Genomic DNA, 41480 nt, shown 5'->3' on the forward strand with positions numbered 1-41480 from the left:
GACCCCGTTCGACCTCCTGCAGGCGCAGCAGATCGACGCGTTCCGCGCCGCGTGGCGCGAGGCGGGACACGCCGGTGAGCCGCGTGTGTCGGTCAGCCGCTCGATCTTCCCCATCACCACCGACGAGGAGCGCATGTACTTCGGCGGACGGCAGGACGGCGATCAGATCGGCGTGATCGACGGCATCCGGTCCACCTTCGGGAAGACGTACGCGGCGGAGCCCGACGAGCTGGTCGAGCAGCTCAAAGAGGACGCCGCGATCGCGTCGGCCGACACGCTCATGCTCACGATCCCGAGCCAGCTCGGAGTCGAGTTCAACCTCCGGGTGGTCGAGTCGTTCGCGAAGTACGTCGCTCCGGAACTGGGCTGGCAGTCCACGCGCGCCTGAGTTCTTGACCGGTCGGTCAGTCAGGCGTACCGTTCGAATCGACCCCCGATCGGGAGCCATCAGGTCTCGGAAGGAGGAGATCCGAATGAACAAGTGGACTCGCTGGGAGGACTGGGTCGCAGTCGGTGTGGGCCTGGTCGCGGCGGTGTGCGCGTTCGCCTTGCCGCAGATGGGCGCGTCGATGCCATGGATGCTGACCCTCGGCGTCCTGCTGATCGTCGCGGGCCTCGTGAACCTCGCCATGCCGGGCATGGTGGCGATGGAGTACGTCCAGCTCGCGCTGGGCGCGCTGCTGTTCGTCGCTCCGTGGCTCGGCGGGTACGCCGATATGCAGGCCGGGGTCGCCTGGGTCAGCTGGATCGGCGGAGCAGTCGCGGTGATCGTCGCCGCGCTCGCGGTGAGACCCGCCATGCACGTGCACGACCGGACCCTCCCGCACTGAATGCGAGCCGAGACGGGGGCGCCGGGCAGGACCGACGCCCCCGCGGCGTTTCTCCAGGAACCGACATGACCCGCGATCGCGAGAGCCGCACGCTCATCCTCGACGCTGCCGAGCGCCTGTTCGCGGAGCGCGGCTTCGACGGTACGCCGACGACGGCGATCGCCGACCTCGCCGCCGTTCCGAAGGGCCTGCTCTTCTACTACTTCCCCACCAAGACGGATCTGCTGCGCGCGCTGGTGAGCGAGCGTCTGGACCTCGATCCCATCGACACGTCCGGGCTGGTCGCGCGCGGAGATCCGGCGCGGACGCTGCTGAACGTGACCGGCCGGCTGCGTGAGCTGCAGGCGCAATCGGCAGTGCAGCGCGTCATCGTGTGGCGCGAGCACCCCACGCATCCGGAGGTGCGGGAAAAGATTCAGAACTACCGCATTCAGCTGCAGGCGATCGTCGAGCGCGTTCTGGGCGCGAGCATCCTCCACCCGATCGCGGCGCGTCGCGTGCGCGCAGCGGCGGCGGCCTGGGTCGCGATCATCACCACACCGGCGCTGCGCGAGCACGCCGGTGCAGACCAGGCCGCTGCCGGGAGCGCAGACGAGGTGAAGGACCCCACCGAGCCAGCGGACCTGCCCGCCCTCGCCGACCTGATCTCGGCCGGCCTGCGCGAACCCGCCGCATGACCGCTCCCCGAGGACTCAGTCGAGCACTTCGACGCCCGTGATGCGCAGCTCTTCGACGTCCAGACGCGTCTGGATCTGGGTGACGACCGCGTCGTCCACCGCACCCTCCCGCCTCAGGCGATAGAGCACCTCGCGCTTGCGGTCGAGCACCGCGATGCGAAGTCGTGAGTACTCCGCATCGCGCTCGCGCGGCGAGGGCAAGGGGGCAGGCACCTCCAGGAGCGCCGTGGCCGTCGCAGACGCCTCCGCCGCCGACGCGGTTCCTTCGATCCTCCTGTCGAGGTCGGCGATCTGACGGTCGACCTCAGCCTGCTCGCGGGCCTGCACCCGCTCGTTGTTGCGTTCGAGGTACTCGTAGTAGTCGCGCGTGAGCCGATCGCGGATCTCCTCGCTGATGCCGTGATCGTGGGCGAGCTGCGTGACTGCGGTCAGCGCGGCGCCGGTGATGGCGCGTTCGGCGAGCTCCAGCTCCTGCTGCAGCGCGGAGTCGTCGGGCAGGCGCGCCCATCGCACGACAACCGGAAGGAGCGGCCCCTGCACGAGGAGGGTCAGCACGATGACCCCGGCGGTGACGAAGATGATCTCGTCACGGCCCGGCAGCTCTTCCCCCGCGCTCGTGGTCAGGGGAACCGACAGTGCGATCGCGAGCGACACCGCGCCGCGGAAGCCTGCGACGGCGCTGACGATCCGCGCGCGATAGGTCGTGCGGCGCAGCCGCTGCGAGGGCCGGCGATCGAGCAGGCGGATGATCATGACCGATGTCGTCTGGAACACGAACCGCGCGACGAGGAGCACGAGCCACACCGCCACTGTCATGACGGCGAGCCAGCCGATCTCGCGGCCGGGGATCTCATGGGCGACCGCCTGGACCTCGAACCCGATCAGAACGAACAGCGAGCCGTTGAGGAGGAACGAGCCCAGCGGCCACGTCCATGCCGCCTGGCGGCGCGAGGCAGCCGTGCTGATGCGCGGATTGATGTAGGCGATGATGAGTCCGGCGACCACCACTGCGAGCACCCCGGATGCGTGGACCAGCTCTGCCACGAGGAACGCCGTGAACGGCACGAGCAGCAGCGCGATGTTGAGGTTCAGCGTGTTCCGCAAGCGCCGCATCACCAGATATGCGACACCCGCCACCGCCACGCCGGCGGCCGCTCCGCCGACGTACGACAGCAGCACCAGCCCCGTGATGTCGAGCGGCGTGTACTGTCCGCCGACCGCGACGCCGACGGCCACGCCGTAGATGACGAGCGCCGTGCCGTCGTTCGTGAGGCTCTCCGCCTTGAGGTTCATGAAGTTGCGCCGCGGGAGCATCCGGCCGAGGGCGGCCACCGCCGTGGCATCGGTCGGCGCGACGGCCGCGCCGAGGATCAGCGCGGCGTCCCACGGCAGGCCCACCGCGTAGGCGATGCCTGCGACCGCGAAGGCGCTGGCCACCACGAGCCCCGTGCTCATGAGGAAGATGCCGCGGAAGTCCCGGCGGATCGAGCGCAGCGACGTCGTCATGCTCTCCCAGAACAGCAGCACCGGGAGGAAGAGCAGCAGGACAGTCTCGGGCGGCAGCTCGATCTCGCGCACTTCGGGGATGAAGCCGAGCGCCAGCCCCGCCACCAGGAGCAGCAGGGGCATGGCCACCCGGAATCTCGGAGCAAGGATCGCACCCGTGAGGACGGTGATTCCGAGCAGGACGGTGACCTCGAGTCCGTTCATGAGGGCTCCCTTCAGCGCAATGATCCTCCAACCGCGGGCGACATGAGGGGATTCCCGCGGATCCCCTCGCCGCTGCCCGGGTTAGAGTGTCCGGACCGGACAGGACGTTTCTGTGTGCGGGATCCCGGGGAGGGCAGGTTGGGAGAGGTTCTCACGTTCGCGTCGCGCGAGGTCGCCGACGTCGAGGAGACGTGGCGCCGCTTCGTGCCGTCGGCCGCGCTGCAGCGGGTCGATCCGCGCACGTTCGAGTTCTCGTGGACGTCTGCGGCAACACCGGGGTTCTCCATCGTCAGCTACCGACTGGCGGCCTCCGTGCAGTCCGCCATCGAACCGGACGACCAGATGATGGCCTGCCGCGTCGCTTCTCGCGGCGCTTGGGTGGGCACCCCTCGCGGCGACCTGAAGGCCGGCCTGCCGTGGCTGGCGCTGGACGGGCCGACGTCAGCACGCTGGCAGGAGCAGGCCGACGTGCGCGCGTTCGTCTTCGACCGGGCGCGAGCAGAGGACGAGGCCCGCCGCATGACCGGGGACGACCGGTTCTCACTCCGGTCGACGACCGTGGGATCGTCACCGGTCCATCGTGACCTCGCCGCGCACTGGGAGCGCGTCTTCCAGCACGTCGCCGCCACCCTCTTCGTTCCCGGGTCCGGCGCGGGGATCGTCGAGGCGGAACTGCGCCGGCACGCGTTGCATACGACGCTCGCGGTCTTCTCCCCCGCCTTCGCGGAAGCCCTCGAGCGCTCGGCGCAGCGCACCGCCGCTCCCCGGACGGTGCGCCGCGCGATGGCATACATGGAGCAGCATGCGCAGGAGGCGATCACCATCGACGACGTCGCTCTTGCTGCCGACATCTCCCCACGCGGCCTGCAGTACGCCTTCAGACGGGCCCTGGACCAGACTCCGATGGAGTACCTGCGCCGGCGGCGGCTGGCCGGAGCCCATGCGGAGCTCCAGGGGGCGACGGGCGTGTCGGTGGCCGAGATCGGCCAGCGCTGGGGATTCGCCAGTGCATCGCGGTTCGCGCGCCACTACCGCGAGGCGTACGGACGCTCGCCGCGGCAGACGATGAGAGGCCGCTGAGCCGTTTCGTTTCGGGTCTCGCGCTTTCGCGCCGAGGGCCGCGGCACCGGGCACGGATTCGAACTGTCGGAGAGTCTTCCCATGGGCATGGTGTCCATGAAGGAGGCACGTGGGCAAGTTCATCTACGAAGGAGGCGTCCGCGCGGACTTCGACGATCGGGTGCTCTCGCACCTTCAGGTCGCGATCGGCACGAAGCTGCGCCGCAACGAGCCCTTCTTCTTCACGTGGGCCGGCGACATCAGCACGGGGGGCGGTCGAACCACCGTCTGGGTGCACTCCGGCGCCAGCCTCGTCTTCTCGTTCTACGGTGGCCGGCCTGCCCGGACGAACCGCACATGGCTCGAGGCGCTGATGCGCACCGCGAACTCCCCCGCGGGCCTGCACGTCGTGCCCGAGCCGCTGGACGAGGGAAGCTCGACCGAACCACTGGGCTGATCCCACCGGGGTACGGCGCACGAGCGGGACCTGTCTCCACGGCGACCCGCGCGGGTAGACTCCGGCCTGTCGAGGCGATGGAGGCGACGCGGATGGACAGCACGGATCTGGCCGGCCTGATCGACGACCTGACCGCGAAGGCGCGGGATGCGTCGAGCGGGCGCGCCGCGCGCACCATCCGCGGCGGTCATGAGCACGCCCTGCGCGAGACGGTGATCGCGCTGCGCGCAGGGCACGAGCTCGCCGAGCACGAAAGCCCCCACGAGGCCACCCTGCAGGTGCTGCGCGGGCGCGTGCGACTGATCGCCGGCGACGACGCGTGGGACGGGGCATCCGGTGATCACCTCACGGTTCCGCCGCAACGGCACAGCCTCGCGGCGCTCGAGGACTCCGTCGTGCTGCTGACCGTGTCCAACCGCGTGCCCTGACGCGGCCGCCGTCGCTCGGGCGGCACGGCTTCGCCCGCTCAGGGCAGCCCCGTGACGGCGACCCCCAGCCACTCGGCGAGCTCCGCGATCTCGGCGCGCACCATCTCGGATTCGTCGGGCTCGAACGGCAGGAACTCGTGGAGTGCGTTGACCTTGAGCATCTCGCGCTCGCGGTCGACCTCGGCATCCAGCATCCCCACGAACCGGTCGCCCATCAGGATCGGGTGCGCGAAGAAGCCGTACCGGCGCTGGGCCTTCGGCTTGAACTGCTCGAGCACATACGTGAACTCGAACAGCTCCTCGAGGCGCTTGCGGTCGAAGAGCAGGCTGTCATACGGGTTCAGGAAGGCGACGCGACCCTCGGCGTCATCGTCGGCGAGGGCGGCGAGGGCCTCAGGGTCGACGCGGTACGTCGTCGTGCTCCCTTCCACGACGGCGGGTTCGCCGGTGTCCTTCGCGACGCCGCTCCAGTACCCGTGCGGCTTGGCGACGCCCGCGGACTGGAGGCGCCGTGCTGCCAGGAGCGCCGCCGCCTCGTCGTCGGCGTACTGGGGCAGGTCTTGCGGGTACACGCGCTCGGCGAGGTCCCACACACGGTGCCGGCCCTCTCGGCGCGTCACCGCGACCTCGCCCTGGCGCATCAGGAAGTCCAGCATGTGCGGCACCTGGTTCGACCCGGACCAGCCGTCGGGGGCGCGGCTGACCTGAGCCGTGTCGGGGATCTCGCTCGCCTGGAGAGGGCCCTCAGCGCGCAGCCGCGCGAGCACATCGGCGCGGAAGCCGGCGTTCGCCTCGAGCCACCGCCGGCTGCTCTGGCGCTGCGGCCACCGACGCATCGCCGGCAGCATCAGCGGCAAGAGGCTCATCGGCCGGAATGCGCCGTCGAACTCGAACAGCAGCCGGTCGTCCTCGACCACCTTGCGCAGCTGGCCGGGCTCGTACGACCAGCCGATCCGCGACCACAGCACGGTGTGCTCGCACGGGGCGATCGTCGCGGTGGGGTCGATCTTGATGTAGCCGAGCTGCTCGGCGACCTCGACGACGTCGCCCGGCCGCTCCGCGTCGAGCAGCTGCGCGCGGACCACGATCCGCCGCGCCTGGTCGCGCGTGAGCCGGTGCGCCGTCATGCGATGCTCGCCTCGACGACGCGGGCGGATGCTGCGGCCCCGTCCTCGTCCGCATAGGCGGCGCGCACGCGCTCGGCGGCGACACGCATCCCGTCGTCGGTCAGCAGCCGACGCACGGCCTCGGCGAGCGCGGGCGTACCGGCCTGCTTCGGCGACAGCGCGAGCGCGTTGCCCTGCCGGACGCACTGGTCGACGTTCCAGACCTGCTCGGGCTGAAGCCCCATGCCCACGAAGGGGATGCCCGCCGCACATGCCGTCTGCACCGTGCCCTGTCCGCCGTGGAGCACGGCCGCGTCGACGATCCCGCCCAGCAGGTGCGCCGGCAGCAGCCCGGTCGCGTGGACGTTCGGCGGCAGCACGTCGTCGTCCCGCAGATAGTGCCGGACCGGTGCGACGACATTCACGGGGAGCGTTGCGAGCCCCGACGCGGCGGCGAGCACCATCTCGCGATCGGCCGAAGATCCCAGTCCCAGATACACGAGCGGCTCTGGCCGGGCCGCGAGCTCCGCCACGATCGGCGGCATCGGCGTGTCGATGCGCGCGAAGATCGGCCCGACGCGCCGGTACGCCTCGGGAAGCGTATAGCCCTCGAGCTCCCACGGCATCACGGTGAGGAGGTTGTGGTCGGCCTCGAGCAGCGACACCACGGTCTTGAGGGGTGCAACGCCGTTGGCCCGTGCGACACGGCCGAACGCGCGGGGCGCGAGCGGCAGGCGGTTGTAGGCGAGGCGCAGCAGGCTGGTCGCCACGCGGTCGAGCACGTGGGCCACGCGGCCGCTGCCGCGCACCAACCCGAGCCGCGCCGTCTGCGCGACCTGAGGCCGGGTCAGAGCGAACGGCACCGCATAGAACAGGGGGATCCTCTCGGCCCGCGCCGAGATCATCGACGTCACGTTCGAGCCGATCACGACGGCCGCCGCATCCGTCTCCCGGATCAGCGCGCGCTCGGCGTCGACCCGCCCCGACACCAGGTCATCGGTGAGCGGACTGCGCAACGTCTTGCCCTGGTCGAACTTCATGAGCTGCTCGCGCTGCGCGGCGCTCATCGCCGGCTCACGCGCGCGGTAGTCGAAGCCCGCGTCGGTGATCAGGTGCGCGAAGTCCGGCTCATACCCCATGAACACGGCCCGGTGCCGCGGATCGAGGGCGCGGGCCACCTCGATCATGCGCGTGACCTCGGCGAGGTTGAACGTCACGGGGCAGAAGAGCACGGTCGCCATGTCGTCATCCTGGCAGGCGAGCCACGTCGCGGGCGCGTCAGCGCTCGACGATGTCGCCGGCGTGGACGCCGATCCACGCCATCAGCGGCATCATGCGTTCCATCAGTTCGTCGCCGAGCGGCGTCAGGGAGTATTCGACGCGCGGCGGCACCTCGGGGTACGCCGTCCGCGCGACGAAGCCGTCCTTCTCGAGCGTGCGCAGCGTCGACGCGAGCATCTTCTCGCTGATGCCCTCCACGGCGCGACGCAGTTCGCCCCACCGGATCGTGCCGTCGGTGAGCGCGATGAGCACCAGCACGCCCCACTTGCTCATGACGTGGTCGAGGACGACCCGCGTCGGGCACGCTTCGTCGAAGACGCCGGGAATCTCTGCCCGGATTTCTGCAAAACTCACCGCCATGTAGGTACCTTACCTGAAAGTGGGTACCGTCCGATCGGAATGCTTCCGTGCTCCGAACACGTTGGCCCCGGTGAGCGCGCCGCGAGCGCCTTCCCAGCGAAAGGACACCCATGACCATCCTCGTGACCGCCGCCGGCGGACAGTTCGGCCACCTCGTCATCGACGCACTCCTCGACCGCGGTGTCGCCGCGGGCGACATCGTCGCCGGTGCGCGCACGACCTCGAAGGCGGCGGATCTGGCCGAGCGCGGCATCCGTGTCGTCCCTCTCGACTACGACGCGCCCGAGTCCGTCGCGGCCGCGCTGGAGGGCGTCGATGCCGTGCTGCTCATCTCGGGCTCCGAGCCCGGCCGACGCTATGAGGGACATGTGAACGTGATCGACGCGGCGAAGGCTGCGGGCATCGCGAAGGTCGTGTACACGAGCCTGGCGCACGCCGACTCCATCGACTTCGTGCTCGCTCCCGAGCACAAGGCCACCGAGGAGTACCTCGCCGCGAGCGGCGTTCCCGCGGTCGTGCTGCGCAACAACTGGTACACCGAGAACTACACGTCCGACGTGCTGCGCGCCGCCGAGACCGGCGTCATCGCCGCGTCGGTCGGCGACGCGGCGGTCGCAGCCGCGAGCCGTGCCGACTACGCCGAGGCCGCCGCCGTCGTGCTCATCGAGGACGGTCACCTGGGCCGCACGTACGAGCTGTCGGGCGACACCGCCGTGTCGTACGCCGACCTCGCCGCGGCCGCCGCCGACGTGGTCGCTCGTGACGTCGTATATGTGCCGGTGACCCGCGGGCAGCTCGAGGCGGCGCTCGTCGAGGCGGGTCTGGATGCGGGCACCGTCGGCTTCGTGGCCGAGATGGAGGCCGGTATCGCGCGCGGCGTGCTCGCCGACGCCGATCCGGCGCTCGCGAGCCTGCTCGGCCGACCCACCACGCCGGTGATCGACGGCCTGCGCGCCGCCGTGGAGGCCTCCCGCGTCAACGCCTGAGTGCGCGGACAGGAGGGGACGGATGCTGCGGCCGCAGCATCCGTCCCCTTTCTAGCCTGCGAGCCCTACTGCCGTGTCGCGCGGTCGATCGACATGACGAGGATCACGCGGTCCTCCTTGTCGCGCGGCGGCGTGGAGCTGGGGTTGCCGTAGCGGTTCTGCAGGCGCACGTAGAACGCGCCCTCGGGATCCGGAACGACGTCGACGAGCTTGCCCGCGACCTCGAGGTAGCGAAACGGCGAGTCGGGGTCGAGGATCGACAGCGACATCGACGGGTTGTGCTGCAGGTTGCGGTACTTCTGCCGGTAGTTCGTGTGGGTGAACCGGACGTGCTCACCGTCGAACTCGAACCACATCGGGTTGACCTGCACGGTGTCGTTCGGCCGGATGGTTCCGAGGTGCGCGTACACGGGGAGCTCGAGGAGGTGGCGGCGGTCAGCGGGGACGATCTCGTCGACGTGAGGCATGGCTCCAGTCTGCCGTGACCTCGGAGGGCGAGGGGCGGTCCCCGGCATCCTCGTCACGAACTACCCTCGGATCATGGCGACGCAGCCCGCACCCGGGTGGTACGACGACGGCTCCGGCAAGCAGCGCTGGTGGGACGGCGCGCACTGGACCGACCAGTACATCGACCTGCGCGAGCGCGACACCGAACTGCGGACCGATGCCGGACCGGCGGCCTCCGGGCCGGCACACGCCGGCTGGTACGACGACCGACGCGGACGCACCCGCTGGTGGGACGGCCGGCGCTGGACGAGCGAGGTGCGATACAGCGGCCAGGAGCGGGACTTCGCCGGTGTCGTGATCGACGGCCGATGGATCCACTTCGGCGACCTCAGCCAGCCGGTGAGCGAGGTCGCGGCATCCGCCGACTCGGGCGACGCGCTGCTGCGACGGCCGGAGTTCACGAAGGCGGCGACCGAGCGACGCATGTTCGGGCCCGCGGGTGCGATCACGCCGCGCAACCTCAACCGGGCGATCAACCGCGCGGCACCCCACCTCGTCATCGCAGGATCGCAGGTGTGGGTGGCACCGTTCCCGCTCGCACGCGACGCCGAGGCCCGGCGCTTCATCACGTGGGTGAACAGCAGCGCGGACCACTATCGCTACCGCTGAAGCCGGTTCGTCAGCCGGGCAGCGCGAGCGGGAGCTCCCGCTCCTCATCCCACGGCTCGGTCCAGCCGAGGCGATCGAACAGCGCATCCAGGACCATCCCGGTGAACCCCCACACCAGATGCTCGCCGCTCGCGTGTGGCACCAGGAATCCGGGACCGCGCCACTCCTGACCGCCGCGACGGATCACCGTGACCCCGCGATTCGCCGGGTTCAGGAGGTCGGCGACGGGCGCGCGGAACACGTCGGCGGACTCCGCCTCGTCCACGACGCGGACGGGTGACGGATGCCGCCACCACGCCAGCACCGGAGTCACCACGTGCTGCGAGAACGCCAGCGGTATCCGGGCGAGTTCGCCCAGCACCTCGACACCGGCCGGATCGAGCCCGGTCTCTTCCTGAGCCTCACGCAGCGCCGCGCCGACAGGGCCATCGTCGCCCGGGTCGAGACGACCGCCGGGAAAGGCGACCTGACCCGGATGGGCACGCAGCGTCGTCGCACGCGACAAGAGCAGCACGTCGAGATCGCGCGACACCGCGTGGGCCTGCGCGTCGTGACCGCTCGGAAGAGAGTCGAGCACCCCGAAGAGCATGAGCACCGCGGCCGGGCGCGGATCGGCCGGCGACGGCAGATCCAGGAGCGGACCTGTTCCCGTGGCGGAGGCTTCCGCCAGCGCGGCGAGCTGGGCGCGCGCCCCCAGCACCGCGCGGCGACGCGTGGCACCCGTCGGCGGAGTCGTGGACTGCGGCATCCGTTCAGGCTACGCCGCAACCGCGGCTCACGGCTCAGGCCTGCGTCGAACCTCGCCCGATGGCTCCGGCGACCGCGCGCACGAGCCACCGCGCCACCAAGAACCCCGTGACGGCAGTGACCACCCAGGGCCCGAAGACCAGCAGCGGGTCGAGCCACACGTGCTTCAGGTCCGCGCGCCCGCGGCCGAAGCGAGACGAGAAGGGCCGATGCCCTCGCTCACCGAGGATTCCGGACTGGGTGAGCGGGTCGTCGGGTCGGCGCGAGAACAGCGACCGCGCGTGGGCGGTCGTCGAGTCGATCCGATCCCCCAGGATGAGCACCAGCCAATGGGCCGTCTGGCCCTCGCTGTACTTGTCGTACGCGTACCGCTTCACCGCGCCCGCGAGGCCGTGCAACGGCTGGGCGGTCCCGAAGACGGGCGTCAGGCGCTCGTGCTCGACGGATTTCTCCCGCGGGCCGGAGCGCGGCTGGTCCTCGGGCATATCCCAGTGGGCGCCCGTCTCGATGCCCGGCTGCTCGCGGGGGAAGGCCGGGCGGTCGGCGCCCGCCAGATCGGCGCCCCAGCCGGGGACGCGAGCGCGCAGCTCCTCGGCGGTGGGCGTGGAGCCGGGCTTGTCAGCGGTGTAGGGCATGTCGTCCTCCGTGGTCCTGGATCAGGCCGCCGGTACGATGACCGGCTTGATGATGTCGTCGAGCTTCGACGAGAAGATGTGGTAGCCCTCTGCGATGTGGTCGAGCGGGATGCGGTGGGTGATGAGCTCGCTGGGCCGCAGGTGGCCGGCGCGGATGTGTTCGAACAGTCGCGGCCACTGACGCTTGACGGGCGCCTGGTTCATCCGCAGCGTGAGGCCCTTGTTCATCGCGTCACCGAAGCGGACCGCGCTGAACATCGGACCGTACGCCCCCATCACCGACACGGTGCCGCCCTTGCGCACCGAGTCGATTGCCCAGTTCAGGGCGACCGGCGAGCCGCCCTGCAGCTTGAGCTTGGCGGAGGTGACGTGCTGCATCACGTGCCCGTCGGCTTCGGCGCCGACGGCGTCGACGGCGACATCGGCCCCAAGCCCGCCCGTCATGTTCTTCAACTCGCGCACGATGTCCCCCACCTGGGAGAACGCGACCGTCTCGGCGAGCGCGAACTCCTGCGCCTTCCGGAGGCGGTAGTCCAGGTGGTCGACCACGATCACGCGACCCGCGCCCATCAGCCAGCAGGAACGGGCGGCGGCGAGGCCGACAGGGCCGGCGCCGAAGACGACGGCCGTGTCACCCTCCGCGATGTCCGCCAGCTGGGCGCCGAAATAGCCCGTTGAGAATGCGTCGGTCAGCAGCAGTGCGTCTTCATCCGGGATGTCGTCGGGGATGATCCCCGGTCCGACGTCCGCGAAGGGCACCCGCACCAGCTCGGCCTGACCGCCGTCGTAGCCGCCCGTCGAATGGGAGTACCCGTAGATGCCGCCGATCGCGGTGGCATTCGGATTGACGTTGTGGCAGTTCGAGAAGAGACCGCGCGCACAGAAGTAGCACGAGCCGCAGTAGATGTTGAACGGCACCATCACCCGGTCTCCGACCTTCAGGTTCTGCACCGACCCCCCGACCTGCTCCACCCGGCCGATGAACTCGTGCCCGAACGTGTGGCCCACCCGGGTATCGGGCATCATTCCGTGGTACAGGTGCAGGTCGGATCCACAGATCGCAGCCAGCTCGACGCGCACGATCGCATCATTCGGATGCTCGATCTTCGGCTCGGGCTTGCTCTCTGCACGGACCTTGTACGGTCCGCGATACGTCATCGCCTTCATGTGCGCCTCCCGGTGTTTCCCGACACCATGCGAGGTCGTCGCCGAATCACGGAGGGGGTTGCGCTCGAGGCGACGACCTGCCATGCACGTGCGGCGCCGGGTCGCCCTCGCGCCCGGACGCAGGGTCGGCCGTGGCGGTGGACACGCCGGACCGCGGCATCCGTTCGCGGCGTGTCGTCGAAGAGCTCCGATTCTGTTCCGCGTGACGCGGGAGGCGAGCGCGTCAGCCGCGGAAGTACGCCTCCGCGACCCGCGCCAGGTCCCACAGGTCGCTGACGCCGGCGAGCTCGCGGGCGGAGTGCATCGAGAGGATCGGGATGCCGACGTCCACCGTGCGGATGCCCAGGCGCGTCGCGGTGATCGGGCCGATCGTCGACCCGCACGGCACCGCGTTGTTCGAGACGAACTCCTGGCCGGTCACCCCGGCCGCCGCGCACCAGCCGTTCCAGGCGGCAGCGCCCGCGGCATCCGTCGCGTAGCGCTGGTTGGCATTGATCTTGAGGATGGGGCCCGAGCCGAGCACCGGCTGCACGACGGGGTCGTGCTTGTCGGCGTAGTTCGGGTGCACGGAATGGCCGACATCGCTCGAGACGCACCACGACGCGGCGAGGGCGCGCAGCTGCTGCTCGCGATCCGCACCGAGCGACAGCCACAGCCGCTCGAGCACATCGGCGAGGAAGGGACCGGCCGCACCCGAGCGGGTGCCCGAGCCGACCTCCTCGTGATCGAAGACGGCGAGCATCGCGATGTGATCGGCGTCGTGGCCGTCGGCGGCGCGCTCGAGCGCGACGACGCCGGCGTGCACCGAGGCGAGGTCGTCGAGGCGGCCCGACGCGAAGAAGACGTCGTCGCGGCCGAAGACCGCCCCCCGCGCGGCGTCGGCGGTCACGATGTCGTAGCCGCGGATGCGCGCCGCGTCGACGCCCGCCTCGCGGGCGAGCTCGCCGAGGATGTCGGCGGACTCCGCCTCGCCGAGGCCCCACACCGGCTGCGTCTGCGACTGCTTGTCGAGGGCGAGGTGGTCGTTCACCTCGCGGTCGAGGTGGATCGCGAGCTGCGGCAGCCGCAGCAACGGCCCGGTGGCTGCGAGCACGCTCGTGCCGTCGTCCAGCACGAGGCGGCCCGCCAGGCGGAGCTCGCGGTCGAGCCAGGAGTTCAGGAGCGGGCCGCCGTAGATCTCCACACCCGCCTGCAGCCAGCCGAGCTTGCCGGTCGTCGGCTTCGGCTTGAGCTTGAATGCCGGCGAGTCGCTGTGCGCGCCGAAGATGCGCACACCGGTCGACGCGGTCGCAGCCTCGGGCACGACCCAGGCGATCGCCGCGCCGTCGCGCACCACCACGTAGCTCCCACCGGTCGGTGCCGGCCATCCGGCCGCCTCGTCGAGACGGACGAACCCCGCGTTCTCCAGGCGGCGCGCGACCTCGGCGGCTGCGTGGAAGCTCGACGGCGACGCCGCCACGAACGCGGCGAGATCATCGGCGTGCGCAAGGGCGGCGGGGCGGGCGGGAGCGGTGGACGAGGGCACGGATGAGCCTCCTGTGTGATGGCCGTCGAGTGCTTCGATCGTAGTTCGGAGGACCTTCACAGCCGGTGCGCCGGGGCCGGATCCGAGCTCTTGATCTGGCCTTTTCACGCTTTCCGCTCACACGTAACGTCCAGGTAACGCACCGGAAGCGTCCAGAAACGCCCGGGAGACTCGGGGACTTGTGCCCGCCCGAACGGTCACCACGCGCCGCCCGATGGCGCATTTCGCTGATACGGAACCCGGTCTTACATGCGCTCCCACACGTCGTCTTCGCCCGCCCGCCGCACTCTCCGCCGCGCCGAACGCCGACTCCGCCGCCGACCGGTGCTGGTCGCCGCGACGCTCGCGGTCGGCGTGCTGGCCACCGCCGCGTTCAGCACGGCCACTCCCGCCTCGCAGGCCGAAGCATCCGGTCCGTTGACGAATTTCGCGCTGGCAGCCTACTCCCCCGCCTCCGTCACGACCGACACCACCGTGGCACCGACCGGCATCGAGAAGACCGTCGCCGACGCCGATGCCGCGATCGCCGCGGCATCCACGGTGGCATCGGACATCGCCGCCTCCGGTCTTGACGTCGGCACGCCCGACACGACCGTCGACACCGCCGAACTGGAGGACGCGGTGGCGCAGCTGGAGCGCGCACAGTCGCTCCCCGCCCAGTACACTACGGAGGTCACCGATGCCGTGACCGCCCTCACCGCGTCGGTCACCGAGCAGGCGCAGGGCCTGCGGGGCATGCTCGACGCCGCGATCGCCCTCAAGGCGCAGCGCGAGGCGGAGGAGAAGGCCCGCAAGGAGGCCGAGGCCGCTGCCGCCGCCAAGGCCGCCGAAGAGGCTGCCGCGGCCGCGAAGAAGTCGACGCCGCGTTCGTCCGGCGGCGGCGCGCCCGTGTTCGCGACCGGAGGCGCCGTGGGCGGCACCAGCCCGGCCGACGCGCAGGCGACCGCCCGCTCGATGATCGGCGGCTACGGCTGGGGCGACGACCAGTTCGGCTGCCTCGTGTCGCTGTGGAACAAGGAGTCGGGCTGGAACTACCAGGCCTACAACCGCTCGAGCGGCGCCTACGGCATCCCGCAGGCCCTGCCCGGCAGCAAGATGGGCAGCGCCGGCGCCGACTGGCAGACGAACCCCGCGACGCAGATCGCCTGGGGCCTCGGCTACATCTCAGGGCGCTATGGCAGCCCGTGTGGCGCGTGGAGTCACTCGCAGTCCACCGGCTGGTACTGATCGGCGCCGCGAGCGCCCCGTCCACCATGGCGCTCGCCTGACCGCCTCGGAGAGGGCACGTCCAGACTCTGGACGTGCCCTCTCCGTCGTCTTCTGACCGCAACGCGCGAGACTCAGGCGACGCGGAGGATCTTCTCCATCGACTTGCTACGTGCAAGCTCGTCCACGAGCTTGTCGAGGTACCGGATCTTCTGCATCAGCGGATCCTCGATCTCCTCGGCCGCATGCGGCAGATGACGCCCGCGCTAAGACCGGACGGATGCCTCGACCCATGCCATCGAGTGGCGGCGATGTCGGCGAGCGCCGACGAAGAAGATGGTCCCGGTGGGTTGCCCTCCCACCGGGACCATCACGCGTTGGCGGGAGACGGTACGGCGACCCGAACGCCGAAGCTCGACCGCTACGCGCTGAACAACGTGTGTTGCTCCGCCAGGTTAGGTCGCGCATCCCCCTCCGTCTGCCTGTTGACAGGGCGTGCGCCCAACTGATAGCCCGCGGTCCCGCGCTCAGTCCGCGCCGACCGCGACCACGACCTTGCCGAGCGCGCGGCCCTCGCCATGCCACCTGAGCGCCTCGGGCACCTGCTCGAGGGGGAAGACACGGTCGATGTGCACCTGCACCTCCCCCGCCGCGCAGCGCTCGGCGACGGGCACGAACGCCGAAGGACCCTGGCGCACGAACAGCACCCCGAGCCGCCTGCCGGTGACGGCTCCGAGGAGCGCGCCGGCGGTCAGCATCCGTATCAGCGCTCGTCCCGTGCCACCGACCATCACGCACCGGCCGCCCCTCACGAGCGCGCGTGCGTAGGCGAACACCGAACGGCGGGCGACCAGGTCCACGATGAGCTCGTAGGGGCCGCGACGGGTGAAGTCCTCACGTCGGTAGTCGATGACCTCGTCCGCCCCGAGCGCGCGGAGGAAGTCGAGCTTGCCGGCGTTGTCGACCGCCGTCACGTGGACGCCCTTGTGCGCCGCGAGCTGAAGCGCGAGAGCGCCCGAGCCTCCGCCGGCGCCGTTGAGCAGCATCCGTGTTCCGGGTTCCGCCAGCGCGACGGCGTGCGTCGCGATCGCGGACGCCTGCGGAAGCGCGGATGCCTCGGCGAACGACAGCGGCGCCGGCTTCGCGGCCAGCGCGGACTCGGGCACGGCCACGAACTCGGCGAACCCGCCGTACCGGGGCATGATGTCGCCGAACACCTCGTCGCCGATCGCGAACCGCCTCGCGCCTTCACCGAGGGCAGCGACCCGCCCGGCGATATCCGAGCCCAGGATCCGCCGCCGCGGCCGCAACAGCCCGCCCAGCCGGGCGTAGGCGGGAGTGCCGCGCAGCGCTTCCCAGTCCGAGAGGTTGACCGACGTCGCGACGACCTCGACGAGCACCTCGCCGGCCCCCGGCACAGGCTGCGGAACGTCGCGCACACGGAGCTGGTCGGGCGACCCGTACCGCTCGTACACGACCGCACGCATGCCTCACATCGTCGCGGGTGCGCCCCCTCGCGCGCAACGGCCGGCGGGCCGCGCGTTGCCTGCCGTTCAGCCCCCGGTGCCGGGAGGCAGCAGCGGCCGCAGCGCATGGCCGAGCACATCGGCCATGTCGGCGCTGAGCTGCGCGGTCAGGTGGTGGGAGTCTCGGTACACGAGTGTGTTGCCGATGATCGGCGGGCATGCGTCGGCGTCGCAGAGATACTCGTTGAGATCGATGAGCGGGACGCCGCGCGTGGCCGTGGCCGTCACCTCGCCCTCGCGTGCCGGGCCCGAGAGCGCGACGGAGCGCGGCTGCGCACAGGCCTCGGCGTCGGACAGATGCGCCGACAGGCAGGGCGCCGGGTCCTCCCTCATGTCGGGGGTGTCGGCCATCATCGCGACGGGCGCCTCGATCTCGTCGAGGGTGCGTCCGAAGGCCGCCGCCCAGGTCTTCGCATCGTCATCGATGCCCGCGGCCAGCTCCGGGTCGGTGAAGGTCGCGAGCAGCACCAGTGCGGGCGGCGAGTCGTTGATGCGGTCGATCACGGCGTCTCGCCAATCGGGGCACTGCGGGTAAGGCGCGCCCCGACGGAGCGACTCGATGTCGGCAGCGGGACACGAGCTCTTCGTGTGGACCTCCACCGAGTACCCGGCAGACCGGGCGAAAGCCTCGAGCGCAGGGAACCACTGCGCCGCGTGCGAATCGCCCAGGAGCAGGATGCGCGGAGCCGTGGGGTCCCCGTAGAGGCAGCCCTCGGCATCCGTAGCGGCGACGCTGCGCATGCAGCCGTCCTCGTAGAGCTCAGGAAGACTTTCGCGCGCGTCCCTGAGCGCGGGCGCCAGATTGTCGGGCACGAAGTCGGTGCCTCGCGGGGCGTCGACGATGACGGTGCTCGACGCCGCGCGCTCCGCGTGCAGCGAGCGCGTGTCGACCACGGCGTACGCGGCGCTCGCGAGGCCCAGGCACGCGAGCGATCCGGCGAGCGCGCCGGCCAGGGTGACGCGTGCGCGCCGCCTCGTGAGCAGCGGCGCCCGGCGCATCGGATCCTCGACGAACCGGTACAGCAGCCACGCCACGGGCACGCACGCGACCGCGATGCCGAGCGTCGTCCACAGGGGCAGCTCCCCCGGAAGCGCGGTGCCGGGCAGCACGATCGCCGGCCAGTGCACGAGATACAGCGAGTACGAGATCGTCCCGATGAACACCATGCTGCGGGTCGACAGCATCCGTGTCGGTCCGCGCCGCGTCTCGCCCGCCGCGATCACGGCGGCCGTGCCCACCACGGGCAGCGCCGCCGCCGCGCCGGGGAAGAGCGTTTCGGACGAGAAGAGGAAGACGGATGCCGCCACCGCGACGATCCCCGCCCACCCGAGGAGCGCGGCCCACCGCTCCCGCACGATTCCGGCTCTCCTCTGCAACAGCACGGCGACGAGCCCGCCCATGCCGAGCTCCCACGCGCGCGACGGCAGCGAGAAGAACGCCCACGGCTGCGCCGCGAACGTGAGCCACACGCACAGCGCGAACGAGGCGGCGACCAGGCCGACGAGCACGGCGATCAGTGCTCGTCGCGAGCGGACCAGCACCCACACCAGGGCGAGCAGCGCCGGCCACAGGAGGTAGAACTGCTCTTCGACTCCCAGCGACCAGTAGTGCTGGAACAGGGACGGATTGGAGGACTCGGCCAGGTAGTCCGAGTCCGCGGACGCGAAGAAGTAGTTCGGCGCGTACAGCGCCGTGGCGACGGCCGCCGCCCACAGGTCTCGCATGAGCAGCGGCGGGTACCAGATGAGCGCCGCCGCGACCGAGAGGACGAGCACGACGAAGGACGCCGGCAGGATGCGGCGCACCCGTCGGGCATAGAAGTCCCCGAACCTCAGCCGACCATGGCTCTCGAGCTGTCCGAGGAGATGGGACGTGATGAGGAAGCCCGAGATGACGAAGAAGACGTCCACGCCGACGTAGCCGCCCGGCAGGAAGGGGAGGCCGGCGTGATACAGCAGCACCGCACCGACCGCGATCGCACGCAGTCCTTGGATATCGGCGCGGAAACCCGAGTGGTCGGGCTGGGCGCTGGCTCGGTCCACCACTCCAGTGACTCTAGGTCGGCGATGTGAACGACTGGCAGCCCCTTGACGCACGGCCGCGGGCACCCCACCATTCGGTCCGCAGGACCTACGACACGCGCCCGTCGCCCGGGCGCGCAACCCGGAGCCAGCGATAGCCGTAGCCGGGCACCTCGATCTCGACACCGCCCTTCTCGTCGAGCTCGATGCGCTCCGAGCCCAGGAGGTCGACCAGGCACGTTCCACCGGGTTCGTCGGGCAGCGCAAACCGCGTCGTGGCGGGTACCTCGTCGAAGTTGTGGATCGCCACCAGCCTGCCGACATCGGCGCTGAGCGAGTGCACGAGGATGGCGGGCACCGGCTGTTCGAGCGCCTGGAAGGCGCCCCAGCCGAGCTCGGGCGAGATCCGGTAGCGCGACATCAGGTCGCGGAAGAAGTGCAGCAGGGACTCGCGGTCCTTGATCTGGTCGGCGGCGTTGACATGCTCGGGGGCGTAGCCGTCGCCCGGTGGGCGAGCGACCAGCCGCGAGGGCGGTGCGGACGAGAAGCCGCCGTTCTTCTCGCCCGTCCACTGCATCGGCGTGCGGACGGCGAGACGGCCGGGGATCTCGGCGTTCTCGCCCATCCCGATCTCCTCGCCGTAGAACAGCACCGGCGTTCCGGGCAGTGTGAACAGCAGACTGTAGGCCATGCGGATACGTCGGGGGTCCCCCAGCATCGGCGGCAGGCGGCGCGTGATCCCCCGGCCGTAGACGCGCTGGCCTTCGTCGGGCGCGAATGCCGAGAACACCTCCTCGCGCTCCGCGTCCGACAGCTTGTCGAGCGTCAGCTCGTCGTGATTGCGCAGGAAGTTGGCCCACTGCACGTCCTCAGGGAGGACGGGGCGCGACGTCAGCGCCTCGATGAGCGGCGCCGGGTCCTTGCGCGCCAGCGACAGGTAGAACGCCTGCATCCCGATGAAGTCGAACTGCATCGACAACTCGTTCACCTCCGGGCCGCCGAAGTACTGCACCTGCTGGTCGTACGGCAGGTTCACTTCGCCGAGCAGGATCGCCTCGCTCGAGCGCCGCTGCAGGAACCGCCGGAAGTCTCGCAGCAGCTCGTGCGGGTCCGGGATCCGCGCCCCCTGCGGCATCTCGAGGAAGAAGGGCACCGCGTCGACGCGGAAGCCCGCGACACCGAGCTGCAGCCAGAAGCCGATGACCCGCGCGAGCTCGTCGCGCACCGCGGGGTTGGCGATGTTGAGGTCGGGCTGGTGCTCGTAGAAGCTGTGCTGGTACCACTGGCCCGACGCCTCGTCCTTGGTCCAGATGCCTTTCGCCTCGCCCGGGAACACGGTGTTCTTCTGACCCCTCGGCGGCGGGTCGTCACGCCACACGTAGTAGTCCCGGTAGGGGGAGTTCACGCTCCGCTTCGCCTTCAGGAACCAGGGATGCCGGTCGGACGTGTGGTTGACGACGAGGTCGACGATCACGCGCATGCCGCGGTCGTTCGCCGTGCGGATCACCTCGACGAGCTCGCCGTGGTTGCCCAGCCGAGGATCGACGCCGTAGAAGTCGGTGATGTCGTAGCCGTCGTCGCGGTCCGGCGTCGGATAGAAGGGCATGAGCCACAGGCACGTCACGCCGAGCTGCGCGAGGTAGTCGATGCGCTGTGCGAGGCCCTGCATGTCGCCCGTTCCGTCGCCGTCGGAGTCCATGAAGGTCTCCACGTCGAGGCAGTACACGATGGCGCTCTTCCACCACAGGTCGCTCGTGTCGGTGATCTTCATCATGCCTCCTCGAGACGGGGACGGATGCTGCGCGCAGGCGCCACGGGAACGCCTCGTGGACACCACCCGCGATTCTTCCGAGCACACGGGACGCCTGGGAGGCCCTTGAGATCGGGCGCCTCGTCGGGTACGCGCGGCTAGAGTCGAAGGGCCGCGCGGGTCGCAGCATCCACCCCCATTCCCCTTGCGGGCGCAACGGTGCGCGCACGTTCCGAGGAGCCGCCGTGTCGACCGTCACCGAATCCGCCGATCGCCACCGCGGCGAGCCCACCGTGCGGCAGGCGCTGCGTCGGCCGCGCCTTCTCACGCGCGAGGTCATCGCCGGACTCGTCGTCGCGCTCGCGCTCATCCCCGAGGCGATCGCGTTCTCGGTCGTCGCGGGCGTCGACCCGCGAGTGGGGCTGTTCTCGTCCTTCGTGCTGGCGGTCGTCATCGCGTTCACCGGCGGGCGCCCGGCCATGATCACCGCCGCCGCGGGGGCGGTGGCGCTCGTCATCGCCCCCGTCGCGCGCGAGTACGGCTCGGACTATCTCATCGTCACGATCGCGCTGGCGGGCATCCTGCAGGTGCTCCTCGCGGTGCTCGGCGTCGCGAGGCTCATGCGGTTCATTCCGCGCAGCGTGATGGTCGGCTTCGTGAACGCGCTCGCGATCCTGATCTTCCTGTCGCAGGTGCCGCAGCTCATCGACGTGCCGTTGGCGGTGTACGCCCTCGTCGCGGTTGGGCTCGGCCTCCTGGTCGTGTGGCCGCGCATCACGCGGGCGGTTCCGGCACCACTCATCGCCATCGTGGTGCTGACCGTGGTCGTGGTGGTGTTCGGGCTCACGGCGGTGCCGAACGTCGCCGACCAGGGCGAGCTGCCCCGCAGCCTCCCGGAGCTGCTCGTCCCGAGCGTGCCCCTCACCTGGGAGACCCTGCAGATCGTCGCTCCGTACGCGTTCGCCGCCGCGCTCGTGGGCCTCCTCGAGTCGCTCATGACCGCGAAGCTCGTCGACGACCTCACCGACACCCGCTCCCGCAAGACCCGCGAAGCGTGGGGACTCGGCATCGCCAACCTCGCTTCGGCGTTCTTCGGCGGCACCGGCGGCTGCGCGATGATCGGCCAGACGATGATCAACGTCAAGACCTCCGGCGGCCGCACGCGCATCTCGACGTTCATGGCCGGAGTGTGGGTCCTCGTGCTGGTCGTGGCCCTCGGCGACATCGTCGGGCTCATCCCGATGGCGGCGCTGGTCGCCGTGATGATCGTGGTGTCGGTCATGACATTCGATTGGCACAGCATCCGCCCGTCGACGCTGAAACGGATGCCGCGCAGCGAGACCCTCGTGATGCTCATCACCGTCGTGGCCACCGTCTGGACCCACAACCTCGCCGTCGGCGTGGTCCTCGGCGTGCTCGCCGCGATGGTGCTGTTCGCGCGACGCGTCGCGCACTTCACGACCGTCACGCGCGAGGTCGACGGTGACACCGCCCGCTACCGCGTGGACGGCGAGCTCTTCTTCGCCTCGAGCAACGACCTCACCACGCAGTTCGAGTACGCCGCCGACCCGCCGAACGTCGTCATCGACCTCTCGCGAACCCACGTGTGGGACGCCTCGACCGTCGCCGCCCTCGACGCGATCGTCACGAAGTACGAGTCCCGTGGCACGACCGTGAAGCTGCACGGGATGACGGATGCTGCCGCCCGTTTCCACGGCCGTCTCAGCGGGGAGCTCGGCCAGGCCTGACCGACCGCGAGGGGCAGCACGGCGCCCCGTGCAAGCCCCTGCCCCCAGCTGCGGCATCCGCATACGGTGAACGCAGCAGACGCGAGGAGGGGCGATGATCGACGAGCTCGCCGGTGCACCGCTCATCGGCCCGGTGGAACCGCCCGCCCTCCACGTCATGACCTTCAACATCCGCCGGAGGATGACCGGTCTGGCGTGGCGGCGGGCCGACCGCTGGCGTCACCGCACCCCCGCGGTCCGGGCTCTGCTGGGGCAGGAGCAGCCGACGATCGCCGGGATGCAGGAGGTGCTGCCCGACCAGGCGGACGCCGCCCTCGCGGCTCTCGGACGCCGCTACCGCTTCATCGGCCGGGGCCACGGCCGCCGCGGCACCGGCGAGGGCTGCCCGCTCTTCTACGACGCCGAGCGCCTCGACCTTCTCGAGTGGGAGCAGACAGCGCTGTCGGAGTACTCGCACGAGCCCGGGTCGCGGACCTGGGGCAACCTCATCCCACGCATCGCGGTGACCGCCCGCTTCCGCGACCGCGCCACCGGACGCCGGTTCGCCGTGGTGAACACCCACCTCGACCCGTTCTCCCCGCGCTCGCGTCTGCGCTCCGCGGACGCCCTCAAGGCCATCATCGGCTCGGGACCGGCGGTGCTGACGGGAGATCTGAACGCCGGTCCCGGCTCACGGACCCTGCGTGAGATGCTCGACGGCGGACTGTGCGACGCGTGGGCCGTCGCCGAGCAGCGGGTGACGGCATCCGTGGGAACGTTCGTGAACTATCGCGCACCGCGACCCGACCGTGCCCGCATCGACTGGATCCTGGTCACGCCCGGCATCGAGGTCGAGCGCGCCGCGATCAACACCCGCGTCTTCGGCGGGGTGTGGCCGTCCGACCACGTACCGGTGCAGGCGGTCGTGACCCTGCCGGACGACAGAGGCCGCGCATGATCGAGCGGTTCCTCGCGGCCCCGCGCGGCGTCGGCGCGTGGGTGGCCGACGGAGTGCGGCTGCTGGGCGCGCTCGGCGTCGTCGCCGCGTTCGTCTGGTGGGCGCCGGGTGACGCGGGCATCCTCGCGCTGTCCCTGCTGGCGCTGGTGGTCCCACGCTTCGCCGGCGTCCGACCGGGCTTCGACATCGCCTTCTGCGTCACGGTCCTGGTCGCCGCGTGGAGCAACGTCCTCGACGTCTACGAGTCCGTCGCGGTGTGGGATCTCGTCGTGCACTTCGTGTGCACCGGCCTGCTTGCCGCCATGGCTTACGTGGTGCTCGCGCGCCTGGATATCGTGCCGGCGCCGCTCGCAGCCGGCACCCGGCGGGCGACGCCGGTGGTCCTCGTCGGCGTCCTGGGCCTCGCGCTCAGCGCCATGTGGGAGATGGTCGAGTGGGTGGGTCGCACCTTCATCGCACCGGACATCTTCGTGACGTATCAAGACACGATCGGCGACATGGCCGCGGGCGGCCTCGGCGCGCTCGCCGCCGGGTTCGTCGTCTCTCGCGTCAGGCTGCTGAGCGATCCGGCGTGATCTCGACCAGACGCACCTCGGTCACCGCGCCGCAACTCAAGGCTCGTTCCCAGGTTCGCGGGACCAAAACCGGCGAGGCATCCGTTCTCCTCTATGACGCCGCAGCCAGCCGCGTCGAACTGGAGGAATCGTGACCAACGAGTACCGCAAGACCCCCGAGGCGCTGAGCCGCCTCACCGACACCCAGTACCGCGTGACCCAGGAGGACGGCACCGAGCCGGCGTTCCGGAACGCGTACTGGAACAACCACGAGCCGGGCATCTACGTCGACGTCGTCTCGGGCCAGCCGCTGTTCTCGTCGACCGACAAGTACGACAGCGGAACCGGATGGCCGAGCTTCACCAAGCCCATCGAGCCCGACGCCGTCTCGACCAAGAAGGACTGGAAGCTGATCCTGCCACGCACCGAGGTGCGCTCGTCCGGCGCCGACAGCCATCTGGGTCACGTCTTCCCCGACGGCCCACGGCAGGCCGGCGGCCTGAGATACTGCATGAATTCGGCCGCGCTGCGCTTCGTGCCCGCCTCGTCGCTCGAGGACGAGGGCTACGGCGCCTACCGACACCTCTTCACCACCGAGAACCAGGAGCACGCATCATGACCAGCGGTCCCTTCGACACCGGCGAGATCACCCGCACCCCGGGCACCGAGACGGCGGTCCTCGCCGGCGGCTGTTTCTGGGGCATGGAGGACCTCATCCGCCGCCAGCCCGGCGTGCTCGACACGCGCGTCGGCTACACCGGCGGCGAGAACGCGCACGCGACCTACCGCAAGCACCCCGGTCACGCCGAGGCCGTGGAGATCGTCTTCGACCCCGAGAAGACCACGTACCGCGACATCCTCGCGTTCTTCTTCCAGATCCACGACCCGTCGACCCTGAACCGCCAGGGCAATGACATCGGCTCGAGCTACCGCTCGGCGATCTTCCCGCTCTCCCCCGAGCAGGAGCAGGTCGCCCGCGACACCATCGCCGACGTCGACGCCTCGGGTCTCTGGCCGGGCAAGGCCGTCACCACGATCGAGCCCGCCGGCCCGTTCTGGGAGGCGGAGCCCGAGCACCAGGACTACCTGATCCGCATCCCCAACGGCTACACCTGCCACTTCCCGCGGGCCGGGTGGGTGCTCCCCAAGCGCGCCGACGCGACGGCGTAGAAACAGGCGAGAAACGGATGCCGCGACCCGGCCGGGTCGCGGCATCCACTCGTCCGCCGGGCATGCGGCTGCGGGCTACCCGGCGGCTTCCACGGGCTGGCGCAGGATCGTGCGCAGTTTCTCAGGAGCGGTACGCCGAGGGTCGGCGAGGTAGATCTCGTGGTGCAGGCCACGCATGCGCAGGCCGGCCGCGGGGATGACCCGCTCGTGCATCTCGGCGAGGACCGGCGCCTCGTCGTCATACGACCCGATGTGCAGGGTCTGCACGCACCGCCCCTCTGCGAGCTCCGCCAGGCGCAGTCGACCGATGGCGGGCGACCCGCCTCTGGCCGAAGCCGTCTCCCGCGCGCGATCGACGTGGGCGTCGTCCAGCCACTCGGGGACGAGACTCATCATCGTCCAGCTCCAGCGCGACTTGTCGCGCTCAGACGTGAAGGTGGCCATGTCGTCCGACCACCAGAGCCCTTCGAGCGGCATCACGACGTAGTCACGGTCGAGTTCGCCCTTGCTCAGGAACTTGAGCTTGTAGGCGACGCCGAACACCGCCGCCACGGCCTCGCCGTACTCGTCCGACGTGTTGGGGTCGCCGTGACCGTCGATCATGAGGTACCGCATCGGAGGAACGTCGACGATCTCGAACGACCCCCGGGGAGCGGTATACGCCGCGATCGACTTCTTCAGGTCGAGCTTGGTCACGACGCGTGGTCGGCCGTCTCGGACTGGCCGCTGCTGGACGATTCCGACTTGCGCGAGCCCGCTTCCAGCACGTCGCCCGCGGGGAGCTCCTGATGACCGCCGAACTGCAGACGCATCGCGGAGAGCACCTGGTTGGCGAAGTGGTCCTCGTCGCGCGAGGCGAACCGTTCGAACAGGGAGGCCGCGAGCACCGGCGCCGGGACACCCGTGTCGACCGCGGCCTTCACCGTCCAACGCCCTTCACCCGAGTCGGAGACGCGCCCCGCGAGCCCGTCCAGTGTCGGGTTGCCCTGAAGCGCCGCCGCGGTCAGGTCGAGCAGCCACGACGAGATCACCGAGCCGCGGCGCCACAGCTCCGCGACCTTCGGGGTGTCGATCGTGAACTGGTAGAACTCGGGTTCCTCCAGCGGTGCCACCTCGGCCGAGTGCTGCGCCTCTTGAACACCCGCATCCGCGTGCTCGAGGATGTTGAGGCCCTCCGCGAGCGCCGCCATCACGCCGTACTCGATGCCGTTGTGCACCATCTTCACGAAGTGGCCCGCGCCGGACGGCCCGCAGTGCAGGTACCCCAGTTCCTCGGGGGCGAAGTCGCCGGCCCGGCCCGGCGTGCGCGGGGCCTCGCCGCTGCCGGGAGCGATCGTGCGCAGGATCGGCTCGAGGCGTGCGAAGGCCTCGTCAGGCCCGCCGACCATGAGGCAGTACCCGCGCTCCAGGCCGAACACGCCGCCGCTGGTCCCGACGTCCACGTAGTGGATGCCGGTGTCGCGGAGTGCGGCCGCGCGGCGGACGTCGTCGCGGTAGTTCGAGTTGCCGCCGTCGATGATGATGTCGCCGGGCTCGAGCAACGCGGCCACCTCGTCGACGACCTTCCCCGTCAGCCCCGCAGGGATCATCAGCCAGACGGCGCGGGGCGCCTCCAGCTTGCGGACGAAGTCGGCCAGGCTGTCGGATCCGACGGCCCCCTCGCCCGCGAGGGCCGACACGGCGTCGGGGCTGACGTCGTACACGACGCACTCGTGCCCGTCTCGCATCAGGCGCCGGACGATGTTGCCGCCCATCCGGCCGAGGCCCACCATTCCCAGTTGCATCGCCGCTCCTCTGCTCACCCGTGGAGGGCGCCGTGCGCGGGCGCCCGTGCTCGAAAGTCTAGGGAGCCCTGGTCACACGTTGATGATCGTGCTGAAGGCCAACACGATGATGAGCGCGTTGAGGAAGAAGCTCGTCGTGGTGTGCCAGACAACGGTCCACCGCATCCGTGTCGTCATCACCTGGACGTCCGACACCGAGAAGGTGGTCGCGTTCGTGAACGAGAAGTACACGAAGTCCGCGAGCCGCGGGTACTCCGTACCCGGGAACTTCAGCGGTGGAACGTCGGAGGCCCGATAGCGGCGGTCGTAGATCCGCGAGAAGCCCCAGTGGAAGAGCGCCCACGACAGCAGCATCGCAACCACGCCGATCGGCTCGACCGAGCCCTGCCAGCCAGGTTCGTTGCGGAGCACGAGGAGTTCCGTGGCGGCGACGATCCCGACGATGCTCGCGAGGAAGGTGGCGGTCACGGTGATCGCGGCGACCAGCGGATGAGCGTCGAACTTCCCCATCCATCGAGGGGCCTCGGTCCGGGATCGCCGGACGCTCACTCCGACGGCGATCACCGACGCGAGCCAGTACAGGCCGCCGAGCGCGCACCACGCGGCGAGGGCATCGACCGTGCCCTCGTCCTCCTCCGACAGGAAGACGACGAGGCCGAGCCAGATCAGGGCGAGCTGCACCAGCAGATCCGCGACTCGCACGATCACCGCCCAGACCACACGCACCCCCCGCGGACGAGTTCCTGCGTGCCACCGTAGCGGGTGGGGTGCCTGTCGAGCCGGATGTGCGGCACCCTATGCTCCGATCATGCCGATCGTGGTCTCCGGCACCCACGCCAGCGGGAAGGGGCGGCGATCGCAGACCTCGACCGGCCCTGAAACGCGAGGGCAGCATCCGTCACCCGAATTCTCGGGCTCGAAGCGACCTCAGTCGTGCGGCCCGCGCCGGCCGGAGAAGCCGGCGAACAGCGCGTAGAGCAGCGGCACGAGCGAGCCGACCATGAGCACGGTACCGATCGTGAGGTCTTCGGCGCGCAGCACGGAGCCGCTGATGAGGAGTCCTGCGAACAGCACGGCGGCCACGACGCGCCGGATCAGGCGCTCGAGCCGGCGCAGCCAGCGGTCGAGCTTCGGCACGTCGGCGACGAGGCGCCCGTCCTCGATGCGCGTGACCATGTCGTCGAGGCGCCGGGGCAGCCGCGCCATGACACCGGCGGTGGTGGCCGCCTCCTGCGCGAGCGCCCTCGCCGCATTGCCCCGCTCGTCGCGCAGCAGGCGGGCGGCGTAGGGCTCGACGGCGTCCCACACGTTGAACGCGGGGTCGAGCGAGCTGCACATCCCGCTGGTCAGCGACACCGCGCGGATGATGAGCAGGAAGTTCTCGGGCAGCTGGAAGGGCAGCGACCGCATCACGTCGCCGAACTCCTTGGCGAACTGCCGGAACTCGCGGGGATCGACCTGCTGCAGCTCGGCGAAGCCCATGCCGCCGAAACGGGCGAACAGCGCGGTCATCGCGCGCTCGAGCTCGACGGTGTCTGCCGACGGCAGGAGCACGCCGACGGCCCGGATGCTGTCGATCATCTGCGCGCTGTTGCGTGAGGCGACCGCGATCATGAGCCGCTGGAGGTTGTGCCGGAGATCGTCAGGGACCTCGCCCATCATCCCGAAATCGATGAAGGTGAGCGTCCATGGGTGGCGGGCGTCACCCGCGGCCCGCGTCACGGGCGTCACGAAGATGTTCCCGGGGTGGGGGTCGGCGTGGAAGAAGCCGCAGAGGAACAACTGGTCGAACATCACGTTTGCGAATTCGACGGCGACCTCGGCGGGGTCGATGCCCGCCGCCCGGAGGCCATCGATGTCGTTGATCTTGATCGCGGTGACGTCGGCGAGCGTCAGCACCCGACGCGTTGTGCGCTCCCACGCGATCTCGGGGACCGTGACCCGGGAGTCCCCGGCGAAGTCGGCGGCGAACCGCTCCGCATTCTGGGCCTCGTGCAGGTAGTCGATCTCCTGGCGGCTGGTGTGGGCGAACTCCTCGACGAGCGCGGGCAGGTCGACGTGATCGCGCACGACCCGGACGCGGGTGAGCCAGCCCGCCACGCGGCGCAGCGCCGCCAGGTCGACGTCGACGATCTCCTCGATGCCCGGCCGCTGCACCTTGACGACGACGTCGGCGAACCCGGTCTCGGCCGCGTCGGCAGGCGTGAGTCGCGCGCGGTGGGCTTGGCCGAGGGATGCTGCGGCCACGGGCGTCTCATCGACCCATTCGAACGCCCGGCCGAGGGAGACGCCGAGCTCGGCCTCGGCGAGCTCGCGGATCGCGGGGAAGGCGACAGGCGGGACCTCGTCCTGGAGGCCCTCCAGTTCCTTGGTGATCTCGGGCGGCAGCACGTCGAGCCGCGACGAGAGGAACTGGCCGACCTTGATCATGAGCCCGCCGTACTGGACGGCGAGCACATGGAATCTGCGCGCGATGTTCTGCAGACGCCGGGTGCGGCCGCGGGCGGCGAGCGCACCGAAGCCGAACCGGGGCAGGACGAGTTCGAACCACCAGGCCTGCAGGATGTACCGGCCGGCGAACCGGAGGATGCGGCGATAGCGGGCGCGCGGGTTGCCGACGTCGGCCATCGAACTCCTCGGTGGTGCTGGTCAGCTGATCCCGGTGTGCCCGCCTTCCCGGTGGCCCGGGAGCGTGCGCGCCCACCCTGACCCCGTGGGCCCGGACCGACGCCCTGCGCCGTGGGCGGCCGTCAGTCCTGAGCCAGGATCGAGTAGAGCTTACGCCGCGCCTCGTCGAGCACTTCGACCGCCTTCGCCACCTGCTCGGGCGTGCCGCTGCGGCCGACGGTCGCAGCCGCCTGGGCGAGCTTCGCCCCCGCCTTCGGCAGCGCCGTCGTGCGCCCCGAGTCGCGAGTCCCGGCCGACTCCCAGGGCGCCGACTGGCCCTCGGCCGCCGCCGCCTCGGCGCGGCCGGCCTCGGTGAGCGAGTACGTCTTCTTGCCGTTCGACTCCTCGGCGGCGACGAGCCCCTCGTCCGCGAGCAGCTGCAGCGTCGGATACACCGAGCCCGGGCTCGGCTTCCATGCCCCGTCGCTGCGCGTCTCGATCTCCTGGATGATCTGATACCCGTGCATGGGCTTCTCGGCGAGGATGGCGAGCACCGCGGCTCGCACATCACCTTTGGCGACGCGCGGCGAGAAGCTCTTCTCGAACGTGTCTTTCAACTGCTCCATCGCGTCCCAGAAGCTGCCCGGAAGCCCCGAGCCCTGCCCTCCCGGACGCCCACCGAATCCCTGGAATGAACCGCTCATGACGACCTCCTCAACGAGTGTGTGCCGACACCCTGACGATACCTACCGATATATCGGTGAACAAGGGCTGGGCCTGAGCGTTCGCTGTGCAGTCCACAGGACCCGACGCCGCGGCATCCCCTCATCCGGCTCCCCGCACCAGCGGCGGTCAGCGGCCGTACTCCTCGAGCCACCGCAGCCACACCTCGCTGATCGTCGGATACGAGGGCACCGCGTGCCACAGGCGCTCGATCGGCACCTCCCCGACGACCGCGATCGTCGCGGCGTGGAGCATCTCGCCGACGTCCTGCCCGACGAACGTCGCGCCGACGAGCACTCGGCGCTCCTCGTCGACGATCGCCCGCGCGCGACCCCGATAGTCGTCGGCGACCTCGCTCGCGCCCGCGATCCAGTAGAGGTCGTAATCGATGACACGGATGCTGAGTCCTGCCTCGCGGGCAGACTTCTCGGTGTGCCCGACCGCCGCCACCTCGGGATCCGCGAAGATCACCTGCGGCACCGCCGAGTGATCTGCGGTGGCCACGTGCCTGCCCCACGGGGCGTCGTCGACCGCTGCCGCCCTCGCCCTGGCCGCGATGACGTCGCCGGCGGCACGGCCCTGGTACTTGCCCTGGTGGGTGAGCAGCGCGCGGTGGTTCACATCGCCGACGGCGTACAGCCAGCGAATGCCGCGCACCTGCAGCGTGTCATCGACATCGAGCCACGACCCGGGCTCGAGGCCGACCGTCTCCAGACCGAGGTCCTCGGTGCGCGGCACGCGCCCGGTCGCGACCAGCACCTGGGCTGCTCTCACCTCCGACCCGTCCGACAGTGCCAGCACGATGTCGCCATCGGCCTCACGCGAGACGCGCTCGACCTCGACGCCGGTCTTGACCGTGGCCCCGGCTTCGGTCAGCGCCTTCTCGACGGCCTCGCCGGCGAAGGGCTCGACACCCCGCAGCAGGCCGGAGCGGGCGATGAGGGTCACGGTGGAGCCGAACGACGTGTAGAGGGTCGCCATCTCGGTGCCGACGGTGCCGCCGCCGAGGATGACGAGCGACGCGGGGACGTCCTGCACGCCGGTCGCCTCGCGGCTCGTCCACGGGTCGACGTCGCGCAGACCCGGGATGTCGGGCAGGAGCGCTGCCGAACCGGTCGACACCACGACCGCGTGACGCGCGACGAGGACCTTCTCGGCACCGTCGGCATCTGTCACGGTGACCTCGCGCTCGCCCGTCAGGCGTCCGTGACCGCGGACGAGATCGATACCCGCGCCCTGCAGCCACTCGACCTGCGAGGTGTCATCCCAGTCGTGCACGAGCTCGTCGCGGCGCATCAGGGTCCTGGCCACGTCGACGGCCCCGGTCACCGCCTCGGCGGCGCCCTTCACGCGGCGGGCTGCCCGCACCGCCGCACCAGCGCGCAGCATCGCCTTCGAGGGGATGCATGCCCAGTACGAGCACTCGCCGCCCACGAGCTCGCTCTCGACGACGACGACCGACAGGCCGCCCTGGGTGGCCCTGTCGGCGACGTTCTCGCCGACGGGGCCGCCGCCGATCACGATGAGGTCGTACTCCCGCGTAGTCATGCGCCCCAACGTAGCGGCCGCGGGCGACACCGGCGAGCGGTTGCCGGATGGTTGCCGGGAGCGCTCGCAGACGGAAGGATGGCGCAGGTTACGGCGTCTGTCCAGACCGGCCGCCATGTCTGCGGCCTGTGGTTGTCTGGGACCCCGGCCGAAAGGGCAGCATGGCGATCGAATTCCGCGGAGTCTCGAAGCGGTATCCCGATGGCACGGCTGCCGTCGAGGACTTCAGCGTGCTCATGCCCGCGCGCAAGACCACGGTTCTCGTCGGCTCGTCCGGCAGCGGCAAAACGACTCTGCTGCGCATGATCAACCGGCTCGTGGATCCGACGGGCGGGGTCATCCTGATCGACGACCAGCCGATCTCGAAACGCGACCCCGTGACGCTGCGCCGCGGGATCGGGTACGTGCTGCAGAACGCCGGGCTGCTTCCCCACTTCACCGTCGTCGACAACATCGCGACGGTCCCGGTTCTCAACGGCGTCGCCAAGGCGAAGGCGCGCGAGCGGGCGCTCGAGCTGATGGACGTGGTGGGCCTCGAACGCGGACTCGCCAAGCGCTACCCGAGCCAACTCTCCGGCGGGCAACAGCAGCGCGTGGGCGTCGCCCGCGCCCTCGCCGTCGATCCCAACATCCTTCTCATGGACGAGCCGTTCGGCGCGGTGGATCCCATCGTGCGCCGGGAGCTTCAGTCCGAGACGCTCCGCCTGCAGAAGGAGCTCGACAAGACCATCGTCTTCGTGACGCACGATATCGACGAGGCCTTCCTCCTCGGCGACCAGGTCGTGATCCTCGAGAAGGGCGCCCGCGTCGCCCAGATCGGCAGTCCGAGCGAGATCATCGAGAGCCCGGCGAGCGACTTCGTGGCCGACTTCATCGGCGTCGAGCGGGGCGCCCGCGCGCTGCGCACCAAGCGCACCGAGCACGGCACCGTCCTGGTGGACTCCGCCGGGCGCACCCAGGGCGTGCTCGTGGAGGACGCCCGGTGAACTGGGTCGCCGACAACCTCGATCTGATCTGGGCGCTGACCCTGGATCACCTGCGGCAGAGCGCCATCGCGATCGTCGCGGGCTTCGTGCTGTCGGTGCCGCTCGGGTGGCTGGCGTTCCGGTACACGCGACTGCGCGGCACCCTGCTCACGGTGATCGGGCTGCTCTACACCATCCCGTCCTTCGCGCTCTTCGCCGTGCTGACGCTCTTCGGCATTCCCTACCTGTCCGAATCGAACCTCGTCGTCGCGCTCACGATCTACGCCATCGCCATCATGACGAGGTCGGTGACCGACGGGCTGGCAGCCGTCGACCCCGTCACGCGCTCCGCCGCGATCGCGGTCGGCTTCGGCGCATGGCGGCGGTTCTGGACGGTGGACTTCCCACTGGCGGGCCCGGTGGTCCTCGCCGGATTGCGGGTCACCGCCATGTCGACGATCTCCCTCGCCACCGTCGGCACGCTCATCGGCGTGCAGAACCTCGGCTACCTCTTCACGAACGGCTCACAGCGCCGCATCATCGCCGAAGTGTTCGCGGGCGTCGTCGCCGTCGTGATCATCGCGGTGATCGTCGATGCGCTCCTCGTGCTGGCGGGGCGCGCGCTCATGCCGTGGCTGCGACGCGTGAGTGCGCCGCGGCGCGCTCGACTTCGGGCCGTGACGGCATGAACCTCCTGGCCGAGGCGTTCGCCTGGATCTTCTCACCCGCGCGCCTGACGGGCACGCTGCCGCTGCCGACCGCGATCGCGCAGCACCTCGCCTTCACCTTCGGCTCGGTGGCGATCGCCGCGGTGATCGCGATCCCGATCGGCTGGCTGATCGGGCACACCGGCCGCGGGCGTGAGGTCGCCGTCTTCCTGTCGGGCGCGGCCCGGGCGCTGCCCGCTCTGGGCCTCGTCGTGCTGCTGGTCATGCTCTTCGGCGTCAGCCTGAAGACCGAGGCGGCAGTGACGGTGTTCGTCGTCCTCGCGATCCCGTCGATCCTGGCCGGCGCGTATGCCGGCGTCGAGTCGATCGACCGGTCCGTGATCGACGCGGGCCGCGCGATGGGAATGACCGAGTGGCAGATCCTGTTCCGGATCGAGATGCCCCTCGGCCTGTCGCTTCTCATCGGCGGACTCCGCTCCGCGACGCTTCAGGTGGTCGCCACCGTGACGATCGCCGCATATGTCGGGCTGGGCGGTCTCGGCTTCTACATCATCCAAGGACTCGGCACCCGCGACTTCGTGCAGATCCTGGGCGCCTCCATCGTCATCGTCGCACTGGCCCTCGTACTGGACGGGCTGTACGCCCTGCTCGCCCGCTTCGCCGTTCCCCGCACGTCCGCCCGCCGCCCTCGATCCCGCGGAGGAATCCCGGCGCTCTTAGGCGCCCCGCAGCTGTCACGCTGATCCCCCAACCACCACATCGGAGGTATGACAATGTCCACAGCACGAACCCGGCTCGCTGCAGCCCTCGCCGGAACCGCTGTCGCGGCGCTGGCCCTGGCGGGCTGCGCCTCGAGCGACCCGCTCACCGGCGACAGCACAGACGCCGGCGGCACCGGCGACTCGTCGACCATCATCATCGGCTCGCAGGCCTACTACTCCAACGAGATCATCGCCGAGATCTATGCGCAGGCGCTCGAGGGCGCCGGTTTCACCGTCGAGCGCAACTTCAACATCGGGCAACGTGACGCGTACATCCCGTCGCTCGAGGACGGCTCGATCCACCTGTTCCCGGAGTACACCGGCAACCTGCTGCAGTACTTCGAGCCCGACACGACGGCGACCACACCCGAGGACGTCTACGCCGCCCTCGCCGACGCCCTGCCGGACGGGTTGACGGTCCTCGACCAGTCGCCCGCCACCGACCAGGACTCGTACAACGTCACCGCCGCCTTCGCCGAGGAGAACGGCCTCACCTCGATCGCCGACCTCGCCGGCATCGACGGCCTCGTTCTCGGAGGCCCGCCCGAGCTCGAAGAGCGGCCCTACGGGCCGAAGGGCCTCGAAGAGGTCTACGGCGTATCTGTCACGTTCAATCCGACCGCCGACACGACGGTCGACGAACTCGTGGCCGGCAACATCCAGGTCGCGAACGTCTACAGCGCCGATCCGCGTATCGAGACAGAGAAGCTGGTGACTCTGGAAGATCCGGAGGGGCTCTTCCTGGCGTCGAACGTCGTCCCGCTCGTGAACGCCGACATCGCCGACGAGATCGCCGATGTGATCAACCCGGTGAGCGCCGCGCTGACACCCGAGGGACTCATCGCCCTGAACGTCGAGTCGACTGTCGACGAGCGCTCCGCCGAGGACATCGCGAAGGACTGGCTCGCAGCAAACGGCCTGAGCTGACCTCGGCCACCGCCACGCGCAGCGCCTCCCCGCCCCCGCGGTCGAGTTGCGGGGAGGCGCTGCCGCACTGACCAGAACCGCCGTTCGCCAGGCGGGGCACTCGGGAGACCGAGAACAGGAGCCGCATGTCCGATCCCGTGAGTGCGGGCGCACAGAGCGAGCCGCACGCCACCGACGCATCCGGTTCCGCGGCGCGCGATGCCGCTCCCGCGGCTCCCGCGGCGCGCGACGCCGCTCCCGCCGCACGGCGTTACAGCGCCCCCGATCTCGACGCACCGCGGTACGTCGTCCCCGCATACGCGGCTCCGGAGCCGGGAGAAGCAGCGCCCGTGACCGGCGCTCCCCTCCGCTACGCGGCCCCGCAGGGCTACGTGCTGCCCGCAAGCGCCGTCGGCGCCGTACCCGACGCCACCGACTCCACGCTCGCCCCGCCGGCACGCCCTGCCGGGGCCCGGGCACCGGGTTTCCCCGCCCCGCCGGGCTACAGCGGCACGCCGGGTTCCCCCGTCACGCCGGGCTACAGCAGCGCGCCGGGCTACAGCGGCGCGCCGGGCTACAGCGGCGCGCCGGGCGACGGCGGTGCGCCGGGGTATCCGGGCGCACCCGGTTGGCCGCCGAATCAGGCCGGCGCGCTCTCCGCGGCACCGGGCGCCCGCGCCGAGCGACCCAAGACGCTCTCGATCATCGCATTGCTCCTCGCCGCTGCCGGTGTGCTCCTGGCCTTCGTCCCGTATGTCGCGGGCTCCTTCGGCCTCGGCTGGCTGTCGTTCCTGTTCCTCTTCGCGGCGTTCGTGCTCTCGATCGTCGCAGTGGCGAGCCGCAACCAGGGCGGGAAGGGCATCGGGGTCGGCGCATTGATCACGTCGATCGTCGGCGCAGTCCTGACGCTCGTGCTGGCCGTCGCGTGGGTGTTCGCACCGTTCGGCTCCTCGGACGGCGACGCCGAGTCCGGCGGGGAGGACGGGTACCACGACGACTTCGTCACGCCCGGGCTCGCCGCTCCGGGCACGGACGGACAGCCCGATCCCGGCGTCGAGTTCGCTCCGCCCGTCGAGCCGACACTGGCGGAGGCCGCGTTCGGGCACGAGTACGAGGACGTCTGGTGGTACGTCGTGGTGGTCGACAACCCCAATGCGGACTACGTCTTCGACGCCTACGTCGAGGTGCGCGCCGCGACAGAGGACGGCTCGACGGTGGCACCGTCGAGCGCGTTCGCGACCCTGCTCACGGGCCAGACCGCGATCGTCGGCTACTTCTTCGGTGTGGGCGGCACTCGGATCACCCGCATCGACGTCTCCCTTCCCCGCGCGAGCGACGCGACCCTCTCTCCGGCGGACGAGACGGGGGCGTTCACCGTGGACGGCATCACCGCAGCGTCGACCGACCCTGGCGCGGTGGTCGCGACGGGGACGCTGAGCGGCCGGTTCGCAGAAGACCAGCGGTACGTCACCATCACGGCGCTCGCCCGCTCCGCCGACGGTGCGATCGTCGCGGCCGCCACCAGCATGGCGGAGAACGTTCCCGGCGACGGGACGCCCGTGCCGTTCGAGGTGTGGTTCAGCGAGCTCCCGGCCGACGCGACGCTGCAGGCGTTCGCCCACCGTTGACACCCCAGTCACGGATGCCGCGGCCGCGGCCGCGACGTACGCTGGGCGTCATGACGATCGGCGACGTGACGGTATGGGGATTCGCCTGTGCGGTCGTCGCGCTGGCGGTGTACTTCCTGTGGTTCGCGTTCGACACGCACCGTCGCCGCAGACGAGGGGAGACGCCCTCGCACTCGTCGGGCGGTCTGCTCGGTGTCGAGGAGTTCTTCTATCCGACGGCGGAGAACGCCCGCGCGGTGTGGGAGGCCGAGCAGATCACCCCGGCGCCCGCTCCGCTTCCGGGCGATGGCCCGGGCGTGATCGAGGGGAACCGGATCGTCATAGAGACCGGGCTCCGACGGACGCCCTGAGCCCCGACGGATTCAGCGCCGCCGCAGTCGCCGCACGACCGTGACGATGGCGCGCCATCCCACCAGCGCGACCAGGAGCGTCAGCGAGGCGACCACGATGAACGCAAGTGCGGTGCCCTGACCCGCTGCCCAGCGCAGCAGCATCCCGCCGCCGACGGTGATGGCCCAGACCCCCAGACCGGTGCGCACCGGCGCGACGGGCGCGCGCCACGCTCGCATGACGAGCCAGCCGATGCCCAGCCCAGCGAGGAAGGGCCAGGCGGTCTGCCACAGGCCGCTCCAGACATCGGAGTCGTGGCTCGCGCGGCCGATCGCGGCGAAGGCGATCACGAGCACGGCGTCTACGGCGAGTGCGATCAGAACCGCGCCGCGACCCGCGGGACGCACCTGCCCGGCCGACGGGGAGCCGCTCACGCGAGCGCTGCCGATCGCGGTGCGAGGTCCGGGGTGAGCGCCTCGCGCTCGTCGAACACGAAGCAGTCGCCGCTCCAGTGGTCGCCGCCGACCTGCTCGAAGTAGCCGAGGATGCCGCCGTCCAGCTGGTAGGCGTCTACGCCGACCTCGCGCAGGTAGATCGCCGCCTTCTCGCAGCGGATACCACCGGTGCAGTAGCTCACGACGGTCTTGCCCTCGAGGTCGGCAGCGGCGCCCGCCGCAGCATCCGGGAACTGCGTGAACCTCTCGATCCGCCAGTCCAGCGCGCCGTCGAAGGACCCGTAGTCGACCTCGAACGCGTTGCGGGTGTCGAGCAGCACCACCTCGCGGCCGTCGTCGTCGTGGCCGCTGTCGAGCCAGCGACGGAGCGTCGCGGGGGCGACCGAAGGTGCGCGGTTGCCCTCGGGACGGATCGTGGGGTGGTCCATGCGGATGATCTCGCGCTTGACCTTGACGAGCATCCTGCCGAAGGGCTGCTCCCGCGACCAGCTCTCCTTGGTGGTCAGCGCGGCGAAGCGCTCATCGCGGCGCAGCTCGTCGACGAAGCCGCGCACGGCGTCGGCGTCTCCTGCGAGGAAGAGGTTGATCCCTTCTTCGGCGAGCAGGACCGTGCCCTTCAGCCCCGCGGCGACCGCGCGCTCGCGGAGCACGGGGCGCAGCTCGGCGGTGTCGTCGATACGCGTGAACAGGTACGCCGAGATGTTGAGAACGGATGCCACCCTCCCAGCCTACGGAGCCGCCGCGGCGCCCTGCGCATGGGAGGCAGCGCAACGTGGCTGCTGCCCGTAGACCCGCGCCGCTTCCCGGTCAAGGGCCTCGCCGCGTCGCCGCGAGCGGCGCAGGCTGGGATCACGTGCAGGGGCGCGCAGCGCGCCTCTCGATCCCCCGCAGGAGACGTCATGACCGACCCCACCGTCCCCGAGCCGCTTCCGGGCCAGACCCCGCCCGGTGAGATGCCGCCGGCCCCCGGCTCCCCGGGGCCCGGCAGTCCTGACCCGGGTCCGGGCCCGGGCATCCCGGCGCCGCCGGACGAGCCGACCGCGCCGTGGCCCGAAGAACCGCTGGCGCCGCATCCGGAGGAGCCGCCCTTCCCCCAGCCGCCGGAGACGCCCATCCCCTAGCGCGGCGCCCCGGGAAGCAGGGCTCCGTCAAGAGGGCGACGGAACTGGAGGAAGACTCGGAACACCGGCCTCCACCGCGCGCCCTGCGTCCAACAGCACCTCCTCGCCGAACATCGGGCCGATGAGCTGGACGCCGGTGGGCATACCGTCGGAGCCGAGGCCGGTCGGCAGCGCCAGCGCCGGCAGTCCGAGGAAGTTGACGACCACCGTCAGCCATAGGTCACGCCACGCCCGGTCAGCGGCTTCCCGCCCACCCAGGTCGTAGTCGGGTTCCCGCATGCGCGAGGTCGACACCGGACCGAGGATCACCGGCACATCGACCAGCAGACGTCTCCACTCGGTCGCGATCGCGGCCCGGCGCGCCCACGCCTGCGCGTACTCGCGCGCCGACTCGTACGGGCGCGCCGCAGCGGTGCTGTCACGCAGGAAGGCCGTGGCCGAACGCCCGAGCGGCTGACCGAGCGCAGCCGGATCGAGCGAGATGAGCATGTCGGTGCACGACAGCCGCCGCCATAGCACGGCCGCATCCTCGAGCAGCGGAGCATCGACGTCGACGACCTCCCACCCCGAACGGCTGAGGGATGCTGCGGCCCGGTCGACCCCGGCGGCCACTTCCGGATCCACCGCGAGGCCCGCGAGGCCGCGCACGACGCCGACCCGCCGCGGCATTCCGTCGGGGCTCGCCGCAGGGGGCACGACCGAGACCGGGTCGTCGGCATCCCATCCCTGCATGACCCCGAGGGCGAGCGCGACATCGTCGACACTGCGCGCCATGGGCCCGTTCACGGAGAACTGCTGCAACGTGAGTGCGACCGGCTGCCCCTGCACGGCTGCACGTGGCACGCGGCCGTGCGTCGGCCGGAGGCCGACCACGCCTGTCGCATACGCGGGGAGGCGGAGCGAGCCGCCGAAGTCGTTGCCGAGGCCGATGGCACTCATGCCGGTCGCGACGGCGACCGCGTCGCCCCCGCTGGATCCGCCGGCGCTCCGGCGCGGGTTCCACGGGTTGCATGTGCGGCCGAACAGGTCGTTGTCGGTGTCCCATCGCATGCCGAAGTCGGGCATGTTGCCGCGTGCGACGGGAACGGCCCCGGCCTCGCGGAGGCGGCGCACGATCGTCGCGTCACGGGCGGGCACCGCGCCGGCGAGGCCTCGCCAGCCATTGGTCGTGGCCGACCAGGTGAGGTCGATGTTCTCCTTCACCGAGATCGGCACACCGGCCAGTGGCCCGGGCTCGTGACCCGCGGCGATCGTGGCGTCCACCTCGGCAGCGGTCGTCCGCGCCCGCTCGGCGAACACGACCGTGAGCGCGTTGACGCCGGAGTCGACCCGCGCGATGAGGGCCAGATGCTCCTCGACCACTTCCTGCGCGGTCACCTCGCCGCGGCGGACCGCTGTGGCGATCTCGGAGGCGGAGGCGGGGGGAAGAAGCATCTGGCTCATCTCGGTCCCATCCCACCACGAGCGCACGCCGATCCCGGCGATCGGCACGACCAGGTAGCACTCAGCAGACCCACAGGCAATACCCCTTGTGCAGACCACGGACGGGCGTAGCTTGGTCTCAGACCCTGCGACCGCGCGCCCCGAAGCTCCACCCCCTGACGGACGGCGATCGTGGATGGTGAGCGCGGAGACCGCTCCCCCAGTGGCGATTCTCCTTGGCGCCCCGACGCTGTCCGCCCGTCCCCGCCGGCGGACAGCGCCATGTCGGAGACCGAATCGTGTGAATCGTGCGATGCCCCGCCCCCGCGCGCCACTAGAGTCGTCCGCATGGCATCAGGCAAGCAGCAGCAGCAGCCCGAACCGGAGCTCCACGGCGGCGTCCTCTCGGGCGGCGGGAGCTCCACCCTCTGGGGCTGGCTCATCGGACTCGTCGTGTTCGTGTTCGTGGCGGTCCCCATCTCCATCGCGGTCCGCTTCGCGACCCACCCCGCGACGCAGTCGCTCTTCGGCGGGCGCCTCGAGGATGCCACGAGCGGCGCCTACTCGGCGTTCTGGTGGATCGTGGCGCTGTTCCTGTTCGCCATCCCCGTGCTGGTCGGCTGGGGCGTCGCGAAGCTCTCCGGCCGCACGCTCGCGATCATCGTCGGCATCGTCGCGGTGTTCTTCATCGCGATCCTGATCTTCGGCCAGCTTTTCTGATCCGGCACGAGTGAACCTCGGCGCACCCGGTCGTCGTGGGTCCCGCGATAATGGGATCATGACGACCGGGTACAGCGCGATCTCGAGCTACTCCCGGGTCGAGATCATGCACCTCCTGCAGGAGCGCCCGCAGCGGGCGATCTCCGAGCTCGTCGAGGCGACCGGCCTGCACGCCAATACGGTGCGCGAGCACGTGCAGCGCCTGATCGACGCCGGGTATGTGATCGCCGAGACCGAGCACCGCACGACGCGCGGCCGCCCGCGCGTGCTCTACTCCGCAGCCACCGGCTCAGACCAGGCCTCGAGCCCGGTCGCCGTACGCCGAGCGGAAGAGGCGGCTCGTCGCGGAGACCTGCTGCGTCGCGTATACGGATCCGAGACGGATGCCGACCTCGGCGCAGACGCCCTGCACCAGCTGGACGCACTCGTCGAAGACCTCGGGGAGGCCGGCTTCGACCCCCTCGTCGACGCGCGCGACCTCACGGTCGATCTGACTCCCTGCCCGCATGTGCCCGCCGCCGAGCACCGCGGCGTGCTGTGCAGTGTGCACGTGGGACTCATGGACAGCGTCCTGGCACAGGCCGGCGGCCCGCTGCGCGTCGAGGGCATCGCGCCCTCGTGCGACCCGACGCAGTGCGTCGTGCAGCTCGCCACCGCGGGAGGCTGACGGCGTCCGGCCTCAGCGCACCGCCGCCGGTACTCGCACCCGGTCGGGGCGCGAGTAGACGTTCAACGAGCTGCCCCGCGAGAACCCGACGAGGGTGAGTCCGGAGGCCGTGGCGAGCTCGACGGCCAGTGAGGAGGGCGCGGAGACGGCGGACAGTGCGGGGATGCCGGCCATGATC

At 70.7% G+C, this 41480-nt stretch carries 45 protein-coding genes and 1 pseudogene (1 of these 46 only partly in view); 23 read left to right on the forward strand and 23 right to left on the reverse strand.

From position 1 onward, the window contains the following. The 3 genes from JNB61_RS17520 to JNB61_RS17530 all read left to right on the forward strand — a co-directional run. Nucleotides 1-388, forward strand: the final stretch of a protein-coding gene (locus tag JNB61_RS17520; protein WP_220340473.1) for an LLM class flavin-dependent oxidoreductase. Its footprint begins 644 nt before the window's first position; 388 of the gene's 1032 nt are visible here — the last part of the coding sequence; the start codon falls outside the window, past its left edge; its stop codon occupies nucleotides 386-388. An 85-nt stretch (nucleotides 389-473) separates the two neighbouring features. Further along, nucleotides 474-830, forward strand: coding sequence for an SPW repeat domain-containing protein (locus JNB61_RS17525; protein ID WP_159842533.1), 357 nt, complete (start codon nucleotides 474-476; stop codon nucleotides 828-830). A 65-nt stretch (nucleotides 831-895) separates the two neighbouring features. Continuing rightward, the gene (locus tag JNB61_RS17530) at nucleotides 896-1507 is read left to right on the forward strand and encodes a TetR/AcrR family transcriptional regulator (protein WP_220291551.1); all 612 of its coding nucleotides are present in this window, start codon (nucleotides 896-898) and stop codon (nucleotides 1505-1507) included. Between the two features lie 15 nt (nucleotides 1508-1522). Here JNB61_RS17530 and JNB61_RS17535 read toward each other — a convergent pair whose 3' ends face one another. Continuing rightward, nucleotides 1523-3217, reverse strand: a complete 1695-nt coding sequence (locus tag JNB61_RS17535) for a Na+/H+ antiporter (protein WP_220340474.1) — start codon at nucleotides 3215-3217, stop codon at nucleotides 1523-1525. A 138-nt stretch (nucleotides 3218-3355) separates the two neighbouring features. Here JNB61_RS17535 and JNB61_RS17540 point away from each other — a divergent pair, with 138 nt between their 5' ends. The 3 genes from JNB61_RS17540 to JNB61_RS17550 all read left to right on the forward strand — a co-directional run bounded on the left by JNB61_RS17540 (nucleotide 3356) and on the right by JNB61_RS17550 (nucleotide 5161). Next, nucleotides 3356-4297, forward strand: a complete 942-nt coding sequence (locus JNB61_RS17540; protein WP_223214938.1) for a helix-turn-helix transcriptional regulator — start codon at nucleotides 3356-3358, stop codon at nucleotides 4295-4297. A gap of 109 nt (nucleotides 4298-4406) precedes the next feature. Then, a complete protein-coding gene (locus JNB61_RS17545) occupies nucleotides 4407-4733 on the forward strand; it encodes a DUF7882 family protein (RefSeq protein ID WP_220291556.1) in 327 nt (108 codons plus the stop codon). A gap of 92 nt (nucleotides 4734-4825) precedes the next feature. Then, nucleotides 4826-5161 carry a cupin domain-containing protein gene (locus JNB61_RS17550; protein WP_159842525.1) on the forward strand — a complete coding sequence of 112 codons (336 nt, stop codon included), beginning with the start codon at nucleotides 4826-4828 and terminating at the stop codon, nucleotides 5159-5161. 38 nt (nucleotides 5162-5199) lie between these two features. Here JNB61_RS17550 and JNB61_RS17555 read toward each other — a convergent pair whose 3' ends face one another. The 3 genes from JNB61_RS17555 to JNB61_RS17565 are packed head-to-tail and all read right to left on the reverse strand — an operon-like array spanning nucleotide 5200 to nucleotide 7908. Then, complete coding sequence (locus tag JNB61_RS17555; protein ID WP_220340475.1) at nucleotides 5200-6288, reverse strand: DNA glycosylase AlkZ-like family protein; 1089 nt, start codon at nucleotides 6286-6288, stop codon at nucleotides 5200-5202. Further along, a complete protein-coding gene (locus JNB61_RS17560; protein WP_220340476.1) occupies nucleotides 6285-7508 on the reverse strand; it encodes a glycosyltransferase in 1224 nt (407 codons plus the stop codon). The genes JNB61_RS17555 and JNB61_RS17560 overlap by 4 nt, the downstream gene beginning before the upstream one ends. Before the next feature lie 37 nt (nucleotides 7509-7545). After that, on the reverse strand, nucleotides 7546-7908 hold the full coding sequence (locus JNB61_RS17565) for a winged helix-turn-helix transcriptional regulator (RefSeq protein ID WP_159842519.1): 363 nt from the start codon (nucleotides 7906-7908) through the stop codon (nucleotides 7546-7548). 110 nt (nucleotides 7909-8018) lie between these two features. Here JNB61_RS17565 and JNB61_RS17570 point away from each other — a divergent pair, with 110 nt between their 5' ends. Further along, the gene (locus tag JNB61_RS17570) at nucleotides 8019-8894 is read left to right on the forward strand and encodes an NAD(P)H-binding protein (RefSeq protein WP_159842517.1); all 876 of its coding nucleotides are present in this window, start codon (nucleotides 8019-8021) and stop codon (nucleotides 8892-8894) included. Nucleotides 8895-8959: 65 nt separating this feature from the next. Here JNB61_RS17570 and JNB61_RS17575 read toward each other — a convergent pair whose 3' ends face one another. Further along, nucleotides 8960-9361, reverse strand: a complete 402-nt coding sequence (locus tag JNB61_RS17575) for a PPOX class F420-dependent oxidoreductase (protein ID WP_159842515.1) — start codon at nucleotides 9359-9361, stop codon at nucleotides 8960-8962. A gap of 73 nt (nucleotides 9362-9434) precedes the next feature. On the opposite strand from JNB61_RS17575, the gene JNB61_RS17580 reads away from it, so the two are divergent. Continuing rightward, nucleotides 9435-10010 (forward strand): DUF2510 domain-containing protein, encoded by a 576-nt coding sequence (locus JNB61_RS17580; RefSeq protein WP_220340477.1) that lies wholly within the window; start codon nucleotides 9435-9437, stop codon nucleotides 10008-10010. A gap of 10 nt (nucleotides 10011-10020) precedes the next feature. On the opposite strand, the gene JNB61_RS17585 is transcribed toward JNB61_RS17580, so the two are convergent. The 4 genes from JNB61_RS17585 to JNB61_RS17600 all read right to left on the reverse strand — a co-directional run bounded on the left by JNB61_RS17585 (nucleotide 10021) and on the right by JNB61_RS17600 (nucleotide 14084). After that, nucleotides 10021-10758 carry an NUDIX hydrolase gene (locus JNB61_RS17585; protein WP_220340478.1) on the reverse strand — a complete coding sequence of 246 codons (738 nt, stop codon included), beginning with the start codon at nucleotides 10756-10758 and terminating at the stop codon, nucleotides 10021-10023. Between the two features lie 34 nt (nucleotides 10759-10792). Beyond that, on the reverse strand, nucleotides 10793-11392 hold the full coding sequence (locus JNB61_RS17590) for a hypothetical protein (RefSeq protein WP_220340479.1): 600 nt from the start codon (nucleotides 11390-11392) through the stop codon (nucleotides 10793-10795). 21 nt (nucleotides 11393-11413) lie between these two features. Next, on the reverse strand, nucleotides 11414-12559 hold the full coding sequence (locus JNB61_RS17595; protein WP_220340480.1) for a zinc-dependent alcohol dehydrogenase: 1146 nt from the start codon (nucleotides 12557-12559) through the stop codon (nucleotides 11414-11416). 223 nt (nucleotides 12560-12782) lie between these two features. Then, on the reverse strand, nucleotides 12783-14084 hold the full coding sequence (locus JNB61_RS17600; protein WP_220291569.1) for a M18 family aminopeptidase: 1302 nt from the start codon (nucleotides 14082-14084) through the stop codon (nucleotides 12783-12785). A gap of 249 nt (nucleotides 14085-14333) precedes the next feature. On the opposite strand from JNB61_RS17600, the gene JNB61_RS17605 reads away from it, so the two are divergent. Continuing rightward, nucleotides 14334-15311, forward strand: coding sequence for a lytic transglycosylase domain-containing protein (locus JNB61_RS17605; RefSeq protein ID WP_220340481.1), 978 nt, complete (start codon nucleotides 14334-14336; stop codon nucleotides 15309-15311). A 113-nt stretch (nucleotides 15312-15424) separates the two neighbouring features. Here the strand turns inward: JNB61_RS17605 and JNB61_RS17610 are convergent. From JNB61_RS17610 to JNB61_RS17625, 4 genes and pseudogenes are all read right to left on the reverse strand, one after another. Next, nucleotides 15425-15555: pseudogene (locus JNB61_RS17610) on the reverse strand (DUF2200 family protein); the annotation flags it as partial. A 262-nt stretch (nucleotides 15556-15817) separates the two neighbouring features. Continuing rightward, a complete protein-coding gene (locus tag JNB61_RS17615) occupies nucleotides 15818-16777 on the reverse strand; it encodes an NAD(P)-dependent alcohol dehydrogenase (RefSeq protein WP_220340482.1) in 960 nt (319 codons plus the stop codon). Between the two features lie 66 nt (nucleotides 16778-16843). Next, nucleotides 16844-18862, reverse strand: coding sequence for an acyltransferase family protein (locus tag JNB61_RS17620; protein ID WP_308291293.1), 2019 nt, complete (start codon nucleotides 18860-18862; stop codon nucleotides 16844-16846). A gap of 85 nt (nucleotides 18863-18947) precedes the next feature. Beyond that, nucleotides 18948-20609, reverse strand: a complete 1662-nt coding sequence (locus tag JNB61_RS17625; RefSeq protein ID WP_220340483.1) for an alpha-amylase family protein — start codon at nucleotides 20607-20609, stop codon at nucleotides 18948-18950. Between the two features lie 224 nt (nucleotides 20610-20833). Here JNB61_RS17625 and JNB61_RS17630 point away from each other — a divergent pair, with 224 nt between their 5' ends. The 5 genes from JNB61_RS17630 (at nucleotide 20834) to msrA (ending at nucleotide 24997) form a co-directional block, all read left to right on the forward strand. Then, nucleotides 20834-22336 (forward strand): SulP family inorganic anion transporter, encoded by a 1503-nt coding sequence (locus JNB61_RS17630; RefSeq protein WP_220340484.1) that lies wholly within the window; start codon nucleotides 20834-20836, stop codon nucleotides 22334-22336. A 94-nt stretch (nucleotides 22337-22430) separates the two neighbouring features. Beyond that, entirely contained in the window at nucleotides 22431-23273 is an 843-nt protein-coding gene (locus tag JNB61_RS17635) for an endonuclease/exonuclease/phosphatase family protein (protein ID WP_220291580.1), read from the forward strand. Continuing rightward, on the forward strand, nucleotides 23270-23848 hold the full coding sequence (locus tag JNB61_RS17640; RefSeq protein WP_220291582.1) for a hypothetical protein: 579 nt from the start codon (nucleotides 23270-23272) through the stop codon (nucleotides 23846-23848). The genes JNB61_RS17635 and JNB61_RS17640 overlap by 4 nt, the downstream gene beginning before the upstream one ends. A 130-nt stretch (nucleotides 23849-23978) precedes the next feature. Then, a complete protein-coding gene (gene msrB / locus JNB61_RS17645; RefSeq protein ID WP_159842497.1) occupies nucleotides 23979-24446 on the forward strand; it encodes a peptide-methionine (R)-S-oxide reductase MsrB in 468 nt (155 codons plus the stop codon). Beyond that, on the forward strand, nucleotides 24443-24997 hold the full coding sequence (msrA, locus tag JNB61_RS17650) for a peptide-methionine (S)-S-oxide reductase MsrA (protein WP_159842495.1): 555 nt from the start codon (nucleotides 24443-24445) through the stop codon (nucleotides 24995-24997). The genes msrB and msrA overlap by 4 nt, the downstream gene beginning before the upstream one ends. Nucleotides 24998-25072: 75 nt before the next feature. On the opposite strand, the gene JNB61_RS17655 is transcribed toward msrA, so the two are convergent. The 6 genes from JNB61_RS17655 to JNB61_RS17680 all read right to left on the reverse strand — a co-directional run bounded on the left by JNB61_RS17655 (nucleotide 25073) and on the right by JNB61_RS17680 (nucleotide 31659). Continuing rightward, nucleotides 25073-25693: a GyrI-like domain-containing protein gene (locus JNB61_RS17655; RefSeq protein WP_220340485.1), complete on the reverse strand. Its 621-nt coding sequence runs from the start codon at nucleotides 25691-25693 to the stop codon at nucleotides 25073-25075. Beyond that, entirely contained in the window at nucleotides 25690-26781 is a 1092-nt protein-coding gene (gene gnd, locus JNB61_RS17660) for a phosphogluconate dehydrogenase (NAD(+)-dependent, decarboxylating) (protein WP_159842493.1), read from the reverse strand. Before gnd ends, JNB61_RS17655 begins: the two co-directional genes overlap by 4 nt. A 72-nt stretch (nucleotides 26782-26853) precedes the next feature. Next, the gene (locus JNB61_RS17665; protein ID WP_220291589.1) at nucleotides 26854-27483 is read right to left on the reverse strand and encodes a DUF1345 domain-containing protein; all 630 of its coding nucleotides are present in this window, start codon (nucleotides 27481-27483) and stop codon (nucleotides 26854-26856) included. 225 nt (nucleotides 27484-27708) lie between these two features. After that, on the reverse strand, nucleotides 27709-29409 hold the full coding sequence (locus JNB61_RS17670; RefSeq protein WP_220340486.1) for an ABC1 kinase family protein: 1701 nt from the start codon (nucleotides 29407-29409) through the stop codon (nucleotides 27709-27711). Between the two features lie 122 nt (nucleotides 29410-29531). Next, a complete protein-coding gene (locus tag JNB61_RS17675) occupies nucleotides 29532-30092 on the reverse strand; it encodes a PadR family transcriptional regulator (protein WP_220291593.1) in 561 nt (186 codons plus the stop codon). Between the two features lie 148 nt (nucleotides 30093-30240). Beyond that, nucleotides 30241-31659 (reverse strand): dihydrolipoyl dehydrogenase family protein, encoded by a 1419-nt coding sequence (locus JNB61_RS17680; RefSeq protein WP_159842485.1) that lies wholly within the window; start codon nucleotides 31657-31659, stop codon nucleotides 30241-30243. A 161-nt stretch (nucleotides 31660-31820) separates the two neighbouring features. On the opposite strand from JNB61_RS17680, the gene JNB61_RS17685 reads away from it, so the two are divergent. From JNB61_RS17685 to JNB61_RS17710, 6 genes are all read left to right on the forward strand, one after another. Further along, nucleotides 31821-32645 (forward strand): ABC transporter ATP-binding protein, encoded by an 825-nt coding sequence (locus JNB61_RS17685; protein ID WP_220291594.1) that lies wholly within the window; start codon nucleotides 31821-31823, stop codon nucleotides 32643-32645. Further along, complete coding sequence (locus JNB61_RS17690) at nucleotides 32642-33313, forward strand: ABC transporter permease (RefSeq protein WP_220291596.1); 672 nt, start codon at nucleotides 32642-32644, stop codon at nucleotides 33311-33313. The genes JNB61_RS17685 and JNB61_RS17690 overlap by 4 nt, the downstream gene beginning before the upstream one ends. Next, complete coding sequence (locus JNB61_RS17695; protein ID WP_220291598.1) at nucleotides 33310-34035, forward strand: ABC transporter permease; 726 nt, start codon at nucleotides 33310-33312, stop codon at nucleotides 34033-34035. Before JNB61_RS17690 ends, JNB61_RS17695 begins: the two co-directional genes overlap by 4 nt. 30 nt (nucleotides 34036-34065) lie before the next feature. Continuing rightward, the gene (locus JNB61_RS17700) at nucleotides 34066-34980 is read left to right on the forward strand and encodes an ABC transporter substrate-binding protein (RefSeq protein WP_220340487.1); all 915 of its coding nucleotides are present in this window, start codon (nucleotides 34066-34068) and stop codon (nucleotides 34978-34980) included. A gap of 125 nt (nucleotides 34981-35105) precedes the next feature. Then, nucleotides 35106-36587, forward strand: a complete 1482-nt coding sequence (locus JNB61_RS17705) for a hypothetical protein (protein WP_220291602.1) — start codon at nucleotides 35106-35108, stop codon at nucleotides 36585-36587. 50 nt (nucleotides 36588-36637) lie between these two features. Next, nucleotides 36638-36937, forward strand: a complete 300-nt coding sequence (locus tag JNB61_RS17710) for a hypothetical protein (RefSeq protein ID WP_220340488.1) — start codon at nucleotides 36638-36640, stop codon at nucleotides 36935-36937. A gap of 12 nt (nucleotides 36938-36949) precedes the next feature. On the opposite strand, the gene JNB61_RS17715 is transcribed toward JNB61_RS17710, so the two are convergent. Both JNB61_RS17715 and JNB61_RS17720 read right to left on the reverse strand, forming a co-directional pair. Beyond that, entirely contained in the window at nucleotides 36950-37351 is a 402-nt protein-coding gene (locus JNB61_RS17715; RefSeq protein ID WP_308291294.1) for a DUF3054 domain-containing protein, read from the reverse strand. Beyond that, nucleotides 37348-38091, reverse strand: a complete 744-nt coding sequence (locus JNB61_RS17720) for a sulfurtransferase (protein ID WP_220291605.1) — start codon at nucleotides 38089-38091, stop codon at nucleotides 37348-37350. The genes JNB61_RS17715 and JNB61_RS17720 overlap by 4 nt, the downstream gene beginning before the upstream one ends. A 180-nt stretch (nucleotides 38092-38271) precedes the next feature. On the opposite strand from JNB61_RS17720, the gene JNB61_RS17725 reads away from it, so the two are divergent. Beyond that, nucleotides 38272-38493: a hypothetical protein gene (locus JNB61_RS17725; protein ID WP_220291607.1), complete on the forward strand. Its 222-nt coding sequence runs from the start codon at nucleotides 38272-38274 to the stop codon at nucleotides 38491-38493. A gap of 27 nt (nucleotides 38494-38520) precedes the next feature. Here the strand turns inward: JNB61_RS17725 and JNB61_RS17730 are convergent, their stop codons facing one another. Continuing rightward, complete coding sequence (locus JNB61_RS17730) at nucleotides 38521-39927, reverse strand: amidase (RefSeq protein WP_223214939.1); 1407 nt, start codon at nucleotides 39925-39927, stop codon at nucleotides 38521-38523. Nucleotides 39928-40263: 336 nt separating this feature from the next. Between JNB61_RS17730 and JNB61_RS17735 the strand changes: the two genes are divergently transcribed. Both JNB61_RS17735 and JNB61_RS17740 read left to right on the forward strand, forming a co-directional pair. Beyond that, nucleotides 40264-40635 carry a hypothetical protein gene (locus JNB61_RS17735; RefSeq protein ID WP_223214940.1) on the forward strand — a complete coding sequence of 124 codons (372 nt, stop codon included), beginning with the start codon at nucleotides 40264-40266 and terminating at the stop codon, nucleotides 40633-40635. A 58-nt stretch (nucleotides 40636-40693) separates the two neighbouring features. Then, nucleotides 40694-41302 carry an ArsR family transcriptional regulator gene (locus JNB61_RS17740; RefSeq protein ID WP_220291610.1) on the forward strand — a complete coding sequence of 203 codons (609 nt, stop codon included), beginning with the start codon at nucleotides 40694-40696 and terminating at the stop codon, nucleotides 41300-41302. A 12-nt stretch (nucleotides 41303-41314) separates the two neighbouring features. Here JNB61_RS17740 and JNB61_RS17745 read toward each other — a convergent pair. Beyond that, the coding region (locus tag JNB61_RS17745; protein ID WP_220291645.1) for a formate dehydrogenase accessory sulfurtransferase FdhD at nucleotides 41315-41480 on the reverse strand (166 nt) is incomplete at its 5' end.

It is taken from the genome of Microbacterium ureisolvens (genome assembly GCF_019511645.1).
GTDB lineage: Bacteria > Actinomycetota > Actinomycetes > Actinomycetales > Microbacteriaceae > Microbacterium > Microbacterium ureisolvens_A.

Excerpts from the sequence above, each read along its gene's own strand:
- JNB61_RS17585 (WP_220340478.1), bottom strand. The coding sequence starts at position 10,758 with ATGCCGCAGTCCACGACTCCGCCGACGGGTGCCACGCGTCGCCGCGCG.
- JNB61_RS17670 (WP_220340486.1), bottom strand. The coding sequence starts at position 29,409 with ATGGCCGACGTCGGCAACCCGCGCGCCCGCTATCGCCGCATCCTCCGG.
- JNB61_RS17730 (WP_223214939.1), bottom strand. The coding sequence starts at position 39,927 with ATGCTTCTTCCCCCCGCCTCCGCCTCCGAGATCGCCACAGCGGTCCGC.
- JNB61_RS17580 (WP_220340477.1), top strand. The coding sequence starts at position 9,435 with ATGGCGACGCAGCCCGCACCCGGGTGGTACGACGACGGCTCCGGCAAG.
- JNB61_RS17640 (WP_220291582.1), top strand. The coding sequence starts at position 23,270 with ATGATCGAGCGGTTCCTCGCGGCCCCGCGCGGCGTCGGCGCGTGGGTG.
- JNB61_RS17530 (WP_220291551.1), top strand. The coding sequence starts at position 896 with ATGACCCGCGATCGCGAGAGCCGCACGCTCATCCTCGACGCTGCCGAG.
- msrA (WP_159842495.1), top strand. The coding sequence starts at position 24,443 with ATGACCAGCGGTCCCTTCGACACCGGCGAGATCACCCGCACCCCGGGC.
- JNB61_RS17625 (WP_220340483.1), bottom strand. The coding sequence starts at position 20,609 with ATGAAGATCACCGACACGAGCGACCTGTGGTGGAAGAGCGCCATCGTG.
- JNB61_RS17705 (WP_220291602.1), top strand. The coding sequence starts at position 35,106 with ATGTCCGATCCCGTGAGTGCGGGCGCACAGAGCGAGCCGCACGCCACC.
- JNB61_RS17635 (WP_220291580.1), top strand. The coding sequence starts at position 22,431 with ATGATCGACGAGCTCGCCGGTGCACCGCTCATCGGCCCGGTGGAACCG.
- JNB61_RS17550 (WP_159842525.1), top strand. The coding sequence starts at position 4,826 with ATGGACAGCACGGATCTGGCCGGCCTGATCGACGACCTGACCGCGAAG.
- JNB61_RS17570 (WP_159842517.1), top strand. The coding sequence starts at position 8,019 with ATGACCATCCTCGTGACCGCCGCCGGCGGACAGTTCGGCCACCTCGTC.
- JNB61_RS17605 (WP_220340481.1), top strand. The coding sequence starts at position 14,334 with ATGCGCTCCCACACGTCGTCTTCGCCCGCCCGCCGCACTCTCCGCCGC.
- JNB61_RS17680 (WP_159842485.1), bottom strand. The coding sequence starts at position 31,659 with ATGACTACGCGGGAGTACGACCTCATCGTGATCGGCGGCGGCCCCGTC.
- JNB61_RS17740 (WP_220291610.1), top strand. The coding sequence starts at position 40,694 with ATGACGACCGGGTACAGCGCGATCTCGAGCTACTCCCGGGTCGAGATC.
- JNB61_RS17710 (WP_220340488.1), top strand. The coding sequence starts at position 36,638 with ATGACGATCGGCGACGTGACGGTATGGGGATTCGCCTGTGCGGTCGTC.
- JNB61_RS17735 (WP_223214940.1), top strand. The coding sequence starts at position 40,264 with ATGGCATCAGGCAAGCAGCAGCAGCAGCCCGAACCGGAGCTCCACGGC.
- gnd (WP_159842493.1), bottom strand. The coding sequence starts at position 26,781 with ATGCAACTGGGAATGGTGGGCCTCGGCCGGATGGGCGGCAACATCGTC.
- JNB61_RS17575 (WP_159842515.1), bottom strand. The coding sequence starts at position 9,361 with ATGCCTCACGTCGACGAGATCGTCCCCGCTGACCGCCGCCACCTCCTC.
- JNB61_RS17560 (WP_220340476.1), bottom strand. The coding sequence starts at position 7,508 with ATGGCGACCGTGCTCTTCTGCCCCGTGACGTTCAACCTCGCCGAGGTC.
- JNB61_RS17565 (WP_159842519.1), bottom strand. The coding sequence starts at position 7,908 with ATGGCGGTGAGTTTTGCAGAAATCCGGGCAGAGATTCCCGGCGTCTTC.
- JNB61_RS17695 (WP_220291598.1), top strand. The coding sequence starts at position 33,310 with ATGAACCTCCTGGCCGAGGCGTTCGCCTGGATCTTCTCACCCGCGCGC.
- JNB61_RS17685 (WP_220291594.1), top strand. The coding sequence starts at position 31,821 with ATGGCGATCGAATTCCGCGGAGTCTCGAAGCGGTATCCCGATGGCACG.
- JNB61_RS17615 (WP_220340482.1), bottom strand. The coding sequence starts at position 16,777 with ATGCGTGCGGTCGTGTACGAGCGGTACGGGTCGCCCGACCAGCTCCGT.
- JNB61_RS17700 (WP_220340487.1), top strand. The coding sequence starts at position 34,066 with ATGTCCACAGCACGAACCCGGCTCGCTGCAGCCCTCGCCGGAACCGCT.
- JNB61_RS17595 (WP_220340480.1), bottom strand. The coding sequence starts at position 12,559 with ATGAAGGCGATGACGTATCGCGGACCGTACAAGGTCCGTGCAGAGAGC.
- JNB61_RS17590 (WP_220340479.1), bottom strand. The coding sequence starts at position 11,392 with ATGCCCTACACCGCTGACAAGCCCGGCTCCACGCCCACCGCCGAGGAG.
- JNB61_RS17525 (WP_159842533.1), top strand. The coding sequence starts at position 474 with ATGAACAAGTGGACTCGCTGGGAGGACTGGGTCGCAGTCGGTGTGGGC.
- JNB61_RS17555 (WP_220340475.1), bottom strand. The coding sequence starts at position 6,288 with ATGACGGCGCACCGGCTCACGCGCGACCAGGCGCGGCGGATCGTGGTC.
- JNB61_RS17675 (WP_220291593.1), bottom strand. The coding sequence starts at position 30,092 with ATGAGCGGTTCATTCCAGGGATTCGGTGGGCGTCCGGGAGGGCAGGGC.
- JNB61_RS17725 (WP_220291607.1), top strand. The coding sequence starts at position 38,272 with ATGACCGACCCCACCGTCCCCGAGCCGCTTCCGGGCCAGACCCCGCCC.
- JNB61_RS17535 (WP_220340474.1), bottom strand. The coding sequence starts at position 3,217 with ATGAACGGACTCGAGGTCACCGTCCTGCTCGGAATCACCGTCCTCACG.